At 52.4% G+C, this 57534-nt stretch carries 55 protein-coding genes and 1 pseudogene; 31 read left to right on the top strand and 25 right to left on the bottom strand.

The window, feature by feature from the left end:
• Nucleotides 1–66 precede the first annotated feature (66 nt).
• A complete protein-coding gene (locus tag DDY07_RS18810; RefSeq protein ID WP_171696989.1) occupies nucleotides 67–588 on the top strand; it encodes a GNAT family N-acetyltransferase in 522 nt (173 codons plus the stop codon).
• A gap of 23 nt (nucleotides 589–611) precedes the next feature.
• Here the strand turns inward: DDY07_RS18810 and DDY07_RS18805 are convergent, their stop codons facing one another.
• The 4 genes from DDY07_RS18805 to DDY07_RS18790 form a co-directional block, all read right to left on the bottom strand.
• Nucleotides 612–1523, bottom strand: coding sequence for a response regulator (locus tag DDY07_RS18805; protein ID WP_216614778.1), 912 nt, complete (start codon nucleotides 1521–1523; stop codon nucleotides 612–614).
• 480 nt (nucleotides 1524–2003) lie between these two features.
• The gene (locus DDY07_RS18800) at nucleotides 2004–4391 is read right to left on the bottom strand and encodes a Lon protease family protein (protein ID WP_171696988.1); all 2388 of its coding nucleotides are present in this window, start codon (nucleotides 4389–4391) and stop codon (nucleotides 2004–2006) included.
• Between the two features lie 8 nt (nucleotides 4392–4399).
• Nucleotides 4400–5008, bottom strand: a complete 609-nt coding sequence (gene ribA / locus DDY07_RS18795) for a GTP cyclohydrolase II (protein ID WP_020484109.1) — start codon at nucleotides 5006–5008, stop codon at nucleotides 4400–4402.
• Between the two features lie 27 nt (nucleotides 5009–5035).
• Nucleotides 5036–5275, bottom strand: coding sequence for a hypothetical protein (locus tag DDY07_RS18790; RefSeq protein WP_171696987.1), 240 nt, complete (start codon nucleotides 5273–5275; stop codon nucleotides 5036–5038).
• Between the two features lie 54 nt (nucleotides 5276–5329).
• On the opposite strand from DDY07_RS18790, the gene mnmG reads away from it, so the two are divergent.
• From mnmG to DDY07_RS18770, 4 genes are read left to right on the top strand one after another with little or no spacing between them, the layout of a single operon-like run.
• Entirely contained in the window at nucleotides 5330–7198 is a 1869-nt protein-coding gene (gene mnmG / locus DDY07_RS18785; RefSeq protein WP_171696986.1) for a tRNA uridine-5-carboxymethylaminomethyl(34) synthesis enzyme MnmG, read from the top strand.
• A complete protein-coding gene (gene rsmG / locus DDY07_RS18780) occupies nucleotides 7198–7824 on the top strand; it encodes a 16S rRNA (guanine(527)-N(7))-methyltransferase RsmG (RefSeq protein WP_171697833.1) in 627 nt (208 codons plus the stop codon). Before mnmG ends, rsmG begins: the two co-directional genes overlap by 1 nt.
• Nucleotides 7817–8593 carry a ParA family protein gene (locus DDY07_RS18775; protein ID WP_171696985.1) on the top strand — a complete coding sequence of 259 codons (777 nt, stop codon included), beginning with the start codon at nucleotides 7817–7819 and terminating at the stop codon, nucleotides 8591–8593. Before rsmG ends, DDY07_RS18775 begins: the two co-directional genes overlap by 8 nt.
• The gene (locus DDY07_RS18770) at nucleotides 8590–9438 is read left to right on the top strand and encodes a ParB/RepB/Spo0J family partition protein (RefSeq protein WP_171696984.1); all 849 of its coding nucleotides are present in this window, start codon (nucleotides 8590–8592) and stop codon (nucleotides 9436–9438) included. Before DDY07_RS18775 ends, DDY07_RS18770 begins: the two co-directional genes overlap by 4 nt.
• Nucleotides 9439–9603: 165 nt before the next feature.
• Here DDY07_RS18770 and DDY07_RS18765 read toward each other — a convergent pair whose 3' ends face one another.
• Nucleotides 9604–9750 carry a hypothetical protein gene (locus DDY07_RS18765; RefSeq protein WP_171696983.1) on the bottom strand — a complete coding sequence of 49 codons (147 nt, stop codon included), beginning with the start codon at nucleotides 9748–9750 and terminating at the stop codon, nucleotides 9604–9606.
• On the opposite strand from DDY07_RS18765, the gene DDY07_RS18760 reads away from it, so the two are divergent.
• The 18 genes and pseudogenes from DDY07_RS18760 to DDY07_RS18675 all read left to right on the top strand — a co-directional run bounded on the left by DDY07_RS18760 (nucleotide 9749) and on the right by DDY07_RS18675 (nucleotide 26612).
• Complete coding sequence (locus DDY07_RS18760) at nucleotides 9749–10117, top strand: ATP synthase subunit I (protein ID WP_033156958.1); 369 nt, start codon at nucleotides 9749–9751, stop codon at nucleotides 10115–10117. The genes DDY07_RS18765 and DDY07_RS18760 overlap by 2 nt on opposite strands.
• A gap of 17 nt (nucleotides 10118–10134) precedes the next feature.
• A complete protein-coding gene (atpB, locus tag DDY07_RS18755; RefSeq protein WP_026147085.1) occupies nucleotides 10135–10899 on the top strand; it encodes a F0F1 ATP synthase subunit A in 765 nt (254 codons plus the stop codon).
• A gap of 42 nt (nucleotides 10900–10941) precedes the next feature.
• Nucleotides 10942–11226: a F0F1 ATP synthase subunit C gene (gene atpE / locus DDY07_RS18750; RefSeq protein ID WP_020484117.1), complete on the top strand. Its 285-nt coding sequence runs from the start codon at nucleotides 10942–10944 to the stop codon at nucleotides 11224–11226.
• Nucleotides 11227–11310: 84 nt separating this feature from the next.
• Nucleotides 11311–11784 carry a F0F1 ATP synthase subunit B gene (locus tag DDY07_RS18745; RefSeq protein WP_026602690.1) on the top strand — a complete coding sequence of 158 codons (474 nt, stop codon included), beginning with the start codon at nucleotides 11311–11313 and terminating at the stop codon, nucleotides 11782–11784.
• Between the two features lie 3 nt (nucleotides 11785–11787).
• Nucleotides 11788–12318 carry a F0F1 ATP synthase subunit delta gene (locus tag DDY07_RS18740; protein WP_171696982.1) on the top strand — a complete coding sequence of 177 codons (531 nt, stop codon included), beginning with the start codon at nucleotides 11788–11790 and terminating at the stop codon, nucleotides 12316–12318.
• Between the two features lie 21 nt (nucleotides 12319–12339).
• The gene (gene atpA, locus DDY07_RS18735; protein WP_171696981.1) at nucleotides 12340–13881 is read left to right on the top strand and encodes a F0F1 ATP synthase subunit alpha; all 1542 of its coding nucleotides are present in this window, start codon (nucleotides 12340–12342) and stop codon (nucleotides 13879–13881) included.
• 11 nt (nucleotides 13882–13892) lie between these two features.
• Entirely contained in the window at nucleotides 13893–14756 is an 864-nt protein-coding gene (gene atpG, locus DDY07_RS18730) for a F0F1 ATP synthase subunit gamma (protein WP_171696980.1), read from the top strand.
• A gap of 42 nt (nucleotides 14757–14798) precedes the next feature.
• Nucleotides 14799–16172, top strand: coding sequence for a F0F1 ATP synthase subunit beta (atpD, locus tag DDY07_RS18725; protein WP_033156954.1), 1374 nt, complete (start codon nucleotides 14799–14801; stop codon nucleotides 16170–16172).
• 24 nt (nucleotides 16173–16196) lie between these two features.
• Entirely contained in the window at nucleotides 16197–16619 is a 423-nt protein-coding gene (locus tag DDY07_RS18720) for a F0F1 ATP synthase subunit epsilon (RefSeq protein WP_033156953.1), read from the top strand.
• A 72-nt stretch (nucleotides 16620–16691) separates the two neighbouring features.
• On the top strand, nucleotides 16692–18113 hold the full coding sequence (gene glmU / locus DDY07_RS18715) for a bifunctional UDP-N-acetylglucosamine diphosphorylase/glucosamine-1-phosphate N-acetyltransferase GlmU (RefSeq protein ID WP_171696979.1): 1422 nt from the start codon (nucleotides 16692–16694) through the stop codon (nucleotides 18111–18113).
• A gap of 1 nt (nucleotide 18114) precedes the next feature.
• Nucleotides 18115–19944, top strand: a complete 1830-nt coding sequence (gene glmS, locus DDY07_RS18710; RefSeq protein ID WP_171696978.1) for a glutamine--fructose-6-phosphate transaminase (isomerizing) — start codon at nucleotides 18115–18117, stop codon at nucleotides 19942–19944.
• Between the two features lie 110 nt (nucleotides 19945–20054).
• Nucleotides 20055–20804, top strand: coding sequence for an IS5 family transposase (locus tag DDY07_RS18705; protein WP_033159547.1), 750 nt, complete (start codon nucleotides 20055–20057; stop codon nucleotides 20802–20804).
• Between the two features lie 42 nt (nucleotides 20805–20846).
• Nucleotides 20847–21050 carry a hypothetical protein gene (locus tag DDY07_RS18700; protein ID WP_253734537.1) on the top strand — a complete coding sequence of 68 codons (204 nt, stop codon included), beginning with the start codon at nucleotides 20847–20849 and terminating at the stop codon, nucleotides 21048–21050.
• Between the two features lie 261 nt (nucleotides 21051–21311).
• A pseudogene (locus tag DDY07_RS18695) lies at nucleotides 21312–22369 on the top strand (IS481 family transposase).
• Between the two features lie 499 nt (nucleotides 22370–22868).
• On the top strand, nucleotides 22869–23834 hold the full coding sequence (locus tag DDY07_RS18690; protein ID WP_171696939.1) for an IS110 family transposase: 966 nt from the start codon (nucleotides 22869–22871) through the stop codon (nucleotides 23832–23834).
• Nucleotides 23835–24610: 776 nt separating this feature from the next.
• Nucleotides 24611–24772, top strand: a complete 162-nt coding sequence (locus DDY07_RS18685; RefSeq protein WP_171696977.1) for a hypothetical protein — start codon at nucleotides 24611–24613, stop codon at nucleotides 24770–24772.
• Nucleotides 24773–24938: 166 nt separating this feature from the next.
• A complete protein-coding gene (locus DDY07_RS18680; protein ID WP_033157545.1) occupies nucleotides 24939–25160 on the top strand; it encodes a hypothetical protein in 222 nt (73 codons plus the stop codon).
• Between the two features lie 357 nt (nucleotides 25161–25517).
• Nucleotides 25518–26612: an L-dopachrome tautomerase-related protein gene (locus DDY07_RS18675; protein WP_171696976.1), complete on the top strand. Its 1095-nt coding sequence runs from the start codon at nucleotides 25518–25520 to the stop codon at nucleotides 26610–26612.
• On the opposite strand, the gene DDY07_RS18670 is transcribed toward DDY07_RS18675, so the two are convergent.
• The gene (locus DDY07_RS18670) at nucleotides 26609–27544 is read right to left on the bottom strand and encodes a LysR family transcriptional regulator (RefSeq protein WP_171696975.1); all 936 of its coding nucleotides are present in this window, start codon (nucleotides 27542–27544) and stop codon (nucleotides 26609–26611) included. The genes DDY07_RS18675 and DDY07_RS18670 overlap by 4 nt on opposite strands.
• Before the next feature lie 250 nt (nucleotides 27545–27794).
• Between DDY07_RS18670 and amoA the strand changes: the two genes are divergently transcribed.
• From amoA to DDY07_RS18640, 6 genes are all read left to right on the top strand, one after another.
• Entirely contained in the window at nucleotides 27795–28547 is a 753-nt protein-coding gene (gene amoA, locus DDY07_RS18665) for a bacterial ammonia monooxygenase, subunit AmoA (protein ID WP_171696974.1), read from the top strand.
• Between the two features lie 11 nt (nucleotides 28548–28558).
• Nucleotides 28559–29797, top strand: a complete 1239-nt coding sequence (amoB, locus tag DDY07_RS18660) for a bacterial ammonia monooxygenase, subunit AmoB (RefSeq protein ID WP_171696973.1) — start codon at nucleotides 28559–28561, stop codon at nucleotides 29795–29797.
• Nucleotides 29798–29813: 16 nt separating this feature from the next.
• Nucleotides 29814–30587 carry a bacterial ammonia monooxygenase, subunit AmoC gene (amoC, locus tag DDY07_RS18655; RefSeq protein WP_171696972.1) on the top strand — a complete coding sequence of 258 codons (774 nt, stop codon included), beginning with the start codon at nucleotides 29814–29816 and terminating at the stop codon, nucleotides 30585–30587.
• A gap of 55 nt (nucleotides 30588–30642) precedes the next feature.
• Nucleotides 30643–31878: an MFS transporter gene (locus DDY07_RS18650; protein WP_171696971.1), complete on the top strand. Its 1236-nt coding sequence runs from the start codon at nucleotides 30643–30645 to the stop codon at nucleotides 31876–31878.
• A 20-nt stretch (nucleotides 31879–31898) separates the two neighbouring features.
• On the top strand, nucleotides 31899–32279 hold the full coding sequence (locus DDY07_RS18645) for a tautomerase family protein (RefSeq protein WP_171696970.1): 381 nt from the start codon (nucleotides 31899–31901) through the stop codon (nucleotides 32277–32279).
• 64 nt (nucleotides 32280–32343) lie between these two features.
• Entirely contained in the window at nucleotides 32344–32850 is a 507-nt protein-coding gene (locus tag DDY07_RS18640) for a DUF1993 family protein (protein ID WP_171696969.1), read from the top strand.
• A 121-nt stretch (nucleotides 32851–32971) separates the two neighbouring features.
• On the opposite strand, the gene DDY07_RS18635 is transcribed toward DDY07_RS18640, so the two are convergent.
• From DDY07_RS18635 to DDY07_RS18620, 4 genes are all read right to left on the bottom strand, one after another.
• Nucleotides 32972–33541, bottom strand: coding sequence for a TetR/AcrR family transcriptional regulator (locus tag DDY07_RS18635; protein WP_171696968.1), 570 nt, complete (start codon nucleotides 33539–33541; stop codon nucleotides 32972–32974).
• 347 nt (nucleotides 33542–33888) lie between these two features.
• Nucleotides 33889–34686 carry an SDR family oxidoreductase gene (locus DDY07_RS18630; protein WP_171696967.1) on the bottom strand — a complete coding sequence of 266 codons (798 nt, stop codon included), beginning with the start codon at nucleotides 34684–34686 and terminating at the stop codon, nucleotides 33889–33891.
• A 54-nt stretch (nucleotides 34687–34740) separates the two neighbouring features.
• On the bottom strand, nucleotides 34741–35670 hold the full coding sequence (locus DDY07_RS18625) for an NADP-dependent oxidoreductase (protein WP_171696966.1): 930 nt from the start codon (nucleotides 35668–35670) through the stop codon (nucleotides 34741–34743).
• A 215-nt stretch (nucleotides 35671–35885) separates the two neighbouring features.
• Nucleotides 35886–36731, bottom strand: a complete 846-nt coding sequence (locus DDY07_RS18620) for an oxidoreductase (RefSeq protein ID WP_171696965.1) — start codon at nucleotides 36729–36731, stop codon at nucleotides 35886–35888.
• Between the two features lie 104 nt (nucleotides 36732–36835).
• Here DDY07_RS18620 and DDY07_RS18615 point away from each other — a divergent pair, with 104 nt between their 5' ends.
• Nucleotides 36836–37279 (top strand): helix-turn-helix domain-containing protein, encoded by a 444-nt coding sequence (locus DDY07_RS18615; RefSeq protein WP_171696964.1) that lies wholly within the window; start codon nucleotides 36836–36838, stop codon nucleotides 37277–37279.
• A gap of 142 nt (nucleotides 37280–37421) precedes the next feature.
• Here the strand turns inward: DDY07_RS18615 and DDY07_RS18610 are convergent, their stop codons facing one another.
• From DDY07_RS18610 to DDY07_RS18550, 13 genes are all read right to left on the bottom strand, one after another.
• Complete coding sequence (locus DDY07_RS18610) at nucleotides 37422–38924, bottom strand: cobyric acid synthase (protein WP_171696963.1); 1503 nt, start codon at nucleotides 38922–38924, stop codon at nucleotides 37422–37424.
• Complete coding sequence (bluB, locus tag DDY07_RS18605; RefSeq protein WP_171696962.1) at nucleotides 38896–39609, bottom strand: 5,6-dimethylbenzimidazole synthase; 714 nt, start codon at nucleotides 39607–39609, stop codon at nucleotides 38896–38898. Before bluB ends, DDY07_RS18610 begins: the two co-directional genes overlap by 29 nt.
• Nucleotides 39606–40328, bottom strand: a complete 723-nt coding sequence (locus tag DDY07_RS18600) for an adenosylcobinamide-GDP ribazoletransferase (RefSeq protein WP_171696961.1) — start codon at nucleotides 40326–40328, stop codon at nucleotides 39606–39608. Before DDY07_RS18600 ends, bluB begins: the two co-directional genes overlap by 4 nt.
• Before the next feature lie 2 nt (nucleotides 40329–40330).
• Entirely contained in the window at nucleotides 40331–40744 is a 414-nt protein-coding gene (locus DDY07_RS18595) for a TM2 domain-containing protein (protein WP_033157528.1), read from the bottom strand.
• A 175-nt stretch (nucleotides 40745–40919) separates the two neighbouring features.
• On the bottom strand, nucleotides 40920–41960 hold the full coding sequence (gene cobT / locus DDY07_RS18590; protein ID WP_171696960.1) for a nicotinate-nucleotide--dimethylbenzimidazole phosphoribosyltransferase: 1041 nt from the start codon (nucleotides 41958–41960) through the stop codon (nucleotides 40920–40922).
• A gap of 7 nt (nucleotides 41961–41967) precedes the next feature.
• Nucleotides 41968–42495, bottom strand: a complete 528-nt coding sequence (gene cobU / locus DDY07_RS18585; protein WP_171696959.1) for a bifunctional adenosylcobinamide kinase/adenosylcobinamide-phosphate guanylyltransferase — start codon at nucleotides 42493–42495, stop codon at nucleotides 41968–41970.
• Nucleotides 42488–42931, bottom strand: coding sequence for a universal stress protein (locus DDY07_RS18580; protein ID WP_171696958.1), 444 nt, complete (start codon nucleotides 42929–42931; stop codon nucleotides 42488–42490). Before DDY07_RS18580 ends, cobU begins: the two co-directional genes overlap by 8 nt.
• 8 nt (nucleotides 42932–42939) lie before the next feature.
• Nucleotides 42940–43449, bottom strand: coding sequence for a hypothetical protein (locus DDY07_RS18575; protein WP_171696957.1), 510 nt, complete (start codon nucleotides 43447–43449; stop codon nucleotides 42940–42942).
• A 2-nt stretch (nucleotides 43450–43451) separates the two neighbouring features.
• On the bottom strand, nucleotides 43452–45338 hold the full coding sequence (locus DDY07_RS18570; protein WP_171696956.1) for an ATP-binding cassette domain-containing protein: 1887 nt from the start codon (nucleotides 45336–45338) through the stop codon (nucleotides 43452–43454).
• 291 nt (nucleotides 45339–45629) lie between these two features.
• Nucleotides 45630–47927: a PKD domain-containing protein gene (locus tag DDY07_RS18565; RefSeq protein WP_171696955.1), complete on the bottom strand. Its 2298-nt coding sequence runs from the start codon at nucleotides 47925–47927 to the stop codon at nucleotides 45630–45632.
• Nucleotides 47928–48402: 475 nt separating this feature from the next.
• Nucleotides 48403–51510, bottom strand: a complete 3108-nt coding sequence (locus tag DDY07_RS18560) for an efflux RND transporter permease subunit (protein ID WP_171696954.1) — start codon at nucleotides 51508–51510, stop codon at nucleotides 48403–48405.
• On the bottom strand, nucleotides 51507–52685 hold the full coding sequence (locus DDY07_RS18555; protein ID WP_171696953.1) for an efflux RND transporter periplasmic adaptor subunit: 1179 nt from the start codon (nucleotides 52683–52685) through the stop codon (nucleotides 51507–51509). The genes DDY07_RS18560 and DDY07_RS18555 overlap by 4 nt, the downstream gene beginning before the upstream one ends.
• Nucleotides 52682–54058 carry an efflux transporter outer membrane subunit gene (locus DDY07_RS18550; protein WP_253734535.1) on the bottom strand — a complete coding sequence of 459 codons (1377 nt, stop codon included), beginning with the start codon at nucleotides 54056–54058 and terminating at the stop codon, nucleotides 52682–52684. The genes DDY07_RS18555 and DDY07_RS18550 overlap by 4 nt, the downstream gene beginning before the upstream one ends.
• A 263-nt stretch (nucleotides 54059–54321) precedes the next feature.
• On the opposite strand from DDY07_RS18550, the gene DDY07_RS18545 reads away from it, so the two are divergent.
• Nucleotides 54322–55065 (top strand): methylenetetrahydrofolate reductase, encoded by a 744-nt coding sequence (locus DDY07_RS18545; protein WP_171696951.1) that lies wholly within the window; start codon nucleotides 54322–54324, stop codon nucleotides 55063–55065.
• Between the two features lie 262 nt (nucleotides 55066–55327).
• Here the strand turns inward: DDY07_RS18545 and trpC are convergent, their stop codons facing one another.
• Nucleotides 55328–56128, bottom strand: a complete 801-nt coding sequence (trpC, locus tag DDY07_RS18540) for an indole-3-glycerol phosphate synthase TrpC (protein WP_171696950.1) — start codon at nucleotides 56126–56128, stop codon at nucleotides 55328–55330.
• A 514-nt stretch (nucleotides 56129–56642) separates the two neighbouring features.
• On the bottom strand, nucleotides 56643–57104 hold the full coding sequence (locus DDY07_RS18535) for a hypothetical protein (RefSeq protein ID WP_171696949.1): 462 nt from the start codon (nucleotides 57102–57104) through the stop codon (nucleotides 56643–56645).
• Nucleotides 57105–57534 lie beyond the last annotated feature (430 nt).

Here is a 57534-nt window from a genome sequence, read left to right as displayed (position 1 = left end):
GCTTCGGCAAGGTTTTATTTGTGCGTAAGTTAATTTGCCGAAGCAGCGAGTTTTTTGAGGTTAATCATGTTGGAACTGACATTTACCAGAGCCGAACCGGCTGATGCCGAGCAATTGGCGGAGTTTATCAATGCGGCGTATCGCGGCGAATCCAGCCGGCAGGGTTGGACCACCGAAGCCGATTTGCTGGATGGCCGACGCACCGATGCGGCGGATATTCTGGACTTAATCGCCGGTGCGGGGTCTATGATTTTGCAGTGTCGGCGGCAGGGAGATTTGTTAGGTTCGGTGCATTTACAAAAAGTCGATCAACAGGGGCATATCGGCATGTTGGCGGTCGCGCCGGCTATGCAAGGTTTGGGGATTGGCAAGCGTTTGTTGGCGGCGGCGGAAGCAGAGGCCGTGCAAACTTGGGGGGTTAATCATTTGGTGATGGCGGTGATCCCTTGTCGGGCCGAGCTGATGGCGTTTTACGAACGGCGCGGCTATCGGCGTACCGGCATCAGCAAAGCGTTTCCGATAAATCCCGAGATGTGGACGCCAAAAGTGGCGGATTTGTCTCTGGAGTTATTGGAAAAGTGCCTGTAAGCCAGCTTGTTTAAGCGCAGAACCTAGGTCGGTAAACTAAGGGTGGCAATCACTTGATTGCCGTTTCCAAGGTATTCCAGTGAGTCGAAACTCAGCATTCGCGACAAGGCTATGCCGCGGCCATGCAGATCGGAGGCGCGTTCCGGGGAGAAATCCAGGTAAGGAGATGGATCGAAGCCTTTGCCCTGGTCTTTGATGGTAAAGATGGTCTGAGTGGGTGTTCTAACGATTTTAACCTGCACGAATTTGTTTTTATATTCGGGCAAACCCAATCGGCGCTCGATTTCTTCCCGCCAACAACCTTGACCTACCAATTCGGTTTTTTCTTGATAACTAATGCCCAGATTGCCATGCTCGACGGCGTTGAGCAGCAATTCGGAAAGCCCGGTGGCGACCTTTTCCGGGTTGCATGATAACCCGGTCAGCAGTGCGGTCAAGCCATTGACCTCGCTCAAGGTCCGGAAAGAAAACTCCGCTTTTCTCAATAAACCCAGCGCCACCTTTTTGTTGCTAATCCGGGTTCTCAAAGTCTTGTGGCGGCGGCTGTCTTCCAGCGCTGCCGCTACGAAAGCCAGTAAAATTTTTTCGTCGTAGGGCTTGGTAAGGTAATGGTAAACCCCGGCTTGAATGCCTTCTACGATCGACTCCCGCGATGATTCACCGGTCTGGAAAATAACCGGCAGATCGCTAAAGCGCGGGTCAGCTTTGATCTTGGCCAATAAGGCCATGCCATCCATCTGCGGCATGTTGCGGTCGGTAACCACAATGTCAAACGGCTTTTCGCTGCTGTTCAACATCTGCCAGGCTTCGAGCCCGTCCTCGGCGGATTGAACTTCGTAACCGGCAGATTGCAGATATGTGCGGAGGATGTCCCGCATCAGTTTCACATCGTCGGCGATGAGGATGCTGGCTTTATAGTCGGAATTGGATTTCAACGCCAAATCTCCTTGAGGCTACGGATAATACAAACATTTTAGTAGCCCTGGCCTCATAGACAGTCTGCTGTGATAGAAAATAGCGTTTCGAAACAAAGTTTAGCGGCCAATCCCCATTTTGCCCACACAGTGAGTATCGATAATTTATTTTTGCGATTTTTCAAATATATGTTAAACGAATCACAAAAGCATACGGGCAAAAATGCCGCTTGCTTTTGGTGCGGCCCTGTTTGGCCTGTCATGGTTGAATCGCAAGCGCGATATGGCCTAGCTTGCGATAACTCTTTTGTATTCTAAGCTGCTTGGTTAGCCTTATCCGAATGTCTTCGATTAAGGCTAACCAGGTTTATTGAAGCCCGCGTTTTTAAGATCTAGCCCTCACGCATGTCTCAGCTGTAGTGAGCATTTTCAATCGGTTGCCACCGACTGCACGGGTTGTATCTTGCTGCAATCTTGGTTGATGAGCCGAGCGACGCGGCGTTATGCCCCGGTCTCGGTTTCCTTATCCTCGTCCACCGACATATCGGAAATTTCCTTTAAACGGGCGACGGCTTTGAAATTGACGCTGCCTTCCGGGTACTGGCCTTCCGCATTGATAGTGCCGGCTTCTTGTCCGGTGAGCAGGCTCAAGGCTTCATCGACGCTGGAAACACTGTAAATGGCAAATAGGCCTTGCTCGACGGCATCCACCACTTGCTGTTTCAGCATCAAATTGCGTTTGTTCGATGCCGGAATGATCACTGCTTGTTTGCCGGTCAAACCGCGCGCCGCACAGAGCTCAAAGAAGCCTTCAATTTTCTCGTTAACGCCGCCGATGGCTTGTACTTCGCCGTACTGATTGATCGAGCCGGTCATCGCAAAGCCTTGTTGAATCGGCGTGCGCGTCAGTGCCGAAATCAGACAGCACAACTCGGCCAAGGAGGCGCTGTCGCCGTCTATGTGGCCATAGGATTGTTCCATGGCAATGCTGGCGGAAATGGCTAGTGGAAATTGCTGAGCGTAACAGTGCCCCAGGTAACCGCTCAAAATCATCACGCCCTTGGAATGGATGGGTTGGCCCAGTTCCACTTCGCGCTCAATATCGACAATGCCTCTGGAGCCGGGGTGCACGGTGGCGGTGATCCGCGCCGGCGCACCGAAGCTGCTGCCGCCGATGTCCATCACGGTCAGGCCGTTCACCTTGCCGATGGCTTGGCCTTCGGTATCGATCAGGATCGTGCCTTCCAGCATTTCTTCCAGAATCGCTTCGGCGATGCGGCCATTGCGTTGTGCGCGGGCGGCTAAAGCCAGTTCAATTTCGGTTTTATCAATGTTGGTAGCGTTGGTTTGGCTGGCCAACAGATTGGCTTCGGCGATGATTTCCAGGCAGCTATTAACGTGCGCGGACAGGCGTTGTTGGTTTTCCGCCAGCCGGCAGCTGTATTCGATCAGTCGTAACAATGCGCCGTCGGTTAAGGTTTTGGCGCCGGAGTCGTTGGCGTGGCGCTTCAGCAATTGCACGAATTGGCTGACATTGTCAGGGCTGCGTTTGATGTGGTCGTCAAAGTCGGCCAGCACCCGAAACATCTCGTTGAACTCGCTATCCAGTTCTTCCAAGAGGTAATAAATATCACGCGAGCCGACCAGAATGACTTTGACATTCAGTGGAATCACGCCGGGTTTCAGGGTGATGGTATTTATGCCCAGCTCGGAATAAGGTGATTCGATTTCGACACGCCCAGCTTGCAGGGCTCGCTTCAGGCCTTCCCAAACGAAGGGATAGGTCAGCACTTTTTCCGCATCCAGGATCAGGTAACCGCCGTTGGCGCGGTGCAAGGAGCCGGGGCAGATGCGCCGGTAACTGGTCACCAAGGTGCCTTGGTCACTGATATATTCGATGCGGCCGAACAGGTTTTGGTAAATGGGGTGCGGTTCGTAGATCACCGGCGCGCCGTTGCCGTCGTGTTTGCAATCCACCAGGATGTTGGGCAGGTATTGCTCGATCAGTGCTAGACGCTTGGCGATGATCTCGCGGCTATCCTGGCTGCGGCTAGGCATCAGCAATTCGCCGATGGTGTTGCTCAGGCTTTTTTCGATTTCCGCCAAGTAAGTAATGACGTCATCGACATTTTGGTATTTGTCGTTCAGCTCGGCCAGCAGCGGCTCCAACGCTTGCTTGATGGTGTCGTTGTCGAGCTGGCGGGTTTCTTCCACCAGCGTACGCCGCCACTGCGGCAGTTCCAGCAATACGTCGCCGAGAAATTCTTCCAACTCTTCAGTGTGTTGGTGGAAGGCATCGCGCTCCGCTTGCGGCAGTAGAGTGAATTGGTCTTCGTCCAGCGCCTTGTCGTTGCGGATTGGTAGAAAAGTGATGGTGTCGCTGTCACGATACAGCGCCACGCTCATCTCGCGGGCTTTGGCGTCGACCAGGTCGATGGCGGCGTTGTAACGCTGGTTAAAGCGGCGCTCTATCGCGGTTTTCTTTTGTTGGTAACTCGGGCTTTCGAAGGCGGCGGGAAAGGTGGCCAGCACGTCGTCGATCAGCTTTTCGATGTCCTTGGCAAAAGCATGCCCTTCCCCGGATGGCAGTTCGATAGCCACTGGCTCGCGCTGATTCTCGAAATTATCGACGTAAGCGTAGGACAGCGGTGATTCCTGCTGTTCGGCGTAGATGTTGAGGTAATGGCTGACCATCGACAAGCGGCCGGTGCCGGGGTCGCCCATCACGAAGATGTTGTAGCCCGGCGCCTTCATCGCAATGCCAAACGCTAAAGCGGATTGAGCGCGAGTTTGGCCGAGGATGACGTTGTATTGTGCGCTTGGCGCTGCGCTGGGCAAGTCAATTGCCAGCTTCAGGGCCGAGACCGGCAATTTCAGTTGTTCAAGCATGATGCGGGTTATTTGCTGTTAGGCATCGACAGCATGTGGCTCATGCGTTCGGCTTTGGTTTTCAGATATTCAAGATTGTCTTGATGAATGCGGGTTTCGATGGCGATGCGGTTGTTCACCTTGATGCCCAACTTGGTCAGTTCGTCGATTTTCAATGGATTGTTGGTGATCAATTCGATAGAGCGGACTTGTAGGCTATTCAAAATCAGCGCGGCAATGTCGTATTGGCGTTCGTCGGCCAGGTGGCCAAGCTTGATGTTGGCATCGACGGTATCCAGCCCCTGGTCTTGCAGATTGTAAGCCTGGAGCTTTTTCAGCAAGCCGATGCCGCGGCCTTCCTGGCGTAGATAAATCAAAACGCCGCAGCCGGCGGTGTTGATCAAATCCAGGGCCATGTCCAGCTGTTCGCCGCAATCGCAACGCCGTGAGCCCAGCACATCGCCGGTGAAACACTCGGAATGGATGCGTACCGGAACGTCTTCCTTGCCGGCTACCTCGCCTTTCACAAAGGCGACATGTTCTTTTTTGTCGAGGCTATTGCTGTAGTAGTGCAGGATGAATTCGCCGTGCTTGGTGGGAATTCGGGTTTGAACTTTATCTTCTATGCTTGCTTTCACTGCTGTGGGAGTCCTCAATCTGCGGCATTAAGCGGCAATTGCCCGCGACTGCTTAGCGGCAGAAGCGATGTTCATATGCCTGGAGCCTTTCGTAATTGCTGAGTTGGCAACGATTACGAAAGGCTCCAGGCCAGCGTGTTTGGCTTTGCGGCGATAGCGAGTTTTGTCGGCGAAAACCTGCGCTTTGTTGAACTGATGGGCGAATTTCGCCACCGGGTTTTTATTGGGCTTGTCTTGCAAGTCCTTGTTGGGGTTTTGTTTTCTCATGCTTTTTTCTCCGCAAGCTATTAAAATAACGTTTTATTTGAACATAGATTGCCTGTGAAATTCCAGAAAGACTTTGATGTGATCGTAGTGGGTGGCGGCCATGCCGGTACCGAGGCAGCCTTGGCTGCTGCCCGTTCTGGTGCGCAAACTCTGTTGTTATCGCAAAACATTGAGACCTTGGGGCAGATGAGTTGCAACCCGGCGATAGGCGGGATTGGTAAGGGACATCTGGTCAAAGAAGTGGATGCGCTGGGCGGCATCATGGCGCAGGCCATCGATAAAGGCGGCATCCAGTTCCGCATTCTGAATGCCAGCAAAGGTCCAGCGGTACGGGCGACCCGGGCGCAGGCGGACCGGATGCTTTATAAGCAAGCGGTGCGTACTGCATTGGAAAATCAGTCCAACCTGGCGCTGTTTCAACAAACCGTATCCGATTTGATCGTGCAGGGTGACCGGGTGACTGGGGTCAAAACCCAGATGGGTCTGGAGTTCAACGCCCGGGCGGTGGTGTTGACCGCCGGTACCTTCTTGGCTGGCCGCATTCATATCGGTCTGGAAAATTACAGCGGCGGCCGCGCCGGCGACGCGGCATCGATTGCGTTGGCAGAACGTTTACGTGAGTTGCCGTTTCGGATTGGCCGCCTGAAAACCGGCACCCCGGCGCGCATCGACGGCCGCACTATCGATTACAGCAAGTTGCAGGAACAGCACGGCGACACGCCGCTGCCGGTATTTTCGTTCATGGGTAGCCGCGAACAGCATCCACGACAAATTTGCTGCCATATTACCCGCACTAATCAAGAAACCCACGACATCATTCGCTCCGGTCTGGATCGGTCGCCAATGTATTCCGGCATTATCGAAGGCGTGGGGCCACGTTACTGTCCGTCCATTGAAGATAAGGTAGTGCGTTTTGCCGACCGCGATTCACACCAGATTTTCGTCGAACCGGAAGGCTTGACGACCAATGAAGTTTACCCGAACGGCATTTCCACCAGCTTGCCGTTCGATATTCAGTATCGGTTTATCAGGACCATGCTCGGTTTTGAAAATGCCGAAATCGTCCGTCCCGGTTATGCCATCGAATACGATTTTTTCGATCCGCGCGATTTGAAAACCTCGCTGGAAACCAAGCATATGAACGCACTGTTCTTCGCCGGCCAGATCAATGGCACCACTGGCTACGAAGAAGCTGCTGCCCAAGGCTTGATCGCCGGTTTGAATGCGGCGCGTCTGGCCAAAGGCCTGGAAAGTTGGTGTCCCGGCCGTGACGAAGCCTACATCGGCGTGATGATCGATGATTTGATCACGCGCGGCACTGCCGAGCCTTACCGGATGTTCACCAGTCGCGCCGAATATCGTTTGCAACTGCGCGAGGACAATGCCGATTTGCGCTTGACCGAACAAGGTCGGGAGTTGGGTTTGGTCGACGACGAACGCTGGCGGCGCTTCGAGGAAAAGCGCGAAGCCATCGCCAATCTGCAGGGCAAGCTGGCGAAAAAATGGATACGCACCGAATCCGACGAAGCAGCGTTGGCAGAAGAGTTGTGGGGCAAAAAACTGTTGAAAGAAGCCAGCCTGATGGAAATGCTGCGCCGGCCGGAAGTGGATGTCGAGAATCTGCTGCGTTTCAGCGACGAAACCGAAGTGGATGAGCAAGTCGCGGAGCAGGTGGCGATCCAAGCCAAATATGCCGGTTATATCGATCGTCAGAAAACCGAAATCAACCGTACTCAACGTTACGAACACTTGAAGTTGCCGGAAAATGTCGATTACAGCCTGGTCTCTGGGCTCTCCAATGAGGTCAGCGAAAAGCTCAAAAAACAACGCCCGGAAACCTTAGGGCAAGCCTCGCGGATTCCGGGTATTACCCCGGCGGCGATTTCGTTGTTGTTGGTGCATTTGAAAAAGAAAAGCGCTTGATGGACGTCTGTCGCGAAAAACTGGAGCAAGGCTTAAGGGCCTTGTCGCTGGAGATTGGTGGCGAGCGAATCGACGCGCTGCTCAATTTCGTCAAATTAATCGTCAAGTGGAACAAAGCCTATAACCTAACGGCGGTGCGCGATCCGCTGGAGATGGTCAGTCTACACATTCTGGATAGTTTGGCGATTCTGCCGTATCTTCATGGTTCGCGTGTTGCCGACATCGGTACAGGTGCCGGCTTGCCGGGCATTCCTCTGGCGATTTGCCGGCCGGATTGTCATTTCACCTTAGTTGACTCTAATTCCAAAAAAACCCGCTTCGTTCAGCAGGCCGTACTTGAGTTAAAGCTGAAAAATGTCGAGGTCGTGCATAGCCGAGTTGAACTGCTGGAGCCGGCAGAATTATTTTCCACGGTGCTTTGCCGGGCGTTTGCCAGCATGCCCGACATTCTGCAACTCACCGGGCATTTGTTGGCGGAGGATGGTGTGCTGCTGGCGATGAAAGGTCAGCAGCCCGAGCAAGAGCTGATAGACTTGGCCGCAACATACAGCGTGATTTCGCTGACGGTGCCCGGCATAGACGCCGAACGCTGCCTGATTCGACTGGAGAAACCCAAGCATGGCTAAGATTATCGCGATTACCAACCAAAAAGGCGGCGTCGGCAAAACCACCACTAGCGTCAATCTGGCGGCGGCTTTGGCGGCAACCAAGCGCAAGGTGTTGTTAATCGATCTGGACCCGCAAGGCAATGCGGCGATGGGTTGTGGCGTGAATAAGGAAGAAATCGAATATTCCAGCTGCGAGCTGTTGCTGGAAGAAGTGCCGGTTTCCGAGATTGTCGTGAAAAACAAGCAACTGGGGTTTGATTTGATCCCCGGCAATGCCGATTTAACCGCTGCCGAAGTGCAATTGATGAGCGCACAGCATCGTGAACGGCGCCTGGCAGACGCTTTATTGGCTATAAAAGATCAGTACGACTACATCTTGATCGACTGTCCTCCGTCCCTAAATATGCTGACCCTAAACGCGATGGTCGCCGCCAACAGTGTGTTGATTCCGATGCAGTGCGAATATTATTCGCTGGAAGGTCTGTCGTCATTAATGTCGACCTTACGCAGTATCCGCGATAGTGTGAATCCCGGTTTGTATCTGGAAGGCATATTGCGAACCATGGTGGATAGCCGTAGCCGCTTGGGTAAGGATGTTTCCGACCAGTTAATCGAATATTTCGGTGACAAAGTCTTTAGGACTACTATCCCCAGAAACATTCGTCTGGCTGAGGCACCTAGCCATGGCGTGCCGGTGTTGGCTTACGATAAAGCTTCACGCGGCGCGATGGCATACATCGCGTTGGCGGGTGAAATGATCAGAAAAGAAAAAGCGGCAAAAAAATGATGCAAAAAAAACGCGGTTTAGGGCGAGGTTTGAGCGAGTTGCTGGGCGACGTGAGCGCGCCGGTGCCGGAAAAATCTCAAGACACGCAAAGTTTGCCTATCGAGTTTTTACAGCGCGGCAAGTATCAGCCGCGCAAGGATATGGATCCGGAGAAGCTGAAGGAGTTATCCGATTCGATTGCTGCGCAAGGCATTATCCAGCCCATCATCGTCCGCAAAATAAACGGCGAGAAATACGAAATTATTGCCGGAGAGCGCCGGTGGCGAGCGGCGCAATTGGCCGAGTTACAGGACGTGCCGGTATTAATCAAGGATTTGGATGATCGTTCGGTGATGGCAATCGCCTTGATCGAGAACATTCAGCGCGAGGATTTGAATGCGCTGGAAGAAGCCGAGGCTTTGCACCGCTTGCAGGACGAATTCGAACTCACCCATCAGCAGATCGCTACTGCGGTAGGCAAGTCGCGCACTACGGTCACTAACTTATTACGCTTGCTGGAACTGGCTGGCGAAGTGAAAGGCATGTTGGGCAAGGGTTTGCTGGAAATGGGACATGCCCGCGCCTTGCTGGGGTTGGACGAAGCCAAGCAAGTGGAAATTGCCAACAAAGCTGTGAAACAAGGCTTGACCGTCAGAGCGGTAGAAAAGCTGGTGCGCGAACAGCATGAAGATAAGCCTGCGGTAGTAAAAAAAATAGATCCGGATACCTTGCGTTTGCAACGCGATCTGAGCGAACGAACCGGTGCCAAGGTGGAAATCAATCATCAGAGCAGCGGCAAAGGTAAATTGATTTTTACTTACACCAGTTTGGAAGAGCTGGAAGGCATCATAAAGAAAATCAATTGAGTGCTTCGGGGCTGGCAAATGTCGTATTTCGGTCATGGTTCGGTGCTTTGTCGGATTTGCTACAATGCCGTTTTGGGTAACATTGCAGAAAATCAATATGTTACGAAATGGCATGCGTATTGCTATAAGCGTTGGGATTGAGCGTTTGGAATGCGTCTGTATTGGCTAGGTGTGGACAGTGGGCTCGTTGGGATAGTCTTGCCAAATCAACAAGGTGGCGACGCTGATTGCTTCTTGCTGAACGTGCTTACCTTGCTTTAGACGTGCTGGCTGGATATAATCGCCCAGCTCAAGACGAAAGGGGAAGTACATGACAGCTAGAAATGATTTTTCTACTGTCAGAAAAGTAGTTTTTGGACAGGTCCTGATGGCTGCATTAGTGGCGTCGGGATTTTTATTGATAGGCGGTTGGAAAAGTGCAGTGTCTCCGTTATTCGGAGGGTTTGTGGCTTTACTGCCCAATCTGTATTTTGCCTACAAAATCTATCTGGCCAAGGATTTGGGCGCGCAGGGTATCGTTAATGCATTTTATGCAGGCGAAACGGTTAAGTTAATTTTGACGGTAGCCCTGTTTTCAATTGTTTTACAGATTCCCTCTGTTGATTTCTTAACGCTGATGGTGGGTTACATCGCAGTGTTGTCGGTTTTTTGGTTTGCGCTGTTTTGGTGGCGTGATTAGTTTTTTAGCGAGGACAAATGAGTACTGAAGGTGGCGCAACCGGTTATATAGTCCATCACTTAACACCCTTGTCGGTGGGTGAGGGATTTTGGACATTGCATCTGGATACCTTGTTTTTCTCTGCATTTTTAGGCGGATTGTTCATTCTGTTCTTCAAAACGGTGGCGGAAAGAGCGACATCCGGCGTGCCGGGGTTGGCGCAAAATATTGCCGAGACCTTGGTCGAATTCGTTGATACGCAAGTTAAGGACAGTTTTCACGGCCGTAGTCCTTTAATTGCGCCGCTGTCGTTAACGATTTTTTGCTGGGTGTTCATGTGGAATGCCATGGACATGTTGCCGGTGGATTTGTTACCGATGATAGGCAGTTTGATGGGCATGGAATACATGCGTGTGGTGCCAAGTACCGATTTGAACGGTACCTTTGCCTTGTCTATCAGCGTATTTTTCCTGATCTTCTTTTATAGCATTAAGGTTAAAGGCTTGATGGGGTTTGCCAAGGAAATGACTTGCACACCTTTCGGCCCGAAAATGATGCCGTTCAATCTGCTGCTGAAAACAGTTGAAGAATTGGCGAAACCTATCTCGCTGGGTCTGCGGTTATTCGGTAACTTGTATGCCGGTGAGTTGGTATTTATCCTGATTGCCTTGTTGCCGCCTATCGTTCAGCCATTGCTGGGTTTTCCTTGGGCGGTATTTCACATCCTGGTTATTACCCTGCAAGCCTTCATATTCATGGTGTTAACCATTGTGTATTTGAGCTTGGCGCACGAAGATCATTAATAGTTTTATTTTCAACTTTCATATCAATATTTAGGAGACACTATGGAACTCGCATCATTAATTGCCAACGTACAAGGCTTCACCGTTATCGCAGTTGGCATCATTTTGGGCTTGGGCGCAATCGGTACTGCTATCGGCTTCGGTCTGTTGGGCGGTAAATTCCTGGAAGGCGCTGCTCGTCAACCTGAGTTGGTTCCAATGTTGCAGGTCAAAATGTTCATCATCGCCGGTTTGCTTGACGCGGTAACCATGATCGGTGTTGGTCTGGCTCTGATGTTGACCTTCGCAAACCCATTCCTTTCAGCCGTTCAATCTGTTGCAGGTTAATTAGCAATTATCGGATTCATTTGAATAAGCTAAGCCTTATTCGCATACCGATAGAATGACAACGGCATTACGAGGAAAGCATCAATGAGCATCAATGCTACTCTGATCGGGCAGATGATAACTTTCACACTTCTGGTTTGGTTTACCATGAAGTATGTCTGGCCACCGATCATTGCCGCTCTGGAAGAGCGCAAAACCAAAATTTCCGAAGGTTTGGCCGCGGCCGAGAAGGGCCAGGAAGAGATTAAATTGGCCGAGAAAAAAGCCAAGAGCCTGCTGAAGGAAGCAAAAGAACAATCGGCGGAAATCGTCAGTGCAGCGCAAAAACGCGCCAATCAGCTGGTTGAAGAGTCGAAAGATCAAGCCAAAAAAGAAGGCGAGCGTTTGCTTGAAGCAGCAAAAGCCCAGATAGAGCAGGAAATGCTGCAAGCCAAAGAGAGCTTGCGCAAGGAAGTATCCTCACTGGCTTTGCGTGCCGCTGAACAGATTTTGAAAGAAGAAATCGACAAAGCCAAGCATCAAGACATTCTCAGCAAAGCAGCGGATCAATTGGGTTAAGCAATGGCTGAGTTATCGACATTAGCAAGACCTTACGCGGAAGCAGCTTTCAAGCGTGCCAAGGAAACGGGGTCGTCCAAACAATGGTCCGATTCGTTGACGTTTTTGTCTTTGGTCATCCAGGATGAGGCATTGGCTGCCATTGTCAAAAATCCTCGGGTTGGCAAACAGCATACAGCACAGCTGATTCTGGATATTTGCCAGGATCAAATACATGACGAAGCCAAGAATCTTCTGAAAGTGTTGATAGAAAATGACAAGCTGCCCCTACTGCCGCAAATTTCGGTGATGTTCGAGCAGTACAAAGCGGACGATGAAGGCTACGCCAATGTGGATTTATACAGCGCGTATTCTCTGACAAAAGCCGAGCAAGGCAAGTATGTCGCCATGCTGGAAAAGCTTTTGCATAAAAAGGTCAATGTATCCGTTTCTGTCGATAAATCGTTAATTGGGGGCATCCTCGCTAAAGCGGGCGATAAAGTCATCGACGGTTCTATCAAAGGCCAGCTTCATCAATTAGCTAAAAGACTTTAAGAGTTAGAGCGGGAAAATAAAATGCAATTAAATCCATCAGAAATAAGTGATCTGATCAAAAAGAAGATCGAGAACTTCGACGCCCATGTTGAGGCACATACCGAAGGCACCGTAGTCAGTGTCACCGACGGTATTGTTCGGGTTCACGGTCTGTCGGAAGCAATGCAAGGCGAAATGCTGGAATTCCCTGGCGGCTCTTACGGCATGGCTTTGAACCTGGAAAGAGACTCGGTCGGTGTGGTAATGCTCGGTGCTTATCAACACATCACCGAAGGCGATACTGTTAAATGTACCGGTAGAATTTTAGAAGTGCCGGTGGGTGAGGCATTGTTGGGCCGTGTGGTCGATGCCTTGGGTAACCCTATCGACGGCAAAGGCGCCATCGAAACTAAATTAAGTTCGCCTATCGAAAAAATTGCTCCAGGCGTTATCGCCAGACAATCGGTTGATCAACCGGTGCAAATTGGTTTGAAAGCGATTGACTCGATGATTCCCGTTGGTCGCGGTCAACGTGAGTTGATCATCGGTGACAGACAAACCGGTAAAACCGCCATTGCGATTGATGCGATCATCAATCAAAAAGGCACCGGCATCAAATGTATTTATGTGGCTATCGGTCAGAAGCGTTCTTCTATTGCCAACGTGGTTCGCAAACTGGAAGAACACGGCGCGATGGAGCACACTATCATCGTGGTGGCTTCGGCTTCTGAATCGGCAGCGCTGCAATTTATTGCACCCTACACCGGTTGCTCAATGGGCGAATATTTCCGCGACATTGGTGAAGATGCGCTGATCATTTATGACGATTTGACCAAGCAAGCTTGGGCGTATCGCCAAATTTCCTTGCTGTTGCGTCGTCCGCCAGGTCGTGAAGCCTACCCTGGTGACGTGTTTTACATCCACTCACGTTTGCTGGAACGCGCTGCGCGTATTAACGCGGTTGAAGTCGAAAAACTGACCAACGGAAAAGTAAAAGGCAAAACCGGTTCATTAACTGCATTGCCGATTATCGAAACCCAAGGCGGCGACGTATCGGCTTTCGTACCGACCAACGTAATCTCCATCACCGACGGCCAGATCTTCCTGGAAACCGGTCTGTTCAATTCGGGTATTCGTCCTGCGGTTAACGCCGGTCTGTCAGTATCTCGGGTTGGCGGCGCGGCACAAACCAAGATCATCAAAAAGCTGGGCGGCGGTATTCGTCTGGATTTGGCGCAGTTTCGCGAATTGGCGGCTTTTGCGCAGTTCGCTTCCGATTTGGACGAAAGTACACGCAAGCAAATCGAACGCGGCCAACGGGTTACCGAGCTGATGAAACAAAATCAATACGCGCCGATGTCGGTTGCGGACATGAGTGTTTCCTTGTACGCGGCAAATGCTGGATTCCTGGACAGCCTGGAAGTTAAAAAGGTCCGCGATTTCGAAGCGGCTTTGCTGGACTTCATGCACGCCGACGAATCTGCTTTGATGGCTAAAATCAACGAGAAAGGCGACTATAACGACGAGATTCAAAAAGGCATTCACAGTGCCATTGAACGTTTCGTCAAGACCGGTAGCTGGTAAAGGGTCCGCACATGGCTGTTGGCAAAGAGATACGTACCAAGATCGCGAGTATTAAGAATACTCAGAAGATTACTCGGGCCATGGAAATGGTGGCAGCGAGCAAGATGCGTAAAACCAAAGACAGAATGCAGGCCACCCGGCCTTACGCGAAGAAGATAGGCCAGATAATCAAACATCTGGCTTATGCCAATCCCGAATACAAGCATCCTTTTTTGATCGAACGCGAAGTGAAGCGCATCGGCATCATCGTAGTGAGCTCCGATAGAGGTTTGTGCGGTGGTCTGAATGCCAACTTGTTTCGAAAAGTTTTAGGCGAAATGCAGCAATGGCAAAGCCGCCAGATCGAAGTAGACGTCTGCACCATCGGTAGCAAAGCGGCGGGTTTTTTCAGCATGATCAAAGCTAACCTGATAGGACAAGTCTCGAAATTGGGGGATACACCGCATCAGAGCGAAATTATCGGCACGATCAAAATCATGCTGGATGCGTTTGCCGCTGGTGAAATTGACGAGTTGTTTTTGATTAGTAATGACTTTGTAAACACCATGACACAAAAACCGGTGGTGCAAAAATTGTTGCCGGTTGCCGTGGGTGATTTGGCTGAAGAGTCCAAAGGTCGCTGGGATTACTTATACGAACCTGATGCTAAAGAAGTATTGGACAGTTTATTGATCCGATATGTGGAATCCGCGGTTTTCCAAGGTTTAGTGGAAAACAACGCCTGCGAGCAGGCTGCCCGAATGGTGGCAATGAAAAGCGCATCCGATAACGCCGGGAATATCATTAAAGAATTGCAACTGGTTTATAACAAAGCCAGACAGGCGGCAATTACGCAAGAGATTTCCGAAATCGTGGCCGGCGCTGCCGCTGTTTAGTGCATCAAGACAAGTTTAGAGATTTTAAAAGAGGACGACATAATGAGTTTGGGTAAAATCGTTCAGATCATCGGTGCGGTCGTAGACGTGGAGTTTCCACGCGATAACCTGCCGAAAGTATATGATGCGTTAAATGTTAAGGGCGGTCTGGTTTTGGAAGTTCAGCAGCAATTGGGCGACGGCGTAGTCCGGACCATTGCGATGGGTTCCACCGACGGTTTGAGCCGTGGTGTTGAAGTCAGCAACTCTGGCGAAGCGATCAAGGTACCGGTCGGTCAAGCAACTCTGGGACGCATCATGAATGTCCTTGGCGAAGCTATCGATGAAAAAGGGCCTATCGGTGAGAAAGAGAAGTGGACTATCCACCGCGACGCCCCTTCCTACGACGAACAAGCGCCAGCTAACGAACTGTTGGAAACCGGTATCAAAGTTATCGACTTGGTTTGCCCGTTCGCAAAAGGCGGTAAAGTCGGTCTGTTCGGTGGCGCCGGCGTGGGCAAGACCGTTAACATGATGGAATTGATCCGTAACATCGCGATTGAGCACAGCGGTTTCTCGGTATTTGCTGGCGTCGGTGAGCGGACTCGTGAAGGTAACGACTTCTATCACGAGATGACCGACTCCAACGTTATCGACAAAGTATCACTGGTTTACGGGCAAATGAACGAACCACCTGGCAACCGTTTGCGCGTCGCGCTGACCGGTTTGACCATGGCGGAGTTTTTCCGCGACGAAGGTCGTGACGTACTGTTCTTCGTTGACAACATTTATCGTTACACTTTGGCGGGTACCGAAGTATCGGCGCTGCTTGGACGTATGCCTTCCGCGGTAGGTTATCAGCCTACACTGGCTGAAGAGATGGGTGTGTTGCAGGAACGGATTACCTCGACTAAAACCGGTTCCATCACTTCTATCCAAGCGGTATACGTACCAGCGGACGACTTGACCGACCCGTCGCCTGCTACAACCTTCGCTCACTTGGACGCGACCGTAGTATTGTCGCGGCAGATCGCCGAGTTGGGTATTTATCCGGCTATCGATCCGCTGGATTCCAGCAGTCGTCAGCTGGATCCATTGGTTATCGGCCAAGAGCATTATGAAGTAGCCCGTTCGGTACAAGGTATTTTGCAACGCTATAAAGAACTGCGCGACATTATCGCCATCTTGGGTATGGACGAGTTGTCGGAAGACGACAAACTGACCGTATCCAGAGCGCGTAAAATCCAACGCTTCTTGTCGCAGCCGTTCTTCGTTGCCGAAGTATTCACCGGTTCACCAGGTAAATACGTGTCCCTGAAAGATACCATTGCCGGTTTCAAAGGCATTATCAGCGGCGAATACGACAGTCTTCCCGAGCAAGCTTTCTACATGGTCGGCACAATCGACGAAGCCATTGAAAAAGCCAAAGGCATGTAAACCACCTCATAGGAGAGTTTTAACATGGCAATGACAATTCATGTGGACATCGTCAGCGCGGAGCAGGAAATTTTTTCCGGCTTGGCTGAAATGGTCTTTGCACCGGCGGAAATGGGTGATGTAGGCATTGCGCCGCGCCATGCGCCGTTAATCACCAAGCTTAAGCCCGGTGAAGTTCGGGTTAAGCTGAGCGATAAGGACTATCAAGCGTTTTACGTGTCCGGTGGCTTTCTGGAAGTGCAGCCGCATTTGGTGACCGTTTTGGCGGATACCGCGATCAGAGCAAAAGACATTGACGAAGCGGCGGCGTTACAAGCCAAAGCCAGAGCGGAAGAAATGCTCAGCGATAAATCGGGTAAATACGATTACGCGATTGCGCAAGCCGAATTGGCGCAAGCTGTAAACCAATTAAGAACCTTGGAAAGATTAAGAAAACGTGGTGCGTAAACCATTTATCGCGTAAAAATATAAGCCCGATGACGCAACGTTATCGGGCTTTTTTTGTTTTAAGGAATAGCAATGTCGATTAAAACCATCATCTTGGCGGCCGGCCAAGGCACCAGAATGCGTTCGTCGCGGCCTAAAGTACTGCACGAAATCGCCAATAAAGCGTTGTTGCAGCATGTCTACGAAACAAGTCTTTCGCTGGAAAATAATCAGATTTTTATCATCTACGGCCACGGCGGCGAGACTGTCAAACAAGCTTTGAGTAGCTTGGACGCTACCTGGATAGAGCAAAAGCAGCAACTAGGCACCGGGCACGCGGTACAGCAAGCCATTCACCACGTCGACGATCCGGACACCGTATTGATTCTATACGGCGATGTACCTTTATTAAAGGCCAAAACCATCCAAACCTTATTGCACAAGGTTAGCTTGACGTCCTTGGCATTGCTGACGGTTAACCTGGACGACCCCACCGGCTACGGCCGCATAGTCCGCGATAAAGATCATGCCGTTGTCAAAATAGTCGAGCAAAAAGATGCCAACGAAGTGGAATTGCAAATCAGCGAAGGCAATACCGGTATCCTGGCCTGCAAAGGCAGCCAGTTGAAGCAATGGTTGTCCAGGCTGAGCAATAACAACGCGCAAAACGAATATTATTTAACCGATATTATCGAAATGGCCGTGGAAGATGGCCTTACCGTCGAAACCACTCAAGCCGGTAGCCAGGATGAAGTGCTGGGTGTAAATAATCGCAGCCAATTGGCGCATCTAGAGCGCGTGTATCAAGCGGAACAGGCGCAAGCGCTGATGGAAAAAGGCGTGACACTGCGCGATCCGGCTCGGGTGGATGTCAGAGGCAATTTTGCCGAACTGGGTCAGGATATTGATGTGGACATCAACGTGATTTTCGAAGGCGTTAATCGCATCGGCTCAAACGTCAAAATCGGTCCCAATTGTCTGATTAAAAACGCCAGCATCGCCAACGATGTCGAAATTCTGGCTAACAGCGTGATCGAGGACGCCTCGGTCGGCGCCGGCAGCCGCATAGGCCCGTTCGCCCGGCTGCGGCCGCAAACCGAGCTGGCCGATCATGTGCATATCGGCAATTTCGTAGAAATCAAAAAATCCACTGTCGCTACCGGCAGCAAAATTAACCATTTAAGCTATATTGGCGATAGCGAAGTGGGTAGCAAGGTCAATATCGGCGCCGGCACCATCACGTGCAATTACGACGGCGTGAATAAATTTAAAACCATCATCGAAGACGGCGCGTTTATCGGCTCCGATACCCAATTGGTGGCACCGGTAACGGTCGGAAAAAACGCGACAATCGGCGCCGGTTCGACCATTACCCGGGATACGCCGGAAAATCAATTAACCCTTAGCCGGAGTAAACAGCTTAGCGTGCCTAGCTGGCAGCGTCCGGTCAAACTGGCGGAGATTGTTCCCGACAATTCTCCGCACTCGTTAGCTCCTAGTCAGTCGGAGAAATAGTATGTGTGGGATAGTCGCGGGCGTTGCCCAGCGTAATGTCGTGCCGATTTTGCTGGAAGGCCTGAAGCGCCTGGAATATCGCGGCTATGACTCAGCCGGTTTGGCCGTGGTAAGTCAGGGCGAAATATTCCGAAAACGTGAGTTAGGCAAAGTTAAAGGGCTGGAAGCCTTAATCGCCGCCGATCCTATAGAAGGCACTATCGGTATCGCTCATACCCGCTGGGCCACCCACGGCAAACCCAGCACCCGCAACGCTCATCCCCATGTTAGCTGCGACAAAGTGGCGGTAGTGCACAATGGTATTATCGAAAATCACGATCATCTGCGTACGGCCTTGCAACAGAACGGCTTCGAATTCACATCAGAAACTGATACCGAAGTCATCGTGCATAAAATAGCCGAAGACCTGCAAACCACCGACAGCCTATTAAGCGCGGTAAAAGCCACGGTCGCCACTTTGCGGGGTGCGTATGCACTGGGCGTGGTATTCATCGACTGCCCGGATATCTTGATCGCTTGCCGTAAGGGCAGCCCCTTGGTGATTGGCGTCGGTATCGGCGAATATTTCATAGCGTCCGACATCGCCGCCCTATTGCCGGTTACCCAGCGTTTCATTTTCCTGGAAGACGGCGATATTGCCGAACTGAAAATCGACAGTCTGGTGATTTATGATGAAAACGATCACCGCGTTGAACGCCCTATCGTCGAAAGCCAATTAAAAGCCGATTCGGTCGACAAAGGCAAATACCGCCACTACATGCTCAAGGAAATTTACGAGCAAGCCTGGGCGGTGTCCGAAACGCTGGAAGGCCGGTTCATCGACAACCGTTTGCAGGACAATGCGTTTGGCCATAACGCCGCCGAAGTATTCGACCAAATCAAATCGGTACAGATTCTGGCTTGCGGTACTAGCTATCATTCCGGCTTGGTGGCACGTTACTGGTTCGAGAAACTGGCACGGGTGCCATGCTCCATAGAAGTGGCTAGCGAATTCAGGTATCGCAATCCGGTTATTTCCCCGGATACCCTGGTCGTCACCATTTCCCAATCCGGGGAAACTGCCGATACCCTGGCGGCGCTATTGGAAGCCAAACGCCTGGGCGTCAAACATTCGCTGGTGATTTGCAACGCACCGGAAAGCTCGCTGGTGCGCGAATCCGATCTGGTCATGATGACCCGCGCCGGCCCGGAGATTGGTGTGGCTTCGACCAAAGCCTTCACTACCCAATTGGTGGCCTTGTTGATGTTGATCATTGCGGTCGGCCGCCGCTTTGCGTTGACCAAGGAAGCGGAAGAGGAAATCGTCTCCGAGTTATTCAGCTTACCCGGCCACATCGAAAAAGTGCTGAAACTCGACAATGCTATCGAATTGCTGTCGCAGCGCTTTGCCGACAAGCACAACGCGCTCTTCCTCGGTCGTGGTACCCATTACCCGATCGCGATGGAAGGGGCATTGAAGCTGAAGGAGATTTCCTACATCCACGCCGAAGCCTACCCAGCCGGCGAGTTGAAACACGGTCCCCTGGCTTTGATCGACGCGGAAATGCCTGTCGTGACCGTGGCGCCAAACAACAACCTGCTGGAAAAACTAAAATCAAATATTCAGGAAGTCAGCGCCCGCGGCGGCCAGTTGATCGTATTCATGGATGAAGAGCTGGCGGAAAGCAGCGACGAAAACGTGCAAATCGTCAAAATGCCCAGTGTCGCCAACATCATCTCGCCTATCGTCTACACGATACCGCTGCAACTGCTGTCCTACCACGTCGCCGTGCTGAAAGGCACCGACGTCGATCAGCCGCGCAACTTAGCCAAGTCGGTGACGGTGGAATAGCAGACAGTTGGAAGGATCTACTAGGGGCTGTTGCCATTTTGAAACGATAGCCTTGAAATCGAACGGCTCTGCCTCATTGATTGATTTTTCAATCAGAAGACAAGTGAGCTATGCCGCGACAAATGTTTACGGATGCATACTGGAATAAATTCAAAGCCATCCTGTTAAGCCTGGGGATTTATGACAAGCCTTCGCTCAGGCAAACGGTAGAAGGGATTTTTTATCGCATGCGAGTCGGCTGCCCCTGGCGAGACCTGCCTGCCACGTTTGGTAAGTGGAATGCAGTCTACAAACGGTTTAATGCGTGGTCACTGCAAGAAAAACTGATGGGCATCTTTCGAGGCCTGGTTGTGGCACCGGATTTGGAATGGACCTTTATTGACGGCAGTATCGTGAAAGCGCATCAGCATAGTAGCGGTGCGGCTCATGAACAGGATGCCGCGATTGGGAAATCCGTTGCGGGTAACACCACGAAAATCCATATGGCCGTTGATGCCTGTGGGCTGCCTATTCATTTCTCAATCACCGGTGGTGAAGTCCATGACTGCAAAGAAGCGCCGGAATTAGTGGCTAAACTGCCTTTGGCTGACTACACGGTCGCTGACAAAGGCTATGACAGTGAACCTCTACGGATTCAAATTCGAGAGAAAGGGAGTGTCCCTATCATTCCTAGAAAACAAAATTCAATCGTCGGGAATGACGGAATGGATTGGTGCCTCTACCAATATCGCCACCTCGTTGAAAATGTCTTTGCGCGATTGAAACATTTCAGAGCCATCGCGACGCGATATGACAAATTGAAACGCAATTTTGAAGGCGTTGTCGCTTTGGCCTGCGCTTTTATTTGGTTACCCATGTAAAACGGCAACAGCCCCTAGAATAACTATTACAGCGAGGTCGTTATGTTGAGTATTAAATCAAAAGAAAGAGGATTGGTGGTATGTCTTTGCACACTATCAGTACTGTTAACTCCAGTGCCAACCCAGGCAGACACAGTAATGTTATTGGCTGCGGCAGAAACCGGGTCGGTAGCTGCAAGACAGGCTGCTGATCAGAAGGCCGCGCTGGCAAAAAAGGCGGCAGAGAGAGGCAAAAAAGGCAGCTGAGGCACAAGTGCCGACTGAGGCGGTAGTGCCCGCGGAGAACAAGGCGCCTGCCGAGGTACAAAAGGAAAAATAATCGGTGTGTAGAAACCAATGGGGGCCAGACTCCATTGGTTTTGAGTAGTCGTCTAATTCAACGCGCCAGGGAACTGCGCTAAACTGTATTAGTCACGACTTGATCTGACACATCGACTTGAAAAGATGAGAGTTACCGGTTTTGATAGGGGTGTCGAATCCTTACACAAAACACAAAAGGTAACTCTCATGATCCATACAAACAATCCGATCATTAAACACAAAGCGGGGCTGTTAAATTTAGCCCAAGAACTGAATAACGTCTCCAGAGCCTGCAAGGTGATGGGTGTCTCGCGCGATACATTTTATCGTTATCAAGAGCTTGTGGCCGAAGGTGGCATTGATGCCTTAATCGACAAAAAACGCCGGTCTCCGAATCTGAAGAATCGCGTCGATGAAAGCATTGAACGGGCGGTGAAGTCCTATGCGGTTGAGTATCCGGCGCATGGACAGCATCGAACCAGTAATGAACTGCGTAAACAAGGGGTATTCGTATCCGGCAGCGGCGTTCGCTCTATCTGGTTACGGCATGACCTGGAGAACTTTAAAAAGAGGCTTAAAGCGCTGGAAGCCAAGGTAGCCGCCGAAGGGTTAATGCTGAGCGATGCGCAGATTGCGGCGTTGGAGAAAAAGCAGCAGGATGATCAAGCCTGCGGCGAAATCGAAACAGCCCACTTGTGCCCTGTGGGTATCCCGGTTACCTGGGTTCGCAGGATACCTTTTACGTTGGCAACCTCAAAGGGGTTGGGCGGATTTACCAGCAGACTTACGTGGACACCTACAGCAAAGTCGCTCACTGCAAACTGTACACCACCAAAACGCCGATTACTGCCGCGGACATCCTGAATGACAAAGTATTGCCGTTCTATGAAGCCAATGCATTACCTGTGCTACGCATTCTGACGGATCGCGGCACCGAATATTGTGGCAAGGTCGAACAGCATGATTATCAGCTATACCTGGCGATCAACGACATCGACCATACCAAAACCAAGGCCATGTCGCCGCAAACCAATGGGATTTGCGAACGCTTCCACAAGACCATCTTGCAGGAGTTCTATCAGGTCACGTTCCGCAAAAAGCTCTATAGCGACCTGGATGAACTCCAAAAAGATCTGGACGAATGGCTGGTTTATTACAACAATGACCGAACTCATCAGGGCAAAATGTGCAACGGCAGAACGCCGATGGATACCTTGCTGGATGGAAAACAGATTTGGGCTCAAAAAAATCTGAACCAAATCTAATCTGACAGACACCCCGCAAAAACGGTAACTGTCAGATCAGGTCTGAGCTAATACAGCTAAACATAGCGTTATTTCGAAGCCGATTTTAGTTTCAAGTCTGTGCTGAATGGCGGTTTATCTCACGGTTGCCAGCCGATCTATTGTCTCCGGATAAGATTTAATTTGCGGTGATAATAAAAGGCCAATGAGCTGTCATTCAAAATGTAAGTGCGATTAGCTTGCCTACTCGCGCATTTCGAAGTCAACCTTCCTCCGATTACGCTATCGCTAATCGGAGCTTGTATTATCCAAGCGTGCTTTTCAAAGGATAATAAACCATGAAAACACACCTGAGGGGCACCTCAGGTTTGGGTCGCTGGATGCCGTATCGGAGCTTGGATTTCGAAATCCCCGGCGTAGATCTTTGCAGCAGCGACCCACTCTCGATCAACGATCGGACAGTCTCTTCGGCCCGGTTTCCGGCAGCCTGCATTCACAAGGTAGATCATTTGAGGTTTTCATGTCCCATTTTTATCTCGGTATCGATGTTGCTAAAGCCAAGTTGGATTGCGCATTGCGTCTGCACAGCGGTAAGTTTCGCGCCAAAGTCATTCCCAATTCTCTCGACGGCTTCGCGACGTTGTTGACGTGGTTGGCCGCTCAAAAGGCCGAATCGCCTCATGTCTGCATGGAGGCGACCGGCATTTATTGGGAAGACGTTGCTCAGCATCTGGCAACCGCTGGTTTCACCGTGAGCGTCGTCAATCCAGCACAAATTAAGGCCTATGGCGCTTCACGGCTCACCCGCAGCAAAACCGATACGGTCGATGCTAAACTCATCGCCGATTTCTGCGCCGAGCGCCAACCGCCTACTTGGCAGCCCCGTAGCGAGGCGGAAGTCACACTGCGCGCACTAGTATTACGGCTGGACGCCTTACAAACCATGCGCACCCAGGAAAACAACCGCTTGCTAGTGGCGCGCGAGGCCGTGCGTGAGGACATTCAACAGCATCTGAATTGGCTGGATACTGCGATCCAACAATTGATCGACGCCATCAACGATCACATTGATCGCCATCCCGATCTCAAGCAACAGCGCGAACTGCTCGATAGCATTCCCGGCATTGGCGAGCGCACCAGCGCCATCATCCTCGCGTTCTACGCCGATACCTCGCGCTTCGCCAATAGCCGACAAGCCGCAGCCTTTGCCGGACTCGATCCTAGGCAATACGAATCGGGCAGCAGCCTCAAGGGCAAGCCCAGGCTCTCCAAAATAGGCCATGCCTTCCTGCGCAAAGCGCTCTATATGCCGGCCATGGTGACGCTTTATAAAACAGCCTGGGGTAAACAATTCCGTGGACGATTAGCCGGTGCTGGTAAACCCAATAAGCTGATTATCGGTGCCATGATGCGTAAATTGATTCATGTGGCATTCGGTGTCTTGAAATCCGCAAAACCCTTCGACTCGGCTATTCATCTGGCTTGACTTGGATAACAGTATCTACTCCAGTAAGGCTATATTTTTGCAAACTCAAAACTTGCAAATCGCGCGAGGGTTTTCTCCCGTATGCCGCGCCGAGCACCGGAGCTTTTGGCGAGAATTGCCCGAAGGGGTGCGGCAGGGATGCCGCACGTCGGCAGAGGGGCTGGGAAGCCCCTTCTGCCGACCCTCGATAAAAGCTTTGGATCGCAGGACAAATCGGCAGGATAGCCGATTTGCATGCATCGCACCCGAAGGGCGAGGCACTGGGATGTGCCGAGTGAGCTAAGCGGTATCCGGGTGGCCTTTCTTTTGGTGACTTTTCTTTGGCCAAACAAAGAAAAGTTACTCGGCCGTCGGGCCGAGACCCGACATTAAAACCAGCCGTCGCGCTAGCGACACCTATAACACTGACCGCATTGGCATCATCCCCGAAATCTCAAATCCCGCCCGCGGAACCGTCGCGCCGAAAAATTATTCTTATCCGTTGATAACCTAATCAGCTGGCAATCTTGAGCTTCGGCAAATTGGGAACGCAAACCCAGCCACGCTAAGGTCAAAAATCCCACGTCAAACAAGCCGCTAACCCTTCCGACCACCCACACAATTCCGCGAATTTGAATGACGGTAGCTATTTTGCGCTACAGATTACAAAAGTTCCGGGTAATTTGTTTCCATTAAGGAAACAAATCATGAATAAAATGCCTGATTGTAAATATTTTTGGCAGGTATATAGTGAAGTCGTACTTACAAAGCGACTAAACATAGTCAAGGTGGACCCCATGAATATTTCAAAAAACAAATATAGAGACGTGATGATTGGCTTGTTTTTTGTCACCGGCGTGCTCAGCTTCGTCTCCGGTCAATTTATCCTATCCACACTCTTATTTGGTTCCGCATCATTGGCCAGTAACTTGAATCAAGCAACACCGGCGCGGGTTTAAGAGTATAGGTCGACCGCTAGGCAACGTGTCGTGCAGACTTAAATGCGGGCATTGCTAATCATTGGCGGAACCTTATTGGAAGTTTTATAAACAAAGCCAAATGGCAGAAACATTAAAGATCCTTACTGTCATTCACTGCCAAGCATAAAGCCATAGGAGAAATACCATGAATTTACGTTACGCAAATATGAAAAGTGCGCTCGAATTTTTATACGCGCCTCCCGTCACCCTGGCGATTATCGAATCATGGAGCGATGACGAGTTTGATGATGTGTTGGACTGGATTGAACAAATGACTCGCCGCAATTGGCATCGAATACTTCAGCGACCAGAAGTGTTCGTGCAACAAAGGCCGGATGTTTTGAATGTATTGGATGTTGAAATGTAATGGAGAAATTCAAATACGGCGTTTTTCTGGGAGTTATTATTAACTCGCCCCCTAAATACCATTCGCCTTGAGTCTATCGAAGGGGGCGCCAGCCTGGGCTTCGACGGGCTCAGCTCGAACGGCACCCGTGTCACATTATTCCGCTCTAACCAGGGGTTTAGCTTAGATTCTCCCTCGACTTGGCGCTGCGGCGATCTAGGACTAAAAGTCTTCACCTCGCTGTCGCTGTGTTTCCAAAATTGAATACGCCAATCATCATCAATGTACTGAATGGTTCGTGATGAATGGATGTCATTTAACAGGGCTCTAACGATCCAGTATGGTGTTGCCTAACCCAACAACTTACTGGAGATAATAATGAACCGTGGAATCCTATTTTGCACCGCCATGGTGTTTGCAGCCTTTGAGGCTTTGGCGGATGGCAACTCTCATTTTGATGTATTCGCCAACCTCGATACCGGGCCCGGCAATGTCACGGCGACCGCCAACGGCCGGATCATCATGAGCCAGCATCAGTTTTATCAGCCGCAATACACGGTGGTGGAATACAAGGATCAAGCCTTGCTACCTTTTCCGAATAAGGAAATGTCGGCGGCCGATTCAACTGCGCCGATCAAACTCGACTCGGTGCTGGGTATCCGCTCCGATAGCAACGGTATCGTCTGGATGCTGGACAACGGCATGCGTAGCGGGGTGACGCCCAAACTGGTCGGCTGGAATACCAAAACCAACAAGCTCCAGCGTTTGATTTATCTGCCGGCGCCGATTGCGCCGAAAGATGCGTTCGTCAATGATTTTGCGTTGGACATCAAACACAATCATGCCTTCATCAGCGATCCGGCAGGTGGCGCGAATGCCGGCTTGATCGTGGTCAACTTGTCCACCGGCGCGGCGCGGCGGGTGCTGGAAGGACATAAAAGTGTGGTGCCGGAAAACGTCGATTTAGTCATCGATAATGTGCCGATTCAGGTGAAAACGCCGTCCGGCGAATTGGTGAAACCGCATATTGGCGTGAATCCGATTACCGAGGATTTAGCCAATGAGTGGGTCTATTTCGGGCCGATGCACGGCCTTAGCCTTTACCGGATCAAAGCTACCGACTTGATCAACGAGGCCTTAACGCCGCAAGAACTTGCTCAGCATGTTGAACGCTACAGCGACAAACCGATTTCGGATGGCATCAGCATTGATGAAAACAACAATATTTATCTGGGGGATTTAGCCAATAACGCGATTGGCGTGATCGCGCCTAACCGACAATACCGGCAATTGGCGCAATGTCCGCGGCTGTCATGGGTCGATTCCTTCAGTTTTGGCGCTAACGGCCAACTCTATGCGGTAGTGAATCGCTTGCATCGCTCGGCCACACTGAACGGCGGCGATAATCAATCCAAACCGCCTTACTTCCTGTTAAAGGTCAAAGCCTTGGCCGCAGGCCTGCCGGGACGTTAAAGCCGAATTTCACTCTCGGCAATTTTCCGGCCTATGGCGTTGATTTGTTCGCGCAACCAACCATGGGCCGGGTCTTTTTCCCATAACGGGTGCCAAATCATCGCCAAATCGTAGTCCGGCAAACTTACCGGCACCGGCAATACTTGCAGCGGCACCAGTTTCTGAAAGGCGATGGCCAAGCGATAAGGCAAAGACAAAATCATATGGGTCTGGGTCACGATCAACGGTGCCGATAGAAAATGCGGCACGATGAAATTAATCCGTCGCTCTAAATTCAACTCGGCGAGCTTCTCGTCTATCACGCCTAATTTATCGCCGGTTCGGGAGATCAGCATGTGCGTCGCCGCCAAATAGTCCTCCAGCGATGGCGCGGCTTGAATGCTGGGATGATCCCGCCTGACCACGCAAGCCATGCGATCCATGAATAAATGTTCGCAGTACAAATGCGCCGGTGGATTCAGTACCGAGGCAAAGCCCAACACCACATCCAGACTACCGTTTTCCAGCTGCGCCAACGGAAAAGCAGATTCCGTGCGTTTGACATGAATATCCACGCCCGGCGCGGTTTGCTCAATCAATTGCGACAACTCGGGCAAGATCAAAAACTCCATGTAATCGGTCGCGGCGATGGTGAAGCGGCGCTGACTGGAGGCCGGATCGAAGGCTTGAGGTGCTTCAAGCAAGCGTTCCATTTCCTGTAACAGACTGCGTACCGGTTCCACCAAGGCCAGCGCCAGCGCGGTCGGCTGCATACCGGCGGGCGATTTAACCAAGACCGGATCGTTCAGTTGCTGGCGTAAGCGATGCAAGGTATGACTCATCGCCGACTGCGTAACGAACATGCATTCCGCCGCGCGAGTGACATTGCGCTCCCGCATCAAAACATCGAACGCCAGTAACAGGTTTAAGTCGAAAGTGCGTAGGTTAGCCATCCTGAGTTCCTCAAAAAAATCGGCTGCATACTAATCAAAATCGCTGCTGGCCGGTATGAACAGTCTTGATGGTAGCGGATGAAATTTCACCATTTCACAGCCAAGCCGTTTCTCCCTACCTTATACCCCGAGCGCGTCGTCCAAGCCTAGAAGGTTTAACTCCCCCCAAGGGTAGCTTTTCGGTTGGCGGCGCGCCCAAAACTCAATGGCGATTGCCGTTTACTGAAACCTATATCGGGGGATTCTTACCATGTCTGCACAAATTCCAATTTCAACATTCAAACCTTATCGGGGCGAAAAAGCCCGGTTAGCCAGGGCTTACGATTATCTGATCCTGGTGCTGGCCCTATTCTTATTCATCGGCTCGTTCCATCTACATTTTGCCCTGACCGTCGGCGACTGGGACTTCTGGGTCGATTGGAAAGATCGGCAATGGTGGCCTTTGGTGACGCCGTTGATCGGTATTACCTTTCCAGCCGCCGTACAGGCGGTGTTGTGGGATAAATTCCGCCTGCCCTTGGGCGCCACGCTGTGCGTCGCGGCCTTATTGCTCGGCACCTGGGTCACCCGTGTGTTTGCCTACCACTACTGGAACTTCTTCCCCATCAACATGGTGCTGCCAGCGACCATGGTGCCGGGTGCCTTGGTATTGGACACCTTGTTGATGCTGACCAATAGCCTGACCATCACCTCCATTTTTGGTGGAGCTGCATTTGCCTTGTTGTTTTACCCCACCAACTGGCCGATTTTCGGTATGTTCCATCAAGCGGTCGATTATCACAATAGCCAGCTTTCGGTGGCCGACGTGTTTGGCTTCCAATACATACGCACCGGCATGCCCGAATACCTGCGCATCATCGAACGCGGCACCTTGCGCACCTATGGCCAGTACGCCACGCCATTGTCAGCATTTTGTTCAGCGTTGTTGTGCTCGTTGATGTATCCGCTGTGGTGGAAAATCGGCAAATTGTTCGCTGATACCCGTTATCTGAAAAGCATTTAAGGAGCACAGTCATGAAATTACTTTTTAAACCTTGGCTGTTGGCAGTGCTTTGCATCAACGTATTGTCGATATTTGCCGTACCCACCGCGCAGGCCCATGGCGAAAAAGCCCTGGAGCCATTCATCAGGATGCGGACCATCCAGTGGTACGACGTGCAATGGTCCACGCAAACATTCAACGTCAACGATGAAGTCAGCGTCAGCGGCAAGTTTCATGTTGCCGAAGATTGGCCGATCAGTGTGCCGAAACCGGAAGCCAGCTTCTTGAATATCTCCACCCCAGGACCGGTGCTGATTCGTACCGAACGCTACCTGAACGGTAAGCCCTGGACTAACTCGGTATCGCTGGAGCCGGGCGGCGATTACGAGTTCAAGGTGGTCATGAAAGGCCGCTTGCCGGGCCATTATCACATCCATCCGTTTTTTAATTTAAAAGACGCCGGTCAGGTGATGGGGCCTGGGGTGTGGCTGGACATTGGCGGCGATCCCGCGGACTTTAGCAATACCATTCAAACCATCAACGGTGAAATGATCGACATGGAAAGCTTCGGCTTTGCCAATGGCGTGTTCTGGCATCTGTTCTGGGGCGCGTTGGCGGCTGCCTGGTTGTTGTGGTGGGTGCGTCGGCCGTTGTTCATCAGCCGCTACCGCATGCTGGATGCCGGTTTGGAGCATGAGTTGATCACCGATCAGGACAAAACCATCGCCAAGGCCGTGTTAGTGGGCGTGCCGGTATTGGTATTGGCGCTGAATGCCGTTACCGCCAACCAGTACCCGGACGCCATCCCATTACAAGCGGGCTTGGATAGGATTTTGCCTCTGCCGGCGCAAGTCAATGCCGGACTGGTCAATGTCGACACCCTAAAAGCCGAATACAACGTGGCGCAACGCGCGATGCTGTTGCAGTTCAGTATCGACAATCGCAGCCAAGGCGCGGTTAGGATCGGCGAATTTTCCAGTTCCAACGTGCATTTCATAAACGCTGACTTAGCGAATGTCAACAGCAAACCCGGCAAGGATGACGTCAGTAATAACGGTATGAGCCTGAGTGACAACGCGCCCATCGCGCCCGGCGAACAGCGCACCGTCACGGTTGAAGTGCGCGATGCGGCCTGGGAATCGGAAAAACTGGATGGGCTGATCAAAGATGCGGACAGCCGGCTGGGTGGCCTGCTGTTTCTTTACGACGACGTGATGGGTAAACGCTATATCTCCAGCATTTCCGCCGCCGTCATTCCCAAATTCAATTAATTCAGGAGCACACATCATGGCTACCACGACAGAACACGTGCGCTTAAGCACCGAAAACCCGAAATCATTGCCTTGGTATTTGACCGACTTACCCAAATATTTAAAAGGCTTTGGCTTTTTAACCGTTATGTACATCAGTTTACGCCTGTATCAGGGTGCTTTTGCCATAGCACACGGTTTGGATTCCTCGGAGCCGGCGTTCGAACAATACTGGATGCGGCTGTTTTATATCGAACTGGTGGTGATCGCTGCCGTCGCCAGCGGCTTTTGGGGTTACTTATGGACCACACGCGACCGGAATCTGGAGCAACTGGCACCCAAGGAAGAAATCCGCCGCTATTTCACCTTGACGATGTGGATCAGCATTTACACCTTTGCGGTGTACTGGGCGGGCAGTTATTTTGCCGAACAGGACAATTCCTGGCATCAGGTGGCGATCCGCGATACGCCGTTTACCGCTAATCACATCATCGAGTTTTACTTCAACTTCCCGCTGTACGTGATCCTGGGCGGCTGCGCCTGGTTGTATGCTAGAACCCGCTTGCCCTTGTACGCCAAAGGCATCTCCTTGCCTTTGACCCTGGCGGTGTTCGGGCCGTTCATGATCTTGGTCAGCGTCGGCTTCAACGAATGGGGACATACCTTCTGGTTTAGAGAGGAATTCTTCGCCGCGCCGATTCATTGGGGCTTTGTGATCGGGGTTTGGTTTGCCTTGGGCGTCGGCGGCATCCTGCTGCAAGGCGTGACTCGACTGATCGAACTCATGGAAAAAATCGAAGACGCTGAATAGGTCTGTTTTCAAATAAACCCAAAAGACCATGTTTCAGTCCAAGTCCGATGTCGCCATGCCAAAGAGTCAAACTGATTCAGTTCATTATGCCTGGATCGTACTCGCGGTGACGTTTTTATGCTTGTTTATGGCATCGGCACTGCGCTCCGTTCCAGGGATCATCATGCTGTCCCTGGAACAGGAGTTTGCCTGGAACCGGGAAACCATTAGCGGCGCCATCTCACTAAATTTGCTGTTATTTGGCCTTGCCGGCCCCTTTCTAGGCCGGTTGATGGATGTCTACGGCGCTAAACGGATCAGCGTTATTACCTTGATTTTGTCGGTGGCAGGTGCCGGTGGCAGCGTTTTTATGCAGGAATCCTGGCAGCTGTATTTGCTTTGGGGATTGCTGATAGGCGCAGGGTCGGGCGGCACGTCCATGATTATGGGCTCGACGTTGATCAATCGTTGGTTTCATAAACACCGGGGGCTGGCATTAGGCATATTGGGGGCAGCCTTCTCCTCCGGTCAGTTGGTGTTCACCCCAGTGTTAATGCAGATCAATGTGCATGAAGGCTGGCGTGCGGCGACGCTGTTTATCGCCGTAGGCTTAGGCCTGGTGGCTCTACCGTTGGTGCTGAAATTTTTAAGAGACGATCCCGAATCAAAAGGCCTGTCGGCCTATGGCGACCATGGCGTTCATGGAGCAGTGCTTAAGCCTGATCAAAATCCCATGCGCTCGGCCATGAGCAGTCCGCAATTCTGGTTGTTGGCTTCGAGTTTTGGCATTTGTGGTTTAACCACCTCCGGGCTTTTTCAGACGCATTTGATTCCGCACGGCATCGAACACGGCTTCACCGAAATGACCATGGCCATGTCCTTAGGCGTCATGGGCGCGGCCGATGTGTTCGGCACCATTTTATCCGGTTGGTTATGCGACCGGTACGGCAAGCGTTGGCCGCTGGCGTTTTATTACGTCGTCAGAGGCGCGACGCTGATAGTACTGCCCAGCATCGATAGCACCGGACAATTAATGATTTTCTCGATTATTTACGGCATGAATTGGTTGTCCACGATTCCGGCAACCTCGGCCTTGACCGCCGATTTGTTCGGAAAACAAAACGTTGGTGTGGTGTTCGGCTGGATTTGCTTCGCTCATCAAATCGGCGCGGCCATTGCCGCCTACAGCGCCGGGTACGTCCATAGTCTGATGGGTGACTACCACCTGGCTTTTGTGGCGTCAGGCCTATTCGCTTTTGTCGCAACCGGCATCGTTCTTTTTATCAGAGAACCGCAAACTGTTCGGTTTTAACTTAATTTTGGAGGAATAACATGCCTTTAGTTCGAATATCGTTAATGAAACAAGAAAGTAAAGAGTTCGGGAGAAAGATTGGCAAAATCGTTCACCAGGAAATGGTGCATACCATCAGCGTACCCGAAAAAGATTGTTTTCAGGTTATTACCGAGCATGATAATAATTCTTTAATTTATGATTCCAATTATCTTGGTATACATCGAAGCGATGGCGTCATCTTTATCCAAATAACCTTGAATGAAGGCAGAGGTGTCGATTTAAAGAAATCACTTTATAAAAACATAGCCGATACCCTGCATAATCAGCTAGATATACGCAGAGAAGATGTCTTAATAAGTCTAGTTGAAGTCAAAAAGGAAAATTGGTCGTTTGGGAATGGCATTGCGCAGTATGCGTAATAAGCGGTCAATGCTTCTGCGTTTCATTAATCTGATTAAATGTTTTTAAAAATAGGGGGTTATTATGTCAATCGACATGTATCAAGCGTCAATATTAGTTTTTATCAAAATGCTGGGCAATTTATCAAAAATACTAGATAAAGCAGCAATCCATTCCGAAGCGAAAAACATTGATCAATCGGTCTTTATAAATTACCGTTTGGCCCCCGATATGTTTCCGCTCAGCAAACAAGTGCAAATTGCAACAGATATGGTTAAAGGCTGTGCCGCGCGCCTGGCGGGATTAGAGATTCCATGCTACGAAGACAATGAAACCACATTTGCCGATTTGCAGGCTCGTATATCCAAAACCATCGCTTTTATCCAAGATGTAACCCCGGCGCAAATAAATGGCAATGAGAACCTTGCTATTAATTTCAAGATTGGCGGCACCGAGAAAAACTTTGTCGGTCTTCCATACTTGTTAGATTTTGTCTTGCCAAATTTTTATTTCCACATCACGATGAGCTACGCGATACTTCGCCACAACGGGGTTGAATTAGGGAAATCGGATTTTTTGGGCGTGGATTAATTCCGCATTTGAATTATTCATGTCTTTTGTTTTCCATAGGTAGAATGCGGCGTTTTGCCTATGGAAGCGCTGTTCCTTAGCCTGGAATAGGCAGAGTCTTGATCACGGCTTGGATCTCAAGTTATGGCTGATTCGTAGCAAGGCAATCCAGATGGGAATAAACTAGTTCTTTGGCGTTAGCTATATAATCTGAATTGCAGCTCGTTTGAGAAAATAGTATTGAGCCATGCATTAACATGGCAATTTGTGATGCTAATTTTTTTGGCTGACTTACCCCGCATTGATTGGCGAGGTTTAGTATATGCGTCCAAAAATTATGAATTATCCTGATCGCCGCTTGATGCACAGGATCGTCCTTAATTGGAAATTCTGAAAGCGCATTCAAAAACGGACTGCCTTTGAACTCTCCACTTTGAATTAAATCATTATAAACATCCAGCATCGCCAATAACTTATTTTTCGGATCAATCATTTCGACGGCTATGTTTTCGTATCGGGACATGAATAATGCTTCCTGACGCAGAAGATAGGCAACGATTAAGTCATTTTTCGATGAAAAATATTTATAAAGACTCATTTTAGACACTCCAGCTTCTTTCAAAATACCATCTATTCCGGTTGCGCGAATGCCTTGCTCATTAAAAAGATGAGTCGTAGCGGCTAAAATTTTATCCTGAGTTTTATTTGACATTTTTAATCAATATAAATCAAACGCTACATTATGGCGCCCAATAAAAATTCTGCATTCATTCTTTGTTCGCTGGAGTTTGAGTAAAAATTGTCATGAAACAACGGTGCATGCTAAATTTTTAAAAATCGCCTGGTAATAAATTAATGAAGTTTAATGGCGATATAGAAACTCGCCGCTAGGCGCGGATTGTTTGGTAATCCGCGCGACTAACGACTCGTTGCTCAGCCTACCTGTATCTGTGAAGAATGTCTGTCATACGCCAACCAGCCCCGTGCCTTTCCAGATGCGATTTATAGTGGTCTGTGGCGTTATCAAAAAACGGCGCATGTTATTCACATGGAAAACAATCAGGACGGCGTCGCTAGACGTGGCGCGGACTGGCCGGTTTGCGTCGCCGCGAAGAGTTCTGTCCGTTGAGCGTCGTATCGGTCCCAGTGCCCGGCGTCAGCCAGGGAGGGCCAGGTGACCAGCTCGCCTTGGTCGAAACCAGCCAGCGCGGCATCGACAAGATGCTCGGTAGTCATCACCGCTTCTTCTGGAAACGCGGTCAGTGGCATCCCGGCGGTATCCCAAAGTTCGGTGGCTGTGGCGGAAGGCAACACCACTTGCACTCTAATCCCAGTATTTGCCAGTTCTTGCTGTAGCCCGCGACTGAAATTGAGCACGAACGCTTTTGTGCCGCTGTATACCGAGCTCACCGGAAACGTATGAACAGCCAATACCGAGGCGATATTGATAATGACACCTTCGTTGCGCGCCTTGAACGCAGGCAGCACGGCATGCGTCAATCGCGTCAGCGCCGTGATATTCAACGCGATCTGCGACAAGGAGTCTTTCACTGGCGCTTCAGCCACCGGGCTGAGTCTGGCAATGCCGGCATTGTTGACCAATAGACTGATGGCGGGATCGGCAGCGAGAACGGCTTCAAGACCCGCGAGATCTGTTTCGTTCTCAAGATTAGCCATCCGCGTTTCGGCCTTGATGCCATAAGCCCGCTCTAGTTTGGCCGCGAGATTTTGCAAGCGGTCGCCGCGCCGGGCGACCAGCAAAAGGTCGTATCCGCGCTGAGCTAGACGATCGGCGTAAACTGATCCGATGCCGGAAGAAGCACCTGTTACAACAGCGATTTTTTTTGATGAAGTCATGGTTTTTTACCTTTGGAAGTGTTTGAAAAATGTGGAGCTTGGGTTGTCTTTTGTTCACAGCATCTTGACGACGACTTTCCCCTTCGAACGTCCCTGGGCGAGGTAGGCAAGCGCATCTTTGGCTTTCTCGAACGGAAACACCTTGTCGATCACAGGCTTGATACGCTCGGCTTCGAGGAGTTTGCCGATTTCGCCGAGTTGATCGCCATCGGGACGCACGAACAGAAATGAGTAAGTGACTGCCCGTTTTCTGGCAAGCCTCATGATCTTGCGGCTCATCAGCCCGAATACTAACCTGAGGAAAAAATTCAAGCGCTTGGCATCCGCGAACGCCGCATCCAGCGGCCCGATCAGAGAGACGATCTTGCTTCCCGGCTTGAGGATGCCGACCGATTTCTCGAGCTCGGCCCCTTTGAGCGTGCCAAGCACCGCATCGTAGCCGCCCAGCACTTTCTCGAAATCTTGCTTCTTGTAATCGACAACTTCGTCCGCACCCAGGCTGCGCACCAGTTCAACGTTGCCGGTGCTGGTGGTGGTTCCCACCGTGGCGCCAAGGTGCTTTGCCAACTGGATCGCAAACGTGCCGATCCCGCCCGATCCCGCCGGGATGAAAATCTTTTGGCCGGCCCGAAGATTGGCGCGTTCCTTCAGCGCGGCGGCGCTCTCCGGCACCACCGCGAATTCGGCAAGCGATCCTTTGCCAAGATCGAAGATACTGGCGAAGACGGCATCGCCGGGCTTAAAGCGCGTTACGCGGCTGCCGACCTCAACCACCACCCCGGCAAGATCGCTACCCAGCGTAGCCGGCAACTGGAAATGCAGGACCGGTTTGAACATCCCCGTTGGAATCATGTTGTCGATCGGGTTCAGGCCCGCGGCGTGGACTTTTACCAGCAGTTCGTCAGCCTTCGGTGTGGGACGAGAAATGTCGGAAAAACCGATCTCGGGCGACTTGCCGTAGCGTTTGAAAGTCAGTGCTTTCATAGTTAAGGTGCTATTCACAAAAAATTCCTTGTTGCTAAGTTCAGGCTAAATCGTTGTTGATTCGCATAGAGCGGAAGCAGTCGTGGCGCAGGCTAGGGGACGTTCGTCGACGGCATGCACCTGGACCAGTACTTCGATATTGACCAGTTTGGGCTCGGATATTTCGCTTATCCGTCATGCGACTTTGTTTCCATAACGCTGGACGACAAACGCCTTCATGACAGTTGTGGTTTTTTTATTGCGTCGAGCCGCAGATCTTTTCGGAGCCCTGCGTCCACCATGCGAGCAGGCGCAAATCTGCGCAGTAAGCTCAAGCGCTTAGCGAGACCGCCGGCGGTATATCGGAGCTTCGGGCGAGCCGCTCTGGCTGCTTTCAGCACAACATCGGCCACGACTTTCGGCTCGTCGGCAATCGCCATCACTTCCTCCAGCACCTTGTCCAAGGCCGCGCGGGTTTCGTGATACTCCTCAAGCTGCGAATCGGGCGCCAGTAGGTTCGCGTCAAACTTCGTTTTTGTGTATGCGGGCTCGATGACGGAGACTCGGATGCCTCTGGTACGCAACTCGTGGTCTAGCGATTCCGAATAGCCTTCGATCGCGTGCTTACTCGCGGCATAAATGGCCATATACGGCATCGGCAATACGCCAAGCACGGAGCCGATGTTGATGATACGACCGCTGCCTTGGCGCCGCATATGGGGTGTAACGGCGCGAGTCATGCGGACGATACCGAAAAAGTTCGTATCGAAAACCGACTGGGACTGTTCGATCGAACTTTCTTCCGCGCCAGCAGGCGCAACCCCGAAGCCTGCGTTGTTCACAAGCAGGTCAATGCGGCCTTCCCGTTGTATCACCTCGCTAACGGCGGCTTCGACGGAGGCATCGCTAGTCACGTCGAGAGACAGCATCTGAAAAGAACGTTGACCCGTTTGGACGGCGCCCCGTCTGCTGGTTCCATAGACCTTGTAGCCAGCCGCGGTCAGTCGCAGAGCGGTTGCTTCGCCGATGCCCGACGATGCGCCGGTAACCAGCGCGACACTAATATTTTGCTTAATACTCATAACTCAAATCTCCTTGCGGGGTGGATTGTCTATCATCTAAGTGTTACTATCATTTCGGTAGTCATGTTACTACCAATTTGAAATCAAGTCACTACCAAAATTGTATGAACGATAAAAATATTTGTGATGACCCTTGTCCAATCGCGCGCTGCTTGGCTTTTCTGGGCGACGCATGGAGTCTTTTGATTCTGCGGGACGCCCATTTCGGCCTCACCCGCTTTGACCAGTTTCGGAAAAATCTGGGTATCGGACCCGCGATCCTGACCCGAAGATTGACGACGCTAACGGAAGAAGGATTGTTGGAAAAAAGACTTTATTCGGAGCGCCCGCCGCGCGAGGAGTATGTGTTGACTGCCGCAGGCCGCGATTTTCTGCCGGTGCTGTTCACGATGGGTGCCTGGGGACGTCAATATCGTGGCGAGGGCCAACTGGTGCGCATCTTGGATGCCGAAACGGGGGCGGAAATCAGACCGGTGCTTGTGGATGAGGTCACCGGGATAAAGATTGGGGATCGGCCGATACGCATTGTCGAGCCGGATGGCGACTAGGGGTTATTGCCGCTTTGGCCTGCGCTTTTATTTGGTTGCCCAGTTAAAACGGCAACAGCCTTAATCAAACAAAGGGGGTTATGCAAAAAAACCGCTGTCGGAAATGGCACATATTTCAGCCATTCGCCGCAATGGCTGAGCGTCAGCAAGCTTGTCGGGTAGATGCCGCTAACGCTTCCAGCAAGGTGAAATTGCAATGTGTTGCCAGACAATCAGCCAGACGCTCGATGCCGGCTTCGCGCACTGCGTTGAAATCCAGGGCTTGCGCTTGCCGATAGCCTGCCCAATGCAACAGCGCATCGCAGGCGGCGGGCAAATCGAATAAACCGTGCAGATAACTGCCCGCTACCTGCCCGTCTGCCGAAACGGCGCCATCGTGACCATCCGCTAGCGAAAATAAGGGTTTTGCCAGCGCCGGACCACTACTGACACCCATATGAATCTCGTAGCCCGCCACCTGTGTCGCTTGCCCATAAAACGTGCCGGAAGTTTGTTTCAAGCATTTTTCCGCTTGCAAAACCGTCTGCATATCCAACAAATCCAGACCGGCAGCACTACCGGCCGGACCTTCAAGTCCGAGTGGGTCGTCTATGCTTTTGCCCAGCATCTGAAAGCCGCCGCAAATCCCCAGCAGTTTGCCGCCGTAACGCAAATGGCGAGCAATAAATTTGTCCCAGCCTTGCTCTCTAAGACGCGCTAAATCGCTACGCACCGATTTACTGCCGGGCAGCACAATCAAGTCTGCGCCGGCAACTTGGTCCGGACTTTTCGCAAAGCTGACCTGAACGCCGGGGTGCAATTGCAATGGATCGAAGTCGGTATGATTGCTGAAGCTGGGCAAATGCGGCACGACGATATGAAACGCGCCGGTTTGGCCTTGTTGGGCATGCCGAGTGGATAAAGCATCTTCGGCTTCCAGATAAAGATCTTGCAGATACGGTAGCACGGCCAGCACCGGCTTGCCGGTACGCTGTTCCAGCCAATCCAAGCCGGGTTTTAACAACGCAATATCGCCCCGGAAACGGTTGATGACAAAACCGATCACGCGCTGTTGTTCGCTTGCTGATAGCAATTCCAGTGTGCCGACCAAGTGGGCAAACACGCCGCCACGGTCAATATCGGCGATCAGAATCACCGGACAATCCACTGCTTCGGCAAAGCCCATGTTGGCGATGTCGCCGGCGCGCAAATTGATTTCGGCCGGACTGCCGGCACCCTCGACGATCAGCATCTGGTACTGAGCGCCCAAGCGTTGCCATGATTCCAGAACCGCTTGCTTGGCGACTTTTTTATAATCGTGGTATTGGCTGGCCGATTGGTTTTGCAGGACTTTGCCGTGAATAATCACTTGCGCGGTGGTATCGGTATTGGGCTTGAGCAGCACTGGATTCATATCGCTGTGCGGCGGCAAACCGCAGGCCGCGGCTTGCGCGGCTTGGGCGCGGCCGATCTCGCCGCCGTCTATGGTTACCGCGCTATTCAATGCCATGTTTTGCGGTTTGAATGGCGCGACGGCGATGCCTTGACGCCGGTAATAACGGCACAAGGCCGTCACCAAGGTACTTTTGCCGGCATCGGAGGTGGTGCCTTGCACCATCAGGGCCTGGAAAGGCGGTTTAGGATGCATCGGGCCAGCCGTTTTCATAGACAAACGCCGATAAAGGTTGCGGCGTTGCCCAGTTTTCCAGTTCCAACATGGGTTTGGAATAAAACTCGGCGACATTGCCCAGACAAAGCACCGCAATCGGCCGGCTGCCGGTAGGCATTTTCAATAGTTGCGCCAATGCGCCCGGATCGAATAGCGATACCCAGCCCAGTCCCAGGCCTTCGGCGCGGGCCGCCAGCCACAGGTTTTGAATCGCGCAGGCCGCCGAGGCCAGATCCATTTCCGGCAGGGTCCGGCGGCCGAAAATGTGTTGCTCGCGTCGATCAGGTAAAGCGACGATCAGCAATTCGCCGCAATCGAGTATGCCTTCCACTTTAAGCTTCATGAATTCGTCGTGCCGTTCGGCGAGGGCTTCGGCGGTAAGTTTGCGTTCCTGTTCGACCAGCGCGTAAATATCGTTACGTATGCGGCGATCAGTAATGCGGATAAAGCGCCAAGGCTGCATTAAGCCGACGCTACCGGCCTGGTGCGCGGCTTGTAACAGACGAGCCAAGACTTCGGCATCGACCGGATCGGAAAGAAAATGCCGCATATCGCGGCGTTCGGCGATGGCACGATAGACGCCGGCGAGTTGTTGGTCAGGGAAGCGGTGCGCGGCAGAGGCGTCTTGCGGTGCAGATTTGTGCTCGGGAGTTGCCGGCGAACGCGGCGATTGCTGTGTCATTGCAGCATGGCAACCATTAGCACGGCGGCTTCCGTTAGCTCGACCGCCGCACCGTAAACGTCGCCGGTTACCCCGCCCAAGCGCGAGACCGCGGTTTGCCGTACCCAAAATAGTACACCACCGGCGAACAGTACAGCCGGTAAACCTAAAAACACCGCGGCAGTCAGGACGCTAATCACCAACACCGCTTGGATATGCGCTCTTGGCAATTGTTGCAATAGTGCCTCGGCCAGGCCTTTTGGGCGAATATAGTCAGTTGTCAGCATCAAACCCAGAATTGCGGTTCGGCCTAAAACCGGGGCCAGCAGCAAGGGGGCGAGGCGAGTTTGCTCGAACATGGCGGTCAGTGCAGCAAACTTCAGGACTAAAACCAGCACCAGCAAACTAACCGCAATCGGCCCGGAGGCCGGGTCTTTCATGATTTGCAGGCTACGCTGTTTGTCGCCGTAGCCGCCGACCCAAGCATCGGCGCAATCGGCCAAACCGTCCAAATGCAGGCCGCCGGTCAGTAATACCCAGCCGGTCAAGACGATAGCCGCCAACAGCATGGGCGCACTGCCGGCAAACAGTATCGGCGGCAGGCTTAGGAGAACACCCAGTAGCAGGCCGACCGCTGGATAGTACAAAACCGAACGCCCCAGCAAGGGAGCGCCAGCCGCGTCACGACAGCTAACAGGTATGCGGGTCAGGAATTGCAAGGCAAGCAGAAAAGCATCCACGATTATTTAAGATGACGTCCCTTGGCATCTTTGTAGATATGGCCGGTTGCAATCAACACGCCTTCGATGAAGCCCCACATGACGCCAAAACCGCCGGTAACCAGCGTGACTACGGCTTGGGTGAAGCCGAGGAAATAGAAGCCCAGATAAATGCGATGCAAGCCGATCGCGCCGAACGCAATCCCCAACAAAGCCGCGACCAACTTGCTTTTGACTGGCTTGGCTTCCATCAAATATGCGCCGACCAGGCTGACGTCGGTGACTTTATCTTCGTCGTGATCGAAATCTACATCGTCGCCGACTTTGGGCGGCGCTTCCGATGTCCATTGATCCAGGTGGAATTCGTAGAATTGACCTTCGTATTTGATCACGCCGGTCTGGCATCTTTCATCGTAACTTTCTATGTGTCCTAGCATGTTGTTTACCAAATCAGTTGTATGTTTTTATTATTATGTGCACCTGCCGTTAGGACAGTTGCCGGTCGCAAAGCAAGCTCGACGTCAGCCCAGCTTATTTTTCGCGGCTAATGATACGGGAAAGCCCAAGGCCCCGCCATTGCGCCTGACGCAGATTGCCAACGTAAAACCTATTTCAGGCAGTAGAGACTTGCGCTTGACTGAATGTGGCCATTTCATTGTGTAAACGACAGGCCATTTGCAGTAAGGGTACCGCCAACACCGCGCCGCTACCCTCGCCCAGGCGCATCTGTAGATTCAACAACGGCTGAGCGTTCAAGGCTTGCAGGATGCGGGCATGGCCTTTTTCCGCAGAACAATGGCCGTAAAAAAACCAGTCCACGCAGCCGGGATTGATTCCCACCGCCAGCAACGCCGCGACACTGCTGATAAAGCCATCTATCAACACCGGCAAACCTTGCTGGGCGGCGCTGATATAGGCTGCGGTGAGAGCGGCGATTTCAAAACCGCCCAAGGTTTTTAAAATATCCAAAGGCGTCTGCAAAGCAGCTTGGTGGTGCTGCAAGGCCGAGTCGATAACACCGGCTTTGTGGTCGATTTGTCCAGCGTTCAAACCGGTGCCGGCACCGGTAATCTCGGCGGCCGGTATCCGCAAACTGGCGGCCGCCAAAGCGCTGGCGCTGGTGGTATTGGCGATGCCCATTTCCCCGCCGATAAACAAATCGGCGCCGTTCGCCACCGCCCGCTCGACGGCAGCCCGGCCGGCGGCCAAGGCGATAGTTAACTGTTCGTCGTTCATCGCCGCTGTCCGGGAGAAATTGGCGGTGCCGGCACCGGCTCGATGGCTGATTACATTGGGTAAGGCCATTGGCTGCAATAGACCGACATCGACGACTTCGAAATAGGCATCGACATGCCGGGCCAGCACATTCACCGCGGCACCGCCGGCCGCGAAGTTTTTGACCATTTCCATCGTTACCACTTGCGGAAATGCCGAGACGCCTTCCTCGGCAATGCCGTGATCGGCGGCAAATACGCTGATATGGATTTTTTCCAGTTTAGGCATTGCCCGGCGCTGCATCGCCGCCAACCTGACCGCGCAATCCTCCAGCAACCCTAGGGAGCCGGGCGGCTTGGTTAATTGCGCTTGCCTGCTTAAAGCTTGTTGGTAATAAGCGGCATCAGGCGCGGCAATCGGCGCGGATAAACTGTTCATAATCAAATTACAGGGTTTTGAGGATTTGCGGCAAACCGGCGGTGACCAGCACCACCTTGTCGCTGATTTGCGCGAGTCTTTGATGTAAAAAGCCGGCTTCATCGACGAATCGGCGCGTCGTGGCGTCGGCGGCTACGACACCCAGGCCCACTTCGTTGCTGACCATAATCACCCGTTGCCTGCCGGCCGCCAGTACGGCGCATAAGGCATCGGCTTGTTGCTGATAGCGCTGTTCTTGCAGATTGCCTTGTTTATCGAACAACACATTGCATAACCACAACGTCAGACAGTCCACCAGCAAGCAATGTTGTTTGCCGGCATATTCGTTAATCACATCCGCCAAGGCGATGGGTTCTTCAACGGTTAACCAATGCGACGGCCGGCGTTGTTGATGGTGCTGGATGCGGCTGTGCATTTCGTCGTCGCCGGCTTCAGCGGTGGCGATGTAGACCACGGGCAGGCCGGAGGCCAAGGCCTGTTGCTCGGCATAGCGGCTTTTACCGGAACGGGCGCCGCCTAAAACCAGCTCAATCATCCGCTAAGCGCACCGCCAGTACGTCGCATTTGGCGTGATGCAGCACCCCGTTGGCAGTCGAACCTAGCAACAAGGCAAAACCATGACGGCCATGAGAACCTACGACGATTAAATCGGCCTGATTTTCTTCGGCTACCCGGACGATTTCCAATTTGGGGCTACCCATTTCCAAATATTGGCGTTCGGCGGGGACATTCAGTTTTTCGCCCAGCTCGTGCAGGCGTTTCTTGGTGGCATCCATCAGTTCCTGGGTCAGATCCACATCGAAGGGAATGATGGGGCCATAGGCCGGATCGGTAATCGGCAAATTATCGACCACATGTACCAAGCTCAGTTGGGCAGCGTTTTGCGCGGCCATTTGCCTGGCTTTTTCCGCAACTTGACCGCCATGTTCAAAAAAATCGGCCGCCAATAAAACATGTTTATAAATCGACATAATTCCTCCTAATCGCTAACAGCGATCTCGGTAAACAACAAAGTCATGACCTGTGTGGAAATCAGTATATATAAAAAAGCCAACGCCAAGCCGAACATCAACGGCCTATCCAGGGCATGCCGAAAAATATTGCCGTTAACCAGCCAATGCCAGCCCATCAGAGCTATCATCGCGATATATGCCACCTGACTGATCTGGGTATACAGACTGGCGACCGCCGGAATGGCGCACAGACTAATCACCACATCGGAACCCAGTAATGCCGTCAGAGTTTGCGGAAAACGGGCGGTTTTCCCGGAAAAATAGAGTAGCGGATAGCAGAAACCTATCATCAACACCGTCTCGGCGGCAATTTGCAGCAGGGCATGCGACCAATCGCTATCCAGCAGCAAAATCAATAGATTAACCAGCAAATAGGGTACGAACATCAGCCGCATTAACCAAGGCGACGCCGGCACATCCTGCGGGCCTTTGCGCATAATGCAAATCTCAAAAAACAACACCATCAGTTGGTACATGATCACTCCGCTTGTTGTAGGTTTTCCTCCGCTGCCAGCCAATCCATTTCTGCCTGTTCCAGCGCGCTATCGATTTGGCCTTTCCGGCTCAGTAACTGCTTTAATTGTTCCTTATATTCTTCGGCATAAATGGCCGGATCGGCCAATTGTTCTTCCAGATCGCGCTGTTGCTGATGAAACTTTTCCACTGCCGCTTCGGCTTTTTTCACCGCGTCCAACAATGGCTTTAAACGCTGCCGGCGCTCCGCATCGAGTTTACGCTGATCCTTGCGCGACACCCCGCCGCCATTGTCGTTGGCGACCGGTTCGTCGCCCGCTTTCTTTTGTTCGGCAAGCCATTGCTTATAATCGTCCAAATCCCCGTCGAACGGCTGGATTTTGCCGCCGGCCACCAATAACAGTTGGTCGGTCACGGAACGCAGTAAATGCCTGTCATGCGAAACCACAACCAGAGCCCCCTGGTATTCCTGCAAAGCCACGCTCAGCGCGTGGCGCATTTCCAAATCCAGATGGTTGGTCGGTTCGTCCAACAGCAGCAAATTCGGATTTTGATAAACCAACATGGCTAGTACCAAGCGGGCTTTTTCGCCGCCGGAAAACGGTCCGACCGGATCGTTGACCTTGTCGCCGCGAAAATCGAAGCCGCCCAAAAAATTGCGCAAATCTTTTTCAGTCGCTTGTTTATCCAGCTTTTGCAGATGCCAGAGCGGGCTTTCTTCCAGGCTTAGCAATTCCAATTGATGCTGAGCGAAATAGCCGATATGCAAATCCTGAGCGGTTTGTAGCTTACCAGTCAATGCCGGCATTTGCCCGGAAAGTACTTTGATCAAGCTGGACTTGCCGGCGCCGTTGGGTCCGAGCAGGCCGATGCGGTCGCCTGGCGCAATCGACAGGCTGGCGTTTTTAATCACTACTTTATCGCCGTAGCCGATGTCGGCTTCTTCAATTTTCAGCAGTGGATTGGGCATTTTCTTCGGCGGCGGAAAACTGAAACCAAACGGCGAATCGACATGAGCCTGAGCGATCAATTCCATGCGCTCCAACGCTTTGATCCGGCTTTGCGCCTGTCTGGCTTTGGTGGCTTGCGCTTTAAACCGGTCGACAAAACTTTGGATATGGGCAATTTCGCGCTGCTGCTTTTCGTAGGCGGTTTGCTGTTGGGCCAGTTTTTCGGCGCGCATGCGTTCGAAGTCGGAATAATTGCCCGTGTATATTTCGGCTCTGTTTTGCTCGATATGCACGATGTGGTCGGTGATGGTGTCCAGAAAATCGCGGTCATGGGAAATCAACAGCAGCGTGCCGGGGTACTTGCCGAGCCAATCCTGTAGATAAATCACTGCGTCCAAGTCCAAGTGGTTGGTGGGTTCGTCCAAAAGTAAAACATCGGACCGACACATCAGCGCTTGCGCCAAATTTAGACGCATACGCCAACCACCGGAGAATGAGCTGACCGGCCGGCTTTCTTGCTCGGTGCTAAACCCCAGACCGTTTAACAAACGCGAGGCCCGAGCTTGCGCCGTGTATCCACCGACATGATCCAAAGCGGCATGTAGCTCCGCTAATTTTATGCCGTCGTGGGCTTGTTCGGCCGTATGTAATTTTGCCTGCAACGCACGTAACTCTCTGTCGCCGTCCAGTACGTAGTCGATGGCTGAACATTCCAAGGCCGGGGTTTCCTGGGCGACATGAGCAATTTCCAGATTCGGCGGCATGGAAAAATCACCTTCGTCGGCATGCAATTCGCCGCGCAATAATGCAAAAAGGCTGGATTTGCCGGCACCATTGGCTCCGGTCAGACCGATTTTTTGGCCTTTATGTATCGTGAAAGAGGCCTCGCTAAACAGCAAACGGTTGCCGCGACGGATGGCGATGTTTTTGAAATTGAGCATGATGGTCAAAAGTTGGCTGGGTGCGACGCCGCACAATAGGGGAATTTTAGCGCGGCAGGGGGTTGCGCGTCTTTGGCAGTTTACATGACGACGCAGAGCCGACTATTTGCGGGCTTGTTGTTGAGCAGGGCAATAGAAGCTTTTGGGAGAGGAGGGATAAGCCGCTAGGGGATGTAAGCGGGAGCGGCAATGTTTTTAAGGTTATCCAGATTTCGGATGAATTATCGTCAACCGGGACAACTCCGGAATACGTCGGGGACGGCCAAGAACCAGCCGCCCCCGAGCATTAAATTACCAGGACAAACTGCGTGAAATAGCGCCACTACCATCGTACAAGTAGCCATTTTTAACTACCTTGGTGACGGTGAACGCGCAAGTACCCTTGCTGTTGCTAGGTAACAGGGCACTGCTCAAACTGGTCGAGCCCTTTGTACCGGTAATGGAATAGCTTGCCCCGGTCACATTAGTTTTGCTGGTGCCCGAGGTGACTGAGCCACTCCAAGTACCATAAACGCCGGCACCGGTAATGGTCGATGTTCCGGATTTAACGGTAATGTTGGCGACACATTGCGATTTACCTCCGCTTAACAATTTTCGAGTCATCACGGTACTGGCAACTTTCATATTCATCGCTACGACACTTTGCGCCGCCTGAATACTTTGTGTGGTGCTGGTTTTCAAACCGCTGCTATCGGTAACGGTTAGTGTTGCGGTATAGGCGCCTGGGGTATTGTAGATGTGGCTGACCGATGTGCCAGTAGTTGCCGCAGAACCATCGCCGAAATTCCAGGCGTATGAAGAGATCGAGCCGTTTTTAGTGCTTGAGCCGGCACCATTCAACGTAACATTAAGCGGAGCGTCGCCGACAGTTGGCAGGGCCGTGATCACCGCTGAGGGTGGCACCAAAGCTACAACCGGGTAATTGCCGGTAATTTGGTATTGACCAAGGCTGCCGTAGTCAGAGTAACCCGTAGTTAAGTCGCCTTTGCCTACTCCTTCGATTTTCAGGAAATATTTTCCGGCGTTGAGCGAGACGTTTAAGGATGCCGCCAAGCTGTCCACCGGATTGGCTTGGGCCACCGTTTTGCCTTGCGCGTCAATTAACGTTAACAACACATCCAAATTGGGCGCTATTGCATCGGGTGTAACATTCAACTGCGCGCTGCCCCCGCCGGTTGAAAATACGAAAACGTCGACGTCCGTTGTGCGCTCGATGATGCCACTTTGTGAAACCGCACTGGCGTCGCCGGCTAATGGTGCCGCACTGGCAGTTGTGTCAGGGAAGTCATCGGGCCGCACAGAAGCACCCGCAGCGTTTATTACTGCAAGATCATCCTGCAGATTGTTGGCGCCCGGATACTCGCCTTTACTCCATTGTGCGACAGGTTTGTAATAGCCCACCCCCATGATCGGCGCCCAGCCGGTAGTACCGCTACCATGGCCGGCATAGTAGCCGGTGCTGGCATTGCCATCATGATTGAGGTTTAAGTTATGCCCTACTTCGTGTGAAATAGCTTCTGCAACATATTTGGGATAACCGTTGCCCAGTTTGTCGAAGAATACCCAGGCGGGCCGATAGCGTTCCGGGTAGGCGGCTGAATAATATGAAAACACATTAACGTAAGCGACGCCGCCGCAAGTTTGGTTGCAAAGTTCCGGCATAGACCGGGTAACCACGGCTCGAGTGCCGTACTGAATGTCACTGGTGCTAGTGCGCCTCAAGGCATCCAAAGTGGGCTCCTGGGTCGTCACGTCAACATCGAAGGGGGCGTAGTCTTCCGCTACCCGTTGCCATATTTCCCGAATGTTATTTAATTCCGTAGTGCTGAAAGCGCCCGGGTTGCCATCTATATCATAGGCTTGAGCGGTAAGCGTAGTCATACTCCAGGCCGTGTTGGTTGCGACGTGGCCATTGAAGTCCAAATAAATAACCCGATTGGAATCAGGCTTGCTGTGCAGGGCGAATGGGTCGGCAGTTGCCGTACTGGCTACGCCGCTACCTGTGCTGGTGACCGTGGCGGTTTCTTGCTCGCCTTGTCCTTGAGTGATTTTGGTATGCTCGTCGATATAAAGCAGGCGGCCGCTTTCATCGATCCAGGCGGACGCATCGGTGCGCAATATATCTTCCAGGCGTTCGCTGGACATGTCGTAGGCTTTAGCCACATCCCCCAGCTTGTCGCCCAATGCGTCGATAGCTGCCTGACCGTTCTTTTTGCCTGTTAGGGTAATTTGCGGAAATGCCATTTCAGTTTCCGCCTCGGCCAGGTCGGTAATCTTGGCTGATGAACTTTGCGATTTTGCCCTGACCACGTCGAATGGGTTTTCCATGCCCGACCCGTTTAAACCCGAGACAAATGCTTGAACCCGGCCATCGGCAAGCAGGGTCAGCCCGTAGTTATAACCGATCAAAGCGCTTTCGGCTTCTTGTTGCGAAGAAAAGTACAGTGGCTCTGCAGATATGCCGGCGGCTGAAGCGGGTAATTCGGTACTCAAATCATTTTCGATGGTCGCTTTCTGCTCAATCGGCGGCGTGGCGCAACCCACTAAGGTAGTGATGACGGCGGATGCGATGAATGTCTGTTTGTTCATGGTGGACTCCCGTGTATGGAAAGATCACTGTACCCATTCTCAAAATCGGCAGGCACAGGCGAGTAATACTGACGACAAAGTAAAGAACAATGTGTCCAAAAATTCTGAGATCAGAGTGGCTATTTTAAAAAGAACGGAAAAAACTGAACGGCGCCGACCTTTCCCAAGGTAACTCATAATAACACCTAAGCGCCCCTCCCCTGAAAGCGCGGGCCCTTTGCAATCACCTTACTAGATCCGCGCATACACAACGATGACAAATGTTTTCAGACCTCCCTAAAGCTATGTTTTAGTAAATGAAAATACCCGTCACTGCCACCGTACCTCGCAGCATAACACCGGCTTGATAGGATTGTCTTACAACGCGAATCCGCCGCTAATTTAGTAAGCGGTAGCAACATCGCTACCTGCCAAAAACCCCCGCCACCAATGTATCAGGCCAAACTTACCGCTTTGGTTTTTACATCGATACCACCTACCGTCTGGCCCCCAAAATCGCATAACAAACCGGCGTCAAAATCAAGCTGGCTGCCATGCCGATCAACAGACCGGCCGACAGCGACAAAGTCATCGGAATCAGGAACTGCGCTTGCTGGCTGGTTTCCAGTAAGGTCGGCAAAAAACCGGCAAAGTTGGTTAGAAAGGCCAGCAAGATCGGCCGAAAACGGGCGATACAGGCGGCGCTGATCAGGTGTTCCACCGAGCTATCCTCGTCGCCGTGCTGACGAATATAATCCAGCAGCACCAGGCTGTCGTTTACCACCACGCCGCTAGCCGCAATCATGCCTACTAACGATTCCATCGACAAGGGCAGTCCGGCCGCCCAATGCGCCAGCACCGCGCCGCTCCAGGCCACCGGCGCGGCCAGCAGAAAGATCAGCGGTTTGCTGTAAGATTTAAACGGCACCGCGATCAAAGCATAGATCACCAACAGCGCGATCAAGGTATTTTTACCGAAGGCCGCCAGCATCGCTTCCTGTTCCTGGCGCTGTTGGCCGATTTGCACATTCAAGCCGGGAAACGCCTGCTCCAGACGCGGCAAGGCACTGTTCTCCAGCTCGGCGTAAATGCCGTTGACATCGGCCTTGGTCGGATCGACGCGGGCCTGCACCTTCAATACCCGATGCCGGTCTTCGCGATTCAGCCGGGAATACCCTTGCACCAGCTTGATCTCGGCCAGATCGTTCAGCGGTACGCTGCTGCCGTTCGGCAGGCGCACCGGTTGCGCCTTCAACGCATCCAGCGATTGCCGTTGTTCCAGAGGATAGCGCACCATCACTTTCACTTCGCGGCGGCCGCGCAGGAAGCGGTGTACCTCCTCGCCGTAATAACCCTGGCGAACTTGCTCGGCCAGTTGTTCCAGGCGCAAGCCCAGGCGTTCGGCTTCCGGCTTTAACGCCAGCCGTACTTCCGGTTTGCCCGGTTCGGACGAGTCGATCACATCGTAAACCCCGGGAAACGCCGCCAATGCCGTTTTGAGTTGCTCGGCGGCGGGTTGCAGCAGACTTGGGTCGCCGGCGCCCAGCAGCAACTCGATGTCGTAAGGCACATCGCCTTCTTTATAAATAAAATCCACCTTGCCCCGGCCAATATCGCCGATACGTTGCCGCCAGTCGCGGATGAAGTCTTCAACTTTCAAACGCCGGCGGCCTTCTGCCGAAAACTCCAACCAAATGCCGGCGCCATGCTCCCAAATAATCGTTTCCACACCGACGATCACACTCTGGTCGTTGGCATGAGCGGCGTGCATATTTTGCCGGCCTGCTGGATCCACGCCGTCCAGTTCGTCGCGTAAAGCAAACAGGGCTTTTTCCACTTGGGTTGCCAGTGCTTGAGCCTCGCTGTAAGGCGCACTCTGCGGCAATTGCATCGATACCCAAAAACTATCCTTGGTGACGTCCGGATTAATCGACTGCCGCACCCGGTCGCTCAGCACCAAGGCCGTGCAAATTGCCAGCAGGGCGATGAACAAGGCCACGGTCAAATAGCGCCAAGCCAGTGCCGTTTCCAACAGCGGCTGGTAAACACGCACGACGAAACGATCCAAGCTCTGATTCATTCGCTCGCGCAAGCGTTGTAAACGGCCGGGTTTGGCCTGGGTATCGATGTCGCCGACCAGATGCGACGGCAAAATCAGCAAGGCTTCGATTAGCGAGAACACCAGCGTCAAGATCATCACCAGGCAAATCGGCCGCATCAGTTGCCCTGCCCAACCCGGTAAAAATAGGCCGGGCAAAAACGCTACCAGTACGATTAATACCGACAGGCTCACCGGCAGCGCTACCTCCTGTACCCCCTTTATCGTAGCTTGCAGCGGCGAATACCGGCCTTCTATCTGCCGGCTATGCACACTTTCGCCGATGATGATGGCGTCGTCCACCAAGATGCCCATCGCCAGCAAGAAACCGAATAAGGACAGCATATTCAAGGAAATATCCAGGGCCGGCATCAGCCAAAACGCACCCAGCACCGAAGTAAAAATGCCGACGCCGGCCCACAGCGCCACCCGCAGCCTTAAGAACAAGGTCAGCACCAAACAGACCAGCACAAAGCCGCTCAAGCCATCTTCCAATAGCGTGCCGATGCGCTCGTCGTAAGCTTGTGAATCGTCCCACCAGGTAATCAGACGCAAGCCGTCCGGCAATTGCCCGCGCATTTCTTCGACATACGCTTTGACGCGCCGCGCCACCGCCACGCTGTCCTGTTCGGCGTGAATCTCCCAACCCTGCGCGGTTTGGCCATTGTGATGCCAGGCCCATAAGCGTTCTTCCAGGCCGTCTTTGATGGTGGCGATTTGCTCAAGCCGCACCCGGTTGCCGTCCGGCAAAGTCTTGAGGATCAACGCGCCGACGGCGTCGGCATCGCGGGCCCGGCCGCTGACTCGCAGTTGCAACTCGCCGTCGGGATTCTTGATCAGGCCGCCCGGCAGATCGACCGAGGCCTTACGCAAGGCTTGTGCTACGTCGTCCAGCGTCAGCTGATATTTGCGTAATTGGTGCGGCAACACTTCGATGTCGATTTCATAGGCCAGCTCACCGTAGTTACGCGCGCGGCTGACGCCCGGAATCGCCGCTAGTTGTTCCTGAATCCGGTCGCCGTAGCGTTGCAAGGTGGCGGCATCGGTGGCCCCGTGCAAGGCCAGCCAGATCACACCGTCGTCGTCGTCCCGGCCAGCCGGCAACACCTGGATTTTTTCCAGCTGTTTCGGCAGGCGCGGAATAGCTTCCACCCGGCTTTGCAGGGTTGCCATCATCTGGTTTCGGTCATGGTCCGGCAGAATTTCAACTTCGATCTTGCAGTTATCGCCCCTAATCTCGGCGTGCAGATGTTTAACGCCCGGTACATCATGGATCGCTTCCTCAATGGGTACGCATACCGATTCCTCGACTTCCGAGGGGCCAGCGCCAGGGAATACAGCTTCGATCACGATGATATTAGGGCTGAAACGCGGAAATACTTCTTTATCGATACCGAGCACACCCAGCACGCCGCCGGTCAGAATCAGCAGCATCAATAGATTGGCCGCGACCGGATTGCCGGCGAACCAAGCCAATAAACCCAATCGCTGGTTGGTGGGCATCATGGGGCAGCGTCAGGCTGCGCTTCGACTGCGGTGACTTTCATGCCGGCCACCGCCACCGGCAATTCCGACACCACTACCCGCTCGCCGGGATTTAATCCGGCCTTGACGACGACACGCTCGGCGTCGTGGCGCAGCACTTGCAGCTGGCGGATTTCCAAGCGTTGCTCGGCGTCGACCAATTTGGCTTGTTGCAAGCCGTTCAAAGCCGTGCGCGGCAAGCTAAACAAACCTTCCCGGAACACGCCTTCGATCTCGGCTTGCACGAATAATCCGCTCAGCAAGGGCGGCCTATCCGCGCTTTCCCGGAACGGCTCGGCGACTTGCGCGACCAGATAAAGCTGGCCGCTGTTGTCGTCCAGCGCCGCTTCGCTGCGGACGATGCGGCCTTGCCAGCTATGCGGTTTGCCGGCCAGTTCCGCGCGCAAAGTCACCGCCGGCCAGTGGCCGGTCTTGCCATGTTGCCCCAAAGGCAGCTCCAAAAAGGCCAGTTGCTCGGTGCTTATGGGTAGACGTACCTCGGCGACATCGCTGGCATAAATCCGTGCTATCACTGCGCCTGATGGCAGATATTGACCCAAGCCTGCTTGCTTGCTGAGCACCCGCCCGGCAAACGGTGCCCTCAATTCGCAGCGGCTGCGATTGAGTTTGGCCTTGGCCAGATCGGCTTCGGCGGCCTTGAGCTTGGCTTGCGCCTCGGCGAGTTGCGGCTTGCGTAGCGCCAACGCAGTAGGTTCGCCTTCGCCCAATGCTTGCCATTCGCTCTGTGCCTGCTCTACTTGCGCCTGTTCGTTGATCAAGACCCGTTGGGCCTCGGCCAGCTGGGCTTCGGCGGCGACGATGGCGTAATCGTAATCGCGCGGGTCTATGGTCAGCAGCAATTCGTTGGCGGCAAAGAAACCGCCGGCAGCCATCGCCGAATGTACCTGCGCTACTTTACCGCCCACTTCGGTGACCAAGTCAATAGTCTCGCGCGGCGCGACCACGCCTTGGGACATGACGTTCAGTCGCAAGCTTTGCGGCTCGACACGAACCACATTGACCTTGGGAACAGTCGGTTCGGCGCTCTGCTGAACGGTTTGCGGCTTGCCGGCGATGATCGCCCAGGCCGCGCCGGCCGCCGCCAGCAATACCAGAATCGGTAACAGGATTTTTAAATTGAGTGCTTGCGGATTCAAACGCCACCGCCTAATGCCAGATAGAGGTTGATACGATTGTTTAATAATTGCCGCTGTACGGCCAGGTGAGCGCTTTGCGCATTGAGGGTGCTGCGGTAGCTGTCGAGTAAAGTCAGGATTTCGATCAAACCCTGCCGGTAGGAATACACCGCCAGCTTACGGCTGGCCTCGGTTTGCTCGACGGCTTCGCGCAAGGCCTGTTCCTGGGTGCGCAGCCAGGCTTCGGCGGCCAGCGCTTGCTCGACTTCGCGAAAGGCGTTTAAGGCCACACTTTGGTATTGGTTAAACGCTTCCTGGACTTTAGCTTCATTAAAGCGAATTTCGCCTTGCAGCCGGCCGCCGGTAAATAGCGGCTGGGCCAGGCCGGCGGCTAAATTCCAGGCCGCCGCGCGCGGGTCGATGATCTCGGTCAAGGCCGCGCTGCTGGAGCCGCCGGCGCCGGTTAGCGTCACCCGCGGCAGCAAGGCTTTTTCGGCGCTTTCCAGGCGCGAGTCGGCGGCCCGCAAGCGTTTGAATGCGGCGATGACGTCCGGGCGGCGTTCCAATAGCTCGGCCGGCAAACCGGCGCTCAAGGTTTCCGGCGGCTGCGGTAATTGGAATGTCGCGTCGAATTCTTGTTTAGCTGGATCATTACCCGGATACCGGCCCAGCAAGGTTTGCAGGCGCTTACCGATTAATTGCGCATCATTTCTAGCCTGCGCCAGTTGCGCTTGGGCATTTGCCAGATCGGTCAGCACCAAGCGCAAATCCAGGCCGCGGGTCAAACCCTTGTTGAAGCGGCCGCGCACCAAGTCGACGATCACGCCTCTATCCTTGACCGATTGCGCCGCCACCGCCGCTTGCAGCCGCGCTTCGCTGAACTCGAAATAAGTCTGGGCGATTCGCGCCGCCAACGACAGTTGCGCGGCGCGATAATCGTACCCGGCGGCCTCGGCTTCGGTTTCCGCCGCTTGTTGTCCGGCCTTAATCCGACCCCAGACATCCAGTTCCCAGCTCAGGTTGAACAGCGCCGTAAACGCGCCGGATTCGCTGCTTTCGCCACCTATATTAGTCTTTGCGCGTTGATAGCCGGGTGTTAACGACAATTGCGGCCAGCGGCCGGATCCGGCGATAACCGCTTGTTCGCGCGCCGCATCGACCCGGGCCGCGGCAGTTTTTAAATCAAAGTTATCGGCCAGACCGCTGCTTACCAAGCCCGTCAGATGCTCATCATTAAAGGCGGCCAACCAGCTCGTTGCGGCCGCTTCGGCAAAATGGCCGTTGCTGCTCCAGTGTGGTGGTGCCTGAAAAGCCAAAGCATGTGGGTCCCGAGGCGCGGGCGCTTCGCAGCCAACGGTCCATAGCGCCGATAGAGCTGACAAAATCCATAACATCGGGCGGCAAGATTTGGCGGGCATTAGGGCGGGAATGGCAGAAAAAATCCGATGAATAGAGGCGCGGTTATTGAGTAAGACGTTCAAACAGGCCAAATCCCCACCGCAAGCGAAAAATAATAGAGGCAATCCACTCGCCGCGATAGCTTGGGACCGACTAATTGTTCAGCAAGCCCGCTGGGCTTTGTTTTTACTGCGTTACAATCCATACTTTGCGCATCGCGCACGTTTCCCGTCAAATCTTTTAACTACCCAGCCACACGATGAATATTTCGTTTGAAATCGTACCGCGCAGCCTAGAGGCTTTCGACCAGCAATACGCCTTTGTGCAAACCTTGGACAAAGGCATCAACATCATTAATGTCCCGGACATCCAACGCTTCGATACCCGCAGCTGGGAATTGGCAACCCGCGTTGATCGGAGCAAATACCGCTTTATTCCGCATTTTCGGGCGATAGACTTCAAAATCGACAGCGGCGAACTCTACCGCATCATCGAAGAATATGCCCTGGACAGCGTGTTGTTGGTATCCGGCGATCCACCGGAAGGTCTGAAGCGGTCGTTTTACAATACCGATGTGGTGGATTTGATTCGAGCCGTGCGCCAGCGTTTCCCCAGTTTACATATTTATGCCGGCTTCGATCCGCATCGCAGCGGCGTTCAGGATGAATGCGATTACATCCAACGCAAGGTCGATGCCGGCGCCGGCGGGTTCTTCTCGCAGCCGTTCTACGACAGCCGCATGATCGACATCTACGCCGAGCATATGCAAGACCTGGAAACCTATATCGGCATTAGTCCCATCACCAGCAAGGCCTCCATGAACTATTGGGAAGTGAAAAATAAGGTGAAGTTTCCGAAGCGTTTTCGGCCGGATTACGACTGGAACGTCGAATTTGCCAATGGCGTGATTGCCTCGGCGGCGGCGAATGGCTTGAATGTCTATTTCATGCCGATACGGATTGATTTGGCGCGGTATTTTGGGGCGATTAAATTGGGTGGGTAATGTTGACACCAGCAATAGTTCCCTCTCCTACTGGGAGAGGGTTAGGGTGAGGGGATAAATTAGAAAAAACTTTATTCTGATCCGCTCATCCCAACCTTCTCCCGGTGGGAGAAGGGGCTGACGCTGGCGTGAGGTATCGCGTGGGAACGCCGCCATGGACGCTCTGTGTCGTCCGGTAGATACTTTGATTTACTATCCCTAAACCCGGTTGAATGCCGCTTCCAGCATCGGCAGCCGGCATCAATCTAAGCCAAGAGTTAACCTAAAAAAACAACTCGCGCATTTTTTGCCCCGGCGATTCGGCGCGCATAAACGCTTCACCAACCAAGAAGGTGTAAATGCCGTTTTCCTGCATCAACTTCACATCTGCCGGGGTGTGAATGCCGCTTTCGGTGACAATCAACTTGTCCACCGGAATGGTGTTTTTCAAATCCAGCGTGGTTTGCAACGATACATCAAACGTACGCAGGTTGCGGTTGTTGATGCCTATCATATTGGTGTTGAGCTTTAGGGCCCGTTCCAATTCCTCCGCGTCGTGGACTTCGGTCAATACATCCATGCCCAAGCCGGTGGCGGTGTCGGCCAATTCCTTCAGCATCGCGTCGTCCAGTGCTGCGACGATCAACAAGATACAATCGGCGCCCAAAGCTCGCGATTCGTGAATTTGATACGGATCGATCATGAAGTCCTTGCGAATCGCCGGCAGCGGGCAGTTTTGCCGCACCATTTGCAGATTGGCTTCCGAACCCTGGAAAAACTCCTTGTCGGTCAGCACCGACAAACAAGTCGCGCCGCTGAACGCATAATCCACGGCAATTTCCACCGGCTTGAAGTTCTCGCGGATCACGCCCTGGCTGGGCGAGGCTTTCTTGATTTCGGCGATGATCGCCGGTTTTTTTTGATCCGCTTTACTGCGCAACGCCGAATAAAAGCCGCGCGGGCCTTGCACGGTGCCGGCTAATTCTTCCAGCATCGACAATGGCGTATTGCTTTTGCGGCGGGCTACTTCTTCAGCTTTTTTGCTTAGGATGGTTTTTAGGATGTCGGGTGTGTCGTTTGTCATTGTTTGATTTTTATGTGGTGTCGCTATAGCGACCTATTATATTTGAAGTCGGGTCTCGGCCCGACAGCCGAGATACTTTCTTTTGCGTGGCCAAAAGAAAGTATCCAAAGAAAAAGCCACCCCGATGCCGCTTTGATCCTGCGCGCCGAAGGGTTTGAACGGGGTTTTTGGAAGGGCTATCCATAGCCCTCCAAAAACGAGCGGCATCCCTGCCGCTCCCCTTCGGGCTGATCCGTCCAAACCCTCCGGTGCTCGGCGCGGCATAGGGGAGAAAACCGTCTCTGATTAAAATTCGCTTGTTCTGCAAATCATGTAGCCTCGATGGAGTGAAACGAAATCGAGGTTTTGACGACTTGAATTATCTCGGATTTCGCTGCGCTTCATCCAGGTTAATAAGTTGACAGTAAAAATAGGTCCCGTCAGGATGCCAAATTCACCAGCAATCCATTTGTTTAGTATTAATTTATGGTATAGATAAGGCGAAATATCCGTTGGTTATTGCATTTGCGGCCTTTTAATAATAGCTAACAGGGGCATGTATAATCGCTTTCAATGCCTCCACTCGACTACCTTTATATTCAAAAATTATATAAAACATAATCTGTTTTTCGTATTTGCTTAGCGGTATTTTCAAATGAATTTCAGTAAGTATTTCTGGATGGTTGCTATTTAGCTCAAAGCCACCATTAATTAATTCGGTCACTAAGGCCTTTACATCGCAATCAAGTGGAATATAGTTACTAATTTTCTGGCTAACATCCGTATAAAGACCAAATTTATTCCTATCTCTATAATTATATGTATCCCTAGCTTCTTTAATTATTGCTATAACATCAATAGAATGACAGCTTGCCACTCTATGTTCTTCGGCAAACGTGGGCGAAACTACTAAAGACAAAATAGACAAGACAGTAAGGCGCAACAACCAACGGGTATTGCGCCATATTTCTATTTTTTTCGAATTATTCAAGCTCAAATAAATCTCCGCCAATTCCTGCACAATTTTAACCCGTTAACGTGCGCTGACTGCCTGATAGATGCTAAATAAAGTGAAGCGCATCAGTCGCGAACGATGCGCCTCCTAACGTCGGCAGCATCCTACATCAGAACACTTACCCAAACTCTCCGGTGCGCAGGATCAAAGCGGCATCGGGGTGGCTTTTTCTTTGGATACTTTCTTTTGGCCAAACACAAATTCGTCTCGAACGAATTTGAACAGCCGATAGGTTGGCCCGTAGGGCGAAAACCAAGGATGGTTTTCGTAGCGAAAGTATCTCGGCTGTCGGGCCGAGACCCGACTTCTAAATAACCCGTTGCGATAGCGACACAAAACTTCAACTACTTCCGACATCAAGTGTCTCGCTTTGATCGATAAATAAACCTGAGTAAACCTCTCAAACCGTTCG

Origin of the sequence: Methylomonas sp. ZR1 (assembly GCF_013141865.1) — a bacterium.
Taxonomy (GTDB): domain Bacteria; phylum Pseudomonadota; class Gammaproteobacteria; order Methylococcales; family Methylomonadaceae; genus Methylomonas.
Note: the sequence above shows the minus strand (reverse complement) of the source record. Positions and strands in the feature narration are given on the sequence as shown.

Bases quoted from the DNA above. Each gene is read 5' to 3' on its own strand.
- DDY07_RS18580 (WP_171696958.1), bottom strand. From the start codon at position 42,931: ATGTCGATTTATAAACATGTTTTATTGGCGGCCGATTTTTTTGAACAT.
- DDY07_RS18675 (WP_171696976.1), top strand. From the start codon at position 25,518: ATGAACCGTGGAATCCTATTTTGCACCGCCATGGTGTTTGCAGCCTTT.
- atpB (WP_026147085.1), top strand. From the start codon at position 10,135: ATGAGTACTGAAGGTGGCGCAACCGGTTATATAGTCCATCACTTAACA.
- DDY07_RS18770 (WP_171696984.1), top strand. From the start codon at position 8,590: ATGATGCAAAAAAAACGCGGTTTAGGGCGAGGTTTGAGCGAGTTGCTG.
- DDY07_RS18690 (WP_171696939.1), top strand. From the start codon at position 22,869: ATGTCCCATTTTTATCTCGGTATCGATGTTGCTAAAGCCAAGTTGGAT.
- DDY07_RS18790 (WP_171696987.1), bottom strand. From the start codon at position 5,275: ATGAGAAAACAAAACCCCAACAAGGACTTGCAAGACAAGCCCAATAAA.
- DDY07_RS18740 (WP_171696982.1), top strand. From the start codon at position 11,788: ATGGCTGAGTTATCGACATTAGCAAGACCTTACGCGGAAGCAGCTTTC.
- DDY07_RS18565 (WP_171696955.1), bottom strand. From the start codon at position 47,927: ATGAACAAACAGACATTCATCGCATCCGCCGTCATCACTACCTTAGTG.
- DDY07_RS18650 (WP_171696971.1), top strand. From the start codon at position 30,643: ATGCCAAAGAGTCAAACTGATTCAGTTCATTATGCCTGGATCGTACTC.
- DDY07_RS18720 (WP_033156953.1), top strand. From the start codon at position 16,197: ATGGCAATGACAATTCATGTGGACATCGTCAGCGCGGAGCAGGAAATT.
- amoB (WP_171696973.1), top strand. From the start codon at position 28,559: ATGAAATTACTTTTTAAACCTTGGCTGTTGGCAGTGCTTTGCATCAAC.
- DDY07_RS18685 (WP_171696977.1), top strand. From the start codon at position 24,611: ATGAATATTTCAAAAAACAAATATAGAGACGTGATGATTGGCTTGTTT.
- DDY07_RS18765 (WP_171696983.1), bottom strand. From the start codon at position 9,750: ATGTACTTCCCCTTTCGTCTTGAGCTGGGCGATTATATCCAGCCAGCA.
- DDY07_RS18670 (WP_171696975.1), bottom strand. From the start codon at position 27,544: ATGGCTAACCTACGCACTTTCGACTTAAACCTGTTACTGGCGTTCGAT.
- DDY07_RS18625 (WP_171696966.1), bottom strand. From the start codon at position 35,670: ATGAAAGCACTGACTTTCAAACGCTACGGCAAGTCGCCCGAGATCGGT.
- DDY07_RS18595 (WP_033157528.1), bottom strand. From the start codon at position 40,744: ATGCTAGGACACATAGAAAGTTACGATGAAAGATGCCAGACCGGCGTG.
- DDY07_RS18635 (WP_171696968.1), bottom strand. From the start codon at position 33,541: ATGTCAAATAAAACTCAGGATAAAATTTTAGCCGCTACGACTCATCTT.
- DDY07_RS18645 (WP_171696970.1), top strand. From the start codon at position 31,899: ATGCCTTTAGTTCGAATATCGTTAATGAAACAAGAAAGTAAAGAGTTC.
- DDY07_RS18615 (WP_171696964.1), top strand. From the start codon at position 36,836: ATGAACGATAAAAATATTTGTGATGACCCTTGTCCAATCGCGCGCTGC.
- DDY07_RS18575 (WP_171696957.1), bottom strand. From the start codon at position 43,449: ATGTACCAACTGATGGTGTTGTTTTTTGAGATTTGCATTATGCGCAAA.
- DDY07_RS18620 (WP_171696965.1), bottom strand. From the start codon at position 36,731: ATGAGTATTAAGCAAAATATTAGTGTCGCGCTGGTTACCGGCGCATCG.
- rsmG (WP_171697833.1), top strand. From the start codon at position 7,198: ATGGACGTCTGTCGCGAAAAACTGGAGCAAGGCTTAAGGGCCTTGTCG.
- DDY07_RS18560 (WP_171696954.1), bottom strand. From the start codon at position 51,510: ATGATGCCCACCAACCAGCGATTGGGTTTATTGGCTTGGTTCGCCGGC.
- DDY07_RS18810 (WP_171696989.1), top strand. From the start codon at position 67: ATGTTGGAACTGACATTTACCAGAGCCGAACCGGCTGATGCCGAGCAA.
- atpD (WP_033156954.1), top strand. From the start codon at position 14,799: ATGAGTTTGGGTAAAATCGTTCAGATCATCGGTGCGGTCGTAGACGTG.
- DDY07_RS18640 (WP_171696969.1), top strand. From the start codon at position 32,344: ATGTCAATCGACATGTATCAAGCGTCAATATTAGTTTTTATCAAAATG.
- DDY07_RS18745 (WP_026602690.1), top strand. From the start codon at position 11,311: ATGAGCATCAATGCTACTCTGATCGGGCAGATGATAACTTTCACACTT.
- DDY07_RS18760 (WP_033156958.1), top strand. From the start codon at position 9,749: ATGACAGCTAGAAATGATTTTTCTACTGTCAGAAAAGTAGTTTTTGGA.
- DDY07_RS18800 (WP_171696988.1), bottom strand. From the start codon at position 4,391: ATGCTTGAACAACTGAAATTGCCGGTCTCGGCCCTGAAGCTGGCAATT.
- DDY07_RS18570 (WP_171696956.1), bottom strand. From the start codon at position 45,338: ATGCTCAATTTCAAAAACATCGCCATCCGTCGCGGCAACCGTTTGCTG.
- cobT (WP_171696960.1), bottom strand. From the start codon at position 41,960: ATGAACAGTTTATCCGCGCCGATTGCCGCGCCTGATGCCGCTTATTAC.
- DDY07_RS18545 (WP_171696951.1), top strand. From the start codon at position 54,322: ATGAATATTTCGTTTGAAATCGTACCGCGCAGCCTAGAGGCTTTCGAC.
- trpC (WP_171696950.1), bottom strand. From the start codon at position 56,128: ATGACAAACGACACACCCGACATCCTAAAAACCATCCTAAGCAAAAAA.
- bluB (WP_171696962.1), bottom strand. From the start codon at position 39,609: ATGACACAGCAATCGCCGCGTTCGCCGGCAACTCCCGAGCACAAATCT.
- atpA (WP_171696981.1), top strand. From the start codon at position 12,340: ATGCAATTAAATCCATCAGAAATAAGTGATCTGATCAAAAAGAAGATC.
- atpE (WP_020484117.1), top strand. From the start codon at position 10,942: ATGGAACTCGCATCATTAATTGCCAACGTACAAGGCTTCACCGTTATC.
- DDY07_RS18705 (WP_033159547.1), top strand. From the start codon at position 20,055: ATGCCGCGACAAATGTTTACGGATGCATACTGGAATAAATTCAAAGCC.
- amoC (WP_171696972.1), top strand. From the start codon at position 29,814: ATGGCTACCACGACAGAACACGTGCGCTTAAGCACCGAAAACCCGAAA.
- DDY07_RS18680 (WP_033157545.1), top strand. From the start codon at position 24,939: ATGAATTTACGTTACGCAAATATGAAAAGTGCGCTCGAATTTTTATAC.
- DDY07_RS18630 (WP_171696967.1), bottom strand. From the start codon at position 34,686: ATGACTTCATCAAAAAAAATCGCTGTTGTAACAGGTGCTTCTTCCGGC.
- DDY07_RS18550 (WP_253734535.1), bottom strand. From the start codon at position 54,058: ATGTTATGGATTTTGTCAGCTCTATCGGCGCTATGGACCGTTGGCTGC.
- glmU (WP_171696979.1), top strand. From the start codon at position 16,692: ATGTCGATTAAAACCATCATCTTGGCGGCCGGCCAAGGCACCAGAATG.
- cobU (WP_171696959.1), bottom strand. From the start codon at position 42,495: ATGATTGAGCTGGTTTTAGGCGGCGCCCGTTCCGGTAAAAGCCGCTAT.
- DDY07_RS18775 (WP_171696985.1), top strand. From the start codon at position 7,817: ATGGCTAAGATTATCGCGATTACCAACCAAAAAGGCGGCGTCGGCAAA.
- glmS (WP_171696978.1), top strand. From the start codon at position 18,115: ATGTGTGGGATAGTCGCGGGCGTTGCCCAGCGTAATGTCGTGCCGATT.
- DDY07_RS18700 (WP_253734537.1), top strand. From the start codon at position 20,847: ATGTTGAGTATTAAATCAAAAGAAAGAGGATTGGTGGTATGTCTTTGC.
- atpG (WP_171696980.1), top strand. From the start codon at position 13,893: ATGGCTGTTGGCAAAGAGATACGTACCAAGATCGCGAGTATTAAGAAT.
- amoA (WP_171696974.1), top strand. From the start codon at position 27,795: ATGTCTGCACAAATTCCAATTTCAACATTCAAACCTTATCGGGGCGAA.
- DDY07_RS18610 (WP_171696963.1), bottom strand. From the start codon at position 38,924: ATGAAAACGGCTGGCCCGATGCATCCTAAACCGCCTTTCCAGGCCCTG.